This is a genomic window from Streptomyces sp. NPDC001880, from assembly GCF_053594575.1.
In genome coordinates this window covers 1-43,798 of record NZ_JBSFET010000051.1, presented here as the reverse complement: position 1 = coordinate 43,798, position 43,798 = coordinate 1, and the positions used below count along the sequence as shown (strand labels likewise).

Annotated in this window: 37 protein-coding genes and 3 pseudogenes; 31 read left to right on the top strand and 9 right to left on the bottom strand. The window is 69.0% G+C overall.

The window, feature by feature from the left end:
- Positions 1-15: 15 nt before the first annotated feature.
- On the bottom strand, positions 16-1,272 hold the full coding sequence (locus ACWCQ6_RS24350) for a Gfo/Idh/MocA family protein (RefSeq protein WP_451092460.1): 1,257 nt from the start codon (positions 1,270-1,272) through the stop codon (positions 16-18).
- A 258-nt stretch (positions 1,273-1,530) separates the two neighbouring features.
- Positions 1,531-2,694: an ROK family transcriptional regulator gene (locus ACWCQ6_RS24345; protein WP_451092458.1), complete on the bottom strand. Its 1,164-nt coding sequence runs from the start codon at positions 2,692-2,694 to the stop codon at positions 1,531-1,533.
- A 228-nt stretch (positions 2,695-2,922) separates the two neighbouring features.
- Here ACWCQ6_RS24345 and ACWCQ6_RS24340 point away from each other — a divergent pair, with 228 nt between their 5' ends.
- Genes ACWCQ6_RS24340 through ACWCQ6_RS24330 form a run of 3 tightly spaced genes read left to right on the top strand, consistent with a single transcriptional unit; the run spans position 2,923 to position 6,795 of the window.
- A complete protein-coding gene (locus tag ACWCQ6_RS24340) occupies positions 2,923-5,430 on the top strand; it encodes a hypothetical protein (RefSeq protein ID WP_451092456.1) in 2,508 nt (835 codons plus the stop codon).
- The gene (locus ACWCQ6_RS24335) at positions 5,370-5,849 is read left to right on the top strand and encodes an SDR family oxidoreductase (RefSeq protein WP_451092454.1); all 480 of its coding nucleotides are present in this window, start codon (positions 5,370-5,372) and stop codon (positions 5,847-5,849) included. Before ACWCQ6_RS24340 ends, ACWCQ6_RS24335 begins: the two co-directional genes overlap by 61 nt.
- A 4-nt stretch (positions 5,850-5,853) precedes the next feature.
- Entirely contained in the window at positions 5,854-6,795 is a 942-nt protein-coding gene (locus ACWCQ6_RS24330; RefSeq protein WP_451092452.1) for a GNAT family N-acetyltransferase, read from the top strand.
- A 224-nt stretch (positions 6,796-7,019) separates the two neighbouring features.
- On the opposite strand, the gene ACWCQ6_RS24325 is transcribed toward ACWCQ6_RS24330, so the two are convergent.
- Entirely contained in the window at positions 7,020-7,283 is a 264-nt protein-coding gene (locus ACWCQ6_RS24325) for a hypothetical protein (RefSeq protein WP_451092462.1), read from the bottom strand.
- Positions 7,284-7,354: 71 nt separating this feature from the next.
- Complete coding sequence (locus ACWCQ6_RS24320; RefSeq protein WP_451092450.1) at positions 7,355-8,356, bottom strand: phosphotransferase; 1,002 nt, start codon at positions 8,354-8,356, stop codon at positions 7,355-7,357.
- 699 nt (positions 8,357-9,055) lie between these two features.
- Here ACWCQ6_RS24320 and ACWCQ6_RS24315 point away from each other — a divergent pair.
- A complete protein-coding gene (locus ACWCQ6_RS24315) occupies positions 9,056-9,298 on the top strand; it encodes a hypothetical protein (protein ID WP_451092448.1) in 243 nt (80 codons plus the stop codon).
- A 257-nt stretch (positions 9,299-9,555) separates the two neighbouring features.
- On the opposite strand, the pseudogene ACWCQ6_RS24310 reads toward ACWCQ6_RS24315, so the two are convergent.
- Positions 9,556-9,660 (bottom strand): annotated as a pseudogene (locus ACWCQ6_RS24310) (IS21-like element helper ATPase IstB); the annotation flags it as partial.
- A 36-nt stretch (positions 9,661-9,696) separates the two neighbouring features.
- On the opposite strand from ACWCQ6_RS24310, the gene ACWCQ6_RS24305 reads away from it, so the two are divergent.
- Positions 9,697-10,137, top strand: coding sequence for an N-acetyltransferase family protein (locus tag ACWCQ6_RS24305; protein WP_451092446.1), 441 nt, complete (start codon positions 9,697-9,699; stop codon positions 10,135-10,137).
- Positions 10,138-10,199: 62 nt separating this feature from the next.
- Entirely contained in the window at positions 10,200-11,126 is a 927-nt protein-coding gene (locus ACWCQ6_RS24300) for a PepSY domain-containing protein (RefSeq protein ID WP_451092444.1), read from the top strand.
- A 1,311-nt stretch (positions 11,127-12,437) separates the two neighbouring features.
- On the opposite strand, the gene ACWCQ6_RS24295 is transcribed toward ACWCQ6_RS24300, so the two are convergent.
- Positions 12,438-13,232: an SAM-dependent methyltransferase gene (locus ACWCQ6_RS24295; RefSeq protein ID WP_451092442.1), complete on the bottom strand. Its 795-nt coding sequence runs from the start codon at positions 13,230-13,232 to the stop codon at positions 12,438-12,440.
- Between the two features lie 928 nt (positions 13,233-14,160).
- On the bottom strand, positions 14,161-14,760 hold the full coding sequence (locus ACWCQ6_RS24290; RefSeq protein ID WP_451092440.1) for a GOLPH3/VPS74 family protein: 600 nt from the start codon (positions 14,758-14,760) through the stop codon (positions 14,161-14,163).
- Between the two features lie 959 nt (positions 14,761-15,719).
- Here ACWCQ6_RS24290 and ACWCQ6_RS24285 point away from each other — a divergent pair.
- The 6 genes and pseudogenes from ACWCQ6_RS24285 (at position 15,720) to ACWCQ6_RS24260 (ending at position 19,812) form a co-directional block, all read left to right on the top strand.
- Entirely contained in the window at positions 15,720-16,658 is a 939-nt protein-coding gene (locus ACWCQ6_RS24285) for an ATP-binding cassette domain-containing protein (RefSeq protein ID WP_451092438.1), read from the top strand.
- Positions 16,655-17,479 carry an ABC transporter permease gene (locus tag ACWCQ6_RS24280; protein ID WP_451092436.1) on the top strand — a complete coding sequence of 275 codons (825 nt, stop codon included), beginning with the start codon at positions 16,655-16,657 and terminating at the stop codon, positions 17,477-17,479. The genes ACWCQ6_RS24285 and ACWCQ6_RS24280 overlap by 4 nt, the downstream gene beginning before the upstream one ends.
- A 207-nt stretch (positions 17,480-17,686) precedes the next feature.
- A pseudogene (locus ACWCQ6_RS24275) lies at positions 17,687-18,019 on the top strand (excinuclease ABC subunit UvrA); the annotation flags it as partial.
- Positions 17,941-18,405, top strand: coding sequence for a hypothetical protein (locus tag ACWCQ6_RS24270; protein ID WP_451092466.1), 465 nt, complete (start codon positions 17,941-17,943; stop codon positions 18,403-18,405). The pseudogene ACWCQ6_RS24275 and the gene ACWCQ6_RS24270, both read left to right, overlap by 79 nt.
- Complete coding sequence (locus tag ACWCQ6_RS24265) at positions 18,393-18,875, top strand: hypothetical protein (RefSeq protein ID WP_451092434.1); 483 nt, start codon at positions 18,393-18,395, stop codon at positions 18,873-18,875. The genes ACWCQ6_RS24270 and ACWCQ6_RS24265 overlap by 13 nt, the downstream gene beginning before the upstream one ends.
- Positions 18,876-19,026: 151 nt before the next feature.
- Positions 19,027-19,812, top strand: coding sequence for a GNAT family N-acetyltransferase (locus ACWCQ6_RS24260; protein WP_451092432.1), 786 nt, complete (start codon positions 19,027-19,029; stop codon positions 19,810-19,812).
- Positions 19,813-20,211: 399 nt separating this feature from the next.
- Here the strand turns inward: ACWCQ6_RS24260 and ACWCQ6_RS24255 are convergent, their stop codons facing one another.
- Positions 20,212-20,460 carry a hypothetical protein gene (locus tag ACWCQ6_RS24255; RefSeq protein ID WP_451092430.1) on the bottom strand — a complete coding sequence of 83 codons (249 nt, stop codon included), beginning with the start codon at positions 20,458-20,460 and terminating at the stop codon, positions 20,212-20,214.
- Between the two features lie 113 nt (positions 20,461-20,573).
- Here ACWCQ6_RS24255 and ACWCQ6_RS24250 point away from each other — a divergent pair, with 113 nt between their 5' ends.
- The 3 genes and pseudogenes from ACWCQ6_RS24250 to ACWCQ6_RS24240 all read left to right on the top strand — a co-directional run.
- The gene (locus ACWCQ6_RS24250) at positions 20,574-20,726 is read left to right on the top strand and encodes a hypothetical protein (RefSeq protein WP_451092428.1); all 153 of its coding nucleotides are present in this window, start codon (positions 20,574-20,576) and stop codon (positions 20,724-20,726) included.
- Positions 20,727-21,000: 274 nt separating this feature from the next.
- Positions 21,001-21,351 carry a 5-carboxymethyl-2-hydroxymuconate Delta-isomerase gene (locus ACWCQ6_RS24245; RefSeq protein ID WP_451092426.1) on the top strand — a complete coding sequence of 117 codons (351 nt, stop codon included), beginning with the start codon at positions 21,001-21,003 and terminating at the stop codon, positions 21,349-21,351.
- 138 nt (positions 21,352-21,489) lie between these two features.
- Positions 21,490-21,628 (top strand): annotated as a pseudogene (locus ACWCQ6_RS24240) (IS1380 family transposase); the annotation flags it as partial.
- A 108-nt stretch (positions 21,629-21,736) separates the two neighbouring features.
- Here the strand turns inward: ACWCQ6_RS24240 and ACWCQ6_RS24235 are convergent.
- The gene (locus tag ACWCQ6_RS24235; RefSeq protein WP_451092424.1) at positions 21,737-23,884 is read right to left on the bottom strand and encodes a protein kinase domain-containing protein; all 2,148 of its coding nucleotides are present in this window, start codon (positions 23,882-23,884) and stop codon (positions 21,737-21,739) included.
- A 253-nt stretch (positions 23,885-24,137) separates the two neighbouring features.
- On the opposite strand from ACWCQ6_RS24235, the gene ACWCQ6_RS24230 reads away from it, so the two are divergent.
- The 16 genes from ACWCQ6_RS24230 (at position 24,138) to ACWCQ6_RS24155 (ending at position 43,403) form a co-directional block, all read left to right on the top strand.
- Positions 24,138-24,284, top strand: coding sequence for a hypothetical protein (locus ACWCQ6_RS24230; RefSeq protein ID WP_451092464.1), 147 nt, complete (start codon positions 24,138-24,140; stop codon positions 24,282-24,284).
- 642 nt (positions 24,285-24,926) lie between these two features.
- A complete protein-coding gene (locus tag ACWCQ6_RS24225) occupies positions 24,927-26,330 on the top strand; it encodes an ATP-binding protein (RefSeq protein ID WP_451092422.1) in 1,404 nt (467 codons plus the stop codon).
- 2 nt (positions 26,331-26,332) lie between these two features.
- A complete protein-coding gene (locus ACWCQ6_RS24220) occupies positions 26,333-26,764 on the top strand; it encodes a roadblock/LC7 domain-containing protein (RefSeq protein WP_451092420.1) in 432 nt (143 codons plus the stop codon).
- The gene (locus ACWCQ6_RS24215; RefSeq protein ID WP_356086005.1) at positions 26,761-27,144 is read left to right on the top strand and encodes a DUF742 domain-containing protein; all 384 of its coding nucleotides are present in this window, start codon (positions 26,761-26,763) and stop codon (positions 27,142-27,144) included. Before ACWCQ6_RS24220 ends, ACWCQ6_RS24215 begins: the two co-directional genes overlap by 4 nt.
- Positions 27,116-27,736 carry a GTP-binding protein gene (locus ACWCQ6_RS24210; protein ID WP_451092418.1) on the top strand — a complete coding sequence of 207 codons (621 nt, stop codon included), beginning with the start codon at positions 27,116-27,118 and terminating at the stop codon, positions 27,734-27,736. Before ACWCQ6_RS24215 ends, ACWCQ6_RS24210 begins: the two co-directional genes overlap by 29 nt.
- On the top strand, positions 27,733-29,025 hold the full coding sequence (locus ACWCQ6_RS24205) for a cytochrome P450 (protein ID WP_451092416.1): 1,293 nt from the start codon (positions 27,733-27,735) through the stop codon (positions 29,023-29,025). Before ACWCQ6_RS24210 ends, ACWCQ6_RS24205 begins: the two co-directional genes overlap by 4 nt.
- Before the next feature lie 98 nt (positions 29,026-29,123).
- Positions 29,124-30,269 (top strand): polyprenyl synthetase family protein, encoded by a 1,146-nt coding sequence (locus tag ACWCQ6_RS24200; RefSeq protein WP_451092414.1) that lies wholly within the window; start codon positions 29,124-29,126, stop codon positions 30,267-30,269.
- Between the two features lie 48 nt (positions 30,270-30,317).
- Positions 30,318-31,913, top strand: coding sequence for a labda-7,13-dienyl diphosphate synthase (locus ACWCQ6_RS24195; protein ID WP_451092412.1), 1,596 nt, complete (start codon positions 30,318-30,320; stop codon positions 31,911-31,913).
- Entirely contained in the window at positions 31,910-33,289 is a 1,380-nt protein-coding gene (locus ACWCQ6_RS24190; protein WP_451092410.1) for a cytochrome P450, read from the top strand. The genes ACWCQ6_RS24195 and ACWCQ6_RS24190 overlap by 4 nt, the downstream gene beginning before the upstream one ends.
- Entirely contained in the window at positions 33,286-34,254 is a 969-nt protein-coding gene (locus tag ACWCQ6_RS24185; protein ID WP_451092408.1) for a terpene synthase family protein, read from the top strand. The genes ACWCQ6_RS24190 and ACWCQ6_RS24185 overlap by 4 nt, the downstream gene beginning before the upstream one ends.
- A gap of 436 nt (positions 34,255-34,690) precedes the next feature.
- On the top strand, positions 34,691-35,413 hold the full coding sequence (locus ACWCQ6_RS24180) for a MerR family transcriptional regulator (RefSeq protein WP_451092406.1): 723 nt from the start codon (positions 34,691-34,693) through the stop codon (positions 35,411-35,413).
- A gap of 232 nt (positions 35,414-35,645) precedes the next feature.
- Positions 35,646-37,100: a SagB family peptide dehydrogenase gene (locus tag ACWCQ6_RS24175; RefSeq protein ID WP_451092404.1), complete on the top strand. Its 1,455-nt coding sequence runs from the start codon at positions 35,646-35,648 to the stop codon at positions 37,098-37,100.
- Positions 37,097-37,675 (top strand): hypothetical protein, encoded by a 579-nt coding sequence (locus ACWCQ6_RS24170; RefSeq protein ID WP_451092402.1) that lies wholly within the window; start codon positions 37,097-37,099, stop codon positions 37,673-37,675. Before ACWCQ6_RS24175 ends, ACWCQ6_RS24170 begins: the two co-directional genes overlap by 4 nt.
- Positions 37,672-39,861, top strand: coding sequence for an NHLP family bacteriocin export ABC transporter peptidase/permease/ATPase subunit (locus ACWCQ6_RS24165; protein WP_451092400.1), 2,190 nt, complete (start codon positions 37,672-37,674; stop codon positions 39,859-39,861). The genes ACWCQ6_RS24170 and ACWCQ6_RS24165 overlap by 4 nt, the downstream gene beginning before the upstream one ends.
- Positions 39,858-42,962 carry an ATP-binding cassette domain-containing protein gene (locus ACWCQ6_RS24160; RefSeq protein ID WP_451092398.1) on the top strand — a complete coding sequence of 1,035 codons (3,105 nt, stop codon included), beginning with the start codon at positions 39,858-39,860 and terminating at the stop codon, positions 42,960-42,962. Before ACWCQ6_RS24165 ends, ACWCQ6_RS24160 begins: the two co-directional genes overlap by 4 nt.
- Before the next feature lie 87 nt (positions 42,963-43,049).
- On the top strand, positions 43,050-43,403 hold the full coding sequence (locus ACWCQ6_RS24155) for a hypothetical protein (RefSeq protein ID WP_451092396.1): 354 nt from the start codon (positions 43,050-43,052) through the stop codon (positions 43,401-43,403).
- Positions 43,404-43,798: the final 395 nt, after the last annotated feature.

The window sequence follows — 43,798 nt, the reverse complement described above, 5'->3', positions numbered from 1 at the left end:
GGGGAAGAGAAGAAGTCACTGCGCCGGGACCGTCTGGACGGTGCCGGTGTGCCGGGCACGTTCGGCGGCGAACGCCGCCAGATGACTGCCGAGCGAGGTGGCGGGACCGGAGCGGACCGCCCCGGCGTCACCCGTGGCGACGGCGGTGACGAACGCGTCGACGAGCGCGGCGTCCCCGCCACCGTGCCCGTCCGCCGCGTTCGAACCGGAGGCGCCGAGTTCATGGACGGTGGACTCGCCGGTCCGGAAGTCCTGCACCGTGACCCGCTCGCCGTCGCCGATCAGCCAGCCGTGCGAGCCGAAGATCCGGGTCTGCCGGTGTGTCTGCTCGGTGAACGCCACCATCTGGAAGGTGGCGGTCACCCCATCCGCGAGCTGCATGGCGAGGACCTGGTGGTCGACCACGTCGTTGTCGCCGCGGTACGCGCAGACGCCGTACGGGCCCTCGCGCAGCGCCTGCACGAGACCGGCCTCGTCGGTCGCCTCGGTGACATGGGTGACCGGCCAGACCGCGCCCTTCTCGCGCAGCGTCGGCATGTAGAGCTTCAGCGCGCTGTACGGGCAGTCGGACTCGACCGCACAGTCGAGGCAGCGCCCGGCGGAACCGACCGGGGCGTTCTCGGGCCGGAAGTGCTTCAGCCCGCCGAAACTGGAGACCTGCTCGATCCGGCCGCCCATCACGTACGTGATCCAGTCCAGGTCGTGGCAGGACTTGGCGAGCAGCATCGGCGAGGAGTCCTTCTCGCTGCGCCACGGCCCGCGCACATAGCTGTGGGCGTAGTGCCACCAGCCGACCGGCTCCAGATGGTCGAGGGAGACCAGCTGACCGAGTACGCCGGAGTCCACGACCTCCTTCACCAGGTCGGTGTACGGGGTGTACCGCATGACATGGCACACCGCGAACAGGACTCCGGCCCGCTCCACGCCCGCGACGATCCGCCGGGTCTCCTCCTCGGTCGGGGCGAGGGGCTTCTCGGCGAGGATCGCGTAGCCGGCCTCGGCCAGGGCCAGCACCGGCTCCACATGGAAGCGGTCCTGGGTGGCGACGACGACGGCGTCGGCGATGCGGTTCTCGACCAGCGGCCGCCAGTCGTCGAACTCGACGGGTGCGCCGGCGGCGGCCCGCGCCGCGGGGCGCGGATCGGCGACGGCGACGAGCTCGGCGCGCTCGGGGTGCGCCTTGATCCACTCGGCGTACGTCAGACCGCGGTTGCCGGCGCCGACGAGCGCGACCCGTACGGGCCGATCGGATATCGGAAGGTGCATGGACATTCCCAAGAGCTCCCTAGAAGTGAAGGAGAGGCACGCGACGGACAAGGCGTACGGTGGGGCCGGGAGGCGCCTCCCGCGGCGATGCCTGGACGCGGAGCCGTGAACGGTTACCGGGTGCGGAGAGCTGACAGGGCCGGCTGCCGATGCATACGGCGCGTACCGGGGTCGCCTGAAAGCCGGAAGACGGACCGCGCAGTGGTCTCTGCGATCCGGAACACGGGCTGCCCGGGTCGATGACGGGAGGTCCGGAACGGCCGTTCACGGGCGCTCCGCCGTGGGCCGCCGGTTGTGCGCGAGATACGTCGTCTCGACGTGCTCGACGGCTCGCCAGATCGCACCGAGCGCGACCCGGTCGTCGCCGAGCGAGGACGGCTGGAGATCGGGGACCCGGATGCACAGCGGCTCCAGACGGTTACGGAGGCGGGGGAGCAGGACGTCGGCGGACTGGGCCAGTCCCCCACCCAGCACGACCCGTTGCGGGTCGACGGTCAGCACCATGGCCGCGAGGCCGAGGGCCACGTCGCTGGCGTAGCGGTCGACGGCGCGCACGGCGACGGCGTCGCCCCGACGGGCGGCGGCCAGCACATGGGCGGCGGCGTTCCGCGGGGGTACGTCGGACGGGACGGCGGGACAACACGCCAGGCGGGTGGCGGCGGTCGCCCAGGGGGTGACGGGGAAGCTGCCGATCTCGCCCGCCGCGCCGCCGTGTCCCCGGTGCACCCGGCCGCCGATGATCAACGCCGCGCTGAGGCCGAGACCGGCGTGGATGTAGACGGCGTCCTCGATGTCCCGTGCCGCACCGAGGCGTTGCTCGGCGAGTGCGGCCAGCCGGGTGTCGTTGTCCACCAGGACCGCCCCGGCGCAGCGTTCGTCCAGGTGCTCGGCGAGCCGTACACCGGTCCAGTCGGCGGCCGCTCCCGCGAGTACGACGTCTCCCTCCGGGCCGACGACGCCGGTGGTGCCGGCGCTGATCGTCCAGATCCGGTGGGCGTCGATTCCCGCGTCGTCCAGGCACTCGGTCATCACGTCGCCGATGACGGCAAGCCGGTCGGCGCGCCGGATGTCCGGCGGCACCGTTCGGCGGGCCGTGGTGACGACCGTGCCGCAGAGGTCGGCGAGCACGGCGAGGACGCTGTGGGCGCCGATGTCCAGCCCGAAGACGTGACCGGATTCGGCCCGGAACCGGTAACGGCGGGCCGGCCGCCCCACCGCGCCGGGCGCGGGCGGGACTTCGGCCGCCCACCCCTGGTCGGTCAGCTCGGTGGCGAGGTCCTCCGCCGAGGCGCGGGAGAGACCGGTGAGCGTGGCCAGCTCGGTCAGCGTCACCGGCGCGCCGGCACTTCTCAGCGCCCGCAGCGCGCCGAACGCGTTGAGCCGACGCAGCTGCGCCAAGTCACCGCCGGCGGGTCGGGATGCGTCCATGTACTCCTCTTGACGTCGTTTCAGCCATAGGGATTAATCAGAGAGTCCACGAAAACATTGCGATGGTCAAGCGTCAGGAGGACGCTGAGGTCGCTCGAGTCCGCGAAAAAACGCCCACTTATTGGGAAGACTCTTATAATCTGGAGGACCACGGTGCCCCGAAAACGCCCTAGACCGCTCCTCATCCTGCTGCTCGCCCTGACCGTTCTGGTCACGGGTCCTGCACCCTTGGCCGCGGCCTGGGGAGGTGGCGGCACCAGTAAATCGGCACTGGACCGGACGTGGTTCGGCCCCGAGGCCGACCTCGGAGTCCAGCAGGAAACGGTCTCCATCAGCGACGCCGTGGTGGGCACGGAGGACGGCCGGCCCACGATGTACGCGACGGTCTCCGCCGAGAACGCGATCTTCAACGTCATCGACATCCGGGACAACCGGCTGCTGCGCTCGTTCACGCTGCCTGGCGTGCAGCAGTCCTGGCGGCACGCGATCGGCCCCGACGGCACCGTCTACATCGCCGCCATCACCGGCGGCCAGACGGGAGAGCTGTGGAGCTACAGCCCGACCGACAAGGAAGTGCGCAAGCTCGGCACCGTTCCGGGCGAGAAGTCGCTGTGGTCGATGACCACGGACCCGGAGGGCAACGTCTGGATCGGCACCTTCCCCAACGGCAAGGTGTTCAGATACGACCCGCAGAGCAAGGGCTTCCACGACTACGGGCAGATGGTGCCCGGCCAGCAGTACGTGCGCTCCATCGCCTACCACGACGGATCCGTCTACGCGGGCGTGGGCTCCGTCGGTGACGTCATCCGGCTCGACACCGCCACCGGTACGAAGACGAAGATCTCCGGCCAGGTCCCGGCGCTCCTCGGAGTGGAGCCCCAGAAGGTGCCCTTCGCCTACGACATGGCGGTCGTCGACGGCTGGCTGTTCGTCAAGTTCGCCGACCCGCAGATGAAGCTGCTCTTCTACGACCTCGACGCCGGCAAGTGGAGCGACAAGTCCGTCGGCAAGAAAACGTCTTCGGACGCGGGGGTCTTCTCCTTCAACCAGCTTCAGTCGCGGGACGGGAAGGTGTACGTCACCAACAACCGCGAGCTGTACGAGATCGACACGGCGACGTTGGAGTCCCGCTCGACCGGAATCGCCTTCGGTACCTCGCTGCGCGGTGCCGCCTGGGTACCGCTCAATGATCCGGACCTCCCCGGGACCTCGCTCGTCACCCTGCAGTCGGGCGGCAAAATCACCGCATTCGACATCGCGTCACGGCGGAGCAAGGTGCTGCCCTCGGTGGTGCAGGGCGCGCCGAACCCGCTGCACAACCTGGAGGCGGCGCCGGACGGCACGCTGTTCATGAGCGGCTACCCCGGCGGCACCGGGTCCCGCTTCGACCCGCGCACCGGCCGCACCACCAGCTTCCCGATGGGCCAGGCCGAGGGCATGGCGGGCCTGGGCGACACGATGTACTTCGGCATCTACCCCGGAGGCATCATCTCCTCGGCGAAGCTGGACGCGGCGACCCCGGCCGTCTCCGAGAAGTTCCGTCTCGGCTCCGAACAGGACCGGCCGTACGTGATGAAGGCCCACGACGGCAAGCTGCTCATCGGCTCCATCCCCGACTACGGCAAGCTCGGCGGCGCGCTGACCATCTACGACCCCGACGACGAGGAGAAGAAGACCTACCCCGACATCGTCCACAACCAGAGCGTCGCCGGGCTCGCCCAGCGCGGCGGACGGATCTACGGCTCCACCACCGTCTACGGCGGTCTGGGGACCGACACCACCGAGTCCGAGGCCAAGATGTTCGTCTGGGATGTCGCCGGCGAACGCAAGGTCAAGGAGTTCACCCTCGACCTCCCCGGCCTCGACAGCCCGAAGATGATCAGCGGTCTCAGCTTCGGCCGCGACGGCCTGCTGTGGGGCGCGGCCGACGGATTCCTGTTCGCGATGGACCCGGACACCCTCCAGGTCGTCAAGCACAAGAACGTCTACCCCGAGGTGAAGAACTACGGCATGTGGCGGCCGGTCTACCTCCGCTGGGGCGCCGACGGCCTGCTGTACACCACCCTGGCCAGCAAGCTCACCGTTGTGGACCCCAAGACCATGGACCACGTGACACTCGGCAACTACGACGAGGAGGTCGCCTTCATGACCCTGGCCCGGGACGCCGAAGGCCACGAGAACATCTACTTCCTCGGCAAGACGGCGGAGTCCCGGCTGCGGATGATCCCGGTGCGCCACGGCCGGACCGGCGCCGTGGCCGTCGACAACGCCGGCTTCGAGGTGGCGCCGCTGGACGACGGCGCCGTCCCAGGGTGGCAGGGCGGTGGCACCCTGTTCACCCTCTCCCAGGAGCGGGCGTACACCGGCAGACGCAGCATGAAGATCGTCGATGCGGCCCGGAGCGGCCCCGAGGCGTCGGCGGAGCTGACCAGTGAGCCGGTGCCGGCTGCCGCGGGGGCGTACTACCGGGCCCGCGCCAAGGTATACATCGAGGACGGAAACACCGACGATTCGGTGCTGCTGCTGAGCTTCCTCGACGGGGCCGGCCAGCCGGTCGGCCGGATGGCGAGCGCACCGCTCCGCAGCGCGGACCAGCGGCGCTGGATCGACGCGCAGGCGAGTGGTACGGCTCCGCCTGGTACGGCGTCGGTCCGCGTCTCGCTGTACTCGTCCGCGTGGAACCTCATGACCGGATACGTCGACGCCGTGAGACTTCAACAGACCAGGCGCGGGTGACACCCACGCGCGGACACCGGGCCACGGCGACCGTACGCCGTGGTCCGGTGTCGTCGATGCGGTGCTCAGCCCTCGCCGTCGAACTCGCACCGCACGGCATCACCGCCAACACCCTCGCACTCGGCACGGTCCGGACCCCGATCGACGGCGCGTTCCCCTTCGACCGCGATGCGTTCGAGACGGCCTACCGGGAGCGTATTCCGCTTGGCTGCTACTCGGTGCCCGACGAGAACGTGGGCGCGCTGCTGCTCGCCTCGGACGCCGGGGCGTACATCAACGGGGCCCGGATCGTCGTGGACGGCGGCGTGCTCGCCGAACAGGTGCACCGGATGCTCTTCATCTGCCCCGCCGCGAACGCGGCGTACGACGCTCAGCTCTGCCACCCTTTGGTGACCGGGTCAGCACAGAAGGAAACTTGACGCCATGACACACACCCTGCGCACCCTCGCCCCGGCCGACGAGGCAGCCGTGCACGCGCTATGGGCGATCTGCTTCGACGCCCCGCACCTCCCGGCGCTGCACGCCCTGGACCCCGACCGCCACCGGCGGACCTTCGTGGCCGCGCGCGGTGACACGGTCGACGCCGTCGTCTGCTACGTGCCGCGGGAGCTCCGCGACGCCCGCGGCCGGGTCGAACGGGTGGGCGGTATCGGCAATGTCGCCACCCGCCCCGAGGCACGGGGCCAGGGCCTGGTTCGCCGACTGCTCACCATTGCCGCCGAGGCCATGACCGCCGAGTCCTGCGCATGGTCCCTGCTGTTCACGGCCACTCCCGGGGTCTACGAGCGCTCGGGCTGGACCGGCTTCCGCACCTCCTGGGCTGAGGGCCCGCTCACCACTGTTGGCCCACCCGAGCCCCGCTTCCGCATCCGTGCGGCCACCCCGTCCGACGCCCCGCGGCTGGCAGAACTGCACGCCGGATTCAACGCCGCACGCCCACTCACCGCGGTGCGGACGGCCAACGACTGGATCCACCGCGTGCCCGCCTGGTACGGCCCCGGCGCCGAATGGCTGATCGCCGAGGACAACGGAGGGACGGCGGTCGGCTACACCGTGACCCAGCACATCGGCGAGGCCGTCGAGGTCCGCGAGTGCGCGGTGACGGAAGCCGCACCGGCGGCCCTCGGTGAGTTGCTCGCTGCGGTGGCCCGCCGGGCCCGTGCGGCGGGCGCCGCAGTCGGCCGGGCCCACCTCCCCGAGGATCCAGCCGTCCGCGCTGCCCTGCCCCGGCTCCTCGCCCAGGATCAGGTCCGGGAGCGGACACAGACGGTGGGTATGGCCCGCCCGCTCCTTGCCCCGCCGGAGGCGATACGCGCCACGCTGCAGGCCACGGGAGCAACCCACTGGCATGGCGACTCGTTCTGAGCCAACAGTCCCAGGGCCCGATGCGTTTGCCGGCCGTCCACTCAGCAGGGCACGTCACCGCGGTACGTCACCCCTGGGGATGTACGCGCCGGACGGAGGCGTGCATGGCCACCGCGGCCGGGCCGGACACCTCTGGCCTCTGACCCAATTGCTGACCCGCCCGGCATTGATGAGGCCCTTTGATTTTCCCCAGGTCCGCTCTCACTCCCCACTTGGTTGCTGACTCAAAAGGCGTGATCATGTCGGCATGACTGGACCTGGCCCGTCCCGGCAGCAGCGCCTGCCGGATCCCGAGCTGTACCCGGACGTTGCGGCCGCTGGGAGCCTCGCTGCCGCCCTTGCCCAGTGCGCTGCCGAGAACGTGCCGGAGCAGGAGCGCTCACGGCGCCGTGCGTCGGCGATCGAAGCATCGCGGTCAGCAGCCTGAACGCCTTGCGGCGTTCGTCGAGAGGCGCGAGACCGGCAATCCTTCCCAGTTGCTCGTCGATCCGGCCTCGCGAGATCAGTACTGCGGGCGTATGCGTCGGGCGCAGCCCGGCACGGCGGATGCGTCACATCTTCAACCAGCCGGGACCATCGCCAGCGCCTCGTTCAGGTGATGCTCGGCGACCCCCTGCATGAACTCCCGGTCGGGGAAGTCCCCGTCGAGCAGGCGCAGCGGGCCGGCTGTCAGCGAGAGATGCTGGGTGAGTTTGTAGAGCGTGAGGCGGTCCTCGTCGAGGCCGTCCACCATCAACTGCTGGTACTGGCTGGCGGTATGGCGGAGGCGTAGGAAGGCGTGCTCCCACTCGATGTCGAAGTACAGGAGGTTCTCGATGTCGATCAGGACGGGATGGCCGTCTTTGTCGACCCTGACGTGGTCCAGGCCCAGCTCGCCGTGGACGACGGAGTACTCGGAGCGCGGCCGCACCGCCGCCGTCAGCTGACGCAGCCGCTCCTCCAACTGATCGCTGGCGTCGGCGATCCTGTGGTCGCGCGCGGTCGCCTCGACGAGGCAGCGCAGCGCGAAGGTGAGCGCTGCCTGCTCGCACGAGGCCGACCGTGACGTGCCGCCCGCGTCGATCAGTGCCACCTTGCCGAAGGACGGCGCCCGGTGGCCGCGCATCATTGCCAGGCTCTCGGTGAGGCGCATCATGGTCGGCTCTGCTGTGCGCGGGTCGCGGTTGCGCAGGTTCATCAGGTCCTCGCCGGGCAGGTCCTCGACGATCGCGAGGTCGGCGGGGTAGTGGGTGTGGTCATGGTCGGCCAGGTGGATCTTGAGGACCCGAAGGCCCAGCGCCTCCAGCCGCGCGTGCGCGGCCTCGAACAGGTCGAGCCCGGTGCCGGGCGAGAACGGGTCAGCGAGGTCGCCGTCGTGTTCGGTGGCCGGCCAGTAGTTCTCGGAGTCCTCCCACAGATAGGCGATTGCCGTCGTGGCGTCGTCCATAGTCAGCCGGTATACGCCCTTTGTGGTGCCGCCCGCGAGTCGCTCGACCGCTTCCAGCCGTCGCCCGCCGCCCAGCGCGGCCCGTGCCGCATTTGCCAATTGATCCCGCGTCACTTTCTTGGGTGCCACGTACAACCCGCCTTCCACCGCGATGACTGAGGCACCCTACGCGAGTCATCGTTCAGCGCCGAACGAATTGTTCCGGAGATGTCATGCGCGATTCAAGTAGTGGGCATTCCCGGACGGCATCTCATACACAGACGTCATTGCTCGTGAACAATCCCGCGCCCAGTGACCTCCAGATGCTGCCAGAGTGCCGGACAGACGCTGCTGCTGAAAGTGAACGAAGCCAGACGGAGATCACCATGACCAACCGCCCATACCCGGGCGCGCGTCGCAGACAGTGACGTGGCAGCCAAGGAACTTCCCCAGCTGTACCAGCGCCGCCGCGCAGTCGATCGCGCCGACGACGACGGCCACGGCCCGGGCAGTCCCGCGGTGGCCGGACCACGGAGATTCATCTGCCCTGCGAGCAGGGCCAGAAGCCGTTGTCGCTGCTGGCAACCGCAGGCCAGCGGGGCGACAGCCCGCAGTTCAGGGCCGTGCTGGAAGCAATCCGGATCCCGGGGCATTCCCAAGGGCGGGTAGTGGGACAGCCGTTCGTCGAGATCCATCAGGTACCGCTGTGTGAGCGATTCCACCAGCACGGTCGGGCAGCAGCGCACGTGCTGCCCGGGGATCGGTGCGTTCTTTCGCTAGTGTCCAGGGGGCGCCGCCTTCGCGGGCCTGCAAGTGCCCCAGCTCATTGATTCCGGCAGTAAGGGATGACCGTCCATGGCCGTGTGCGAGGTCTGCCACAACGACTACGAGCTGGCATTCGAGGTGCGTGCCGCGGGAGGGACGCTCCACGTCTTCGACAGCATCGAGTGCGCCGCCCAGAAGATCGCCCCGACCTGTGTGAACTGCCAGTGCCGCATCCTCGGCCACGGCATGCAAGCCGACGGACAGTTCTTCTGCTGCGCGCACTGCGCTCGTGAGAAGGGCGTGTCCCGGTCTCAGCTCGCAGATCACGCCTGATCCCTTCGGGCCGGTCGCCGGAGCAGACTGCGGGGCCCCCTTCCTCTGCGTGCGGTGCTGCTGCCCGGTCACCTGCCGGCGGCAGCACTTCGAGGAAGTCCCCGGCGGCGGGGTCGAGGGGACGGACCGGCATGACACCAGCAGGCCGCTGCACGGACGGATCCCGGAACTCGACTGCCGGTCCCCGAAGGCTCGGCCGCGTACGTACGAAACGGCGACCCTGCCGAACGCACCCACAAGCTCGTCACCGACACCGCGCTGGCCCGTGCCCGCGTCGAGGCGAGCCGGCAGGAGCCGGTGCCGGTTTCGATGACGGTGCCGTTGAAGGTGAGGCGGTCGACGAGGGCCGCGCAGAGGCGGGGCGGCATGTGCGGCTGTGCTCGTTCTGGGCTCAGCGCATGAAGATCACTGTGAGGTCAGCGGCCGAGGCGGACCTGTCGGCGTTGCTGGCTCTCTACAGCGAGCTGAACCCGGACGATACGCCATTGCCCCAGGCATCCGCAGGTGCCATCTGGGCAGCCATATCAAGGCAGCAGGGACGGACCATCCTGGTGGCTGACGCTGGCGGCACCGTGGCCGGAACAGCGGACTGCATCGCCCTGCCGAATCTCACTCGCGGTGGCCGGGCCATCCTGTTCGTGGAGAACGTCGTGGTGGCCCGCTCCTTCCAGCGGCGTAGCGTCGGCCGTCAGCTGATGGAGGCTGCCGTTCAACTGGGTGCGTCGGCCGACTGCTACAAGGTCCAGTTGCTGGCGGCGGACGACGAGTACGTCCACACCTTCTACGAAGCCTGTGGTTTCAAAGCCCTGGCAGAGGGCTTCCGCCGCTACATCCCATAGGGGTCTTGCCGCTCGGGGTGAGGTTCCCCCGCTGCCCGGGGGAACCTCACAGTGACGTCCAGATGAACGTTCTCGGCGCAGGGCTGGGAACGCTCGCTGCTTGGGCTTCGGTTCGTGCCACCCGAGGTGAGCTCCTCCCCTCGCAGGCCTCGCTGAAGCCGATGGCCGTCATCTTCGGGGCCGGCTTCCTCGTATGTGCCGTGGTGTGGAAGCTGTGGATCACGCCGCTTGCCCTGGACTCGACGAGCCTGCAGATCGCAGGCGGGGACGAGAAAGCGCAGGCTCGGCAGGTGCTCGCGGCCGCCTTCGACGATCACTTCGACATCGCGAACGTGCAGCTGCGGTCCGGGCAGAATGGCGGCTCCGACACGCTGTTGATCGCGCTGGAGACAGGGTTCGCCGAACTGAGCTGGCCGGACAAGGAGCAGCTCATGGTCAGTCTGGAAAGTTCAAGCAGGCCAGGTCCCGGCAGCTTCCCCGTGACAGGGGCGCCGTCAGTCCCCAAGAACGCCGACGACGCGCTTCGGACAGCAAAGACGTACGCGAGGGTACGGTTCCCGTGGGGGCTGGAAGGGTCTCATGTGAAGTCCTTTCCCGTCGGTGACAAGGCGGAGTTCGGCTGGATGGTCAGCTGGCGCAGCCGGGTCGACGGAGTGCTCATGCCCATGCGTCTGGATGTGCAGATCAACAGGGCAGGACGGGTCTCTCAGCTGCTCACCCGCCGCTCAGAAGAGCCGGTGACTCTGCCCCCTCGTCGAGTGGACGAGAAGCAGGCCGTCGCTGCGGCGTCCAAGTACTCACAGGGAGCCAAGACGGGTCCAGGCAACCTTCTGGCGATCCGGCGCGAAGGCGAGTGGCGAGCGCAATGGGCCGTACCTGTCCACGCCGGAGACGACGTGTACCCGGTGTACATCGACGCCGAAACAGGCAAGGTGGACGAGAGAGCCTCTCCCACCCAGGGGCTGCCCTCGGCGGCCCCTCCCAGCTGAACGACTCACGCCCCGGCGACTGTTCAGGACGGCGGGCCGGACGATCTGCGTCAAGACTCTGTGCTCAGCAACCGACAGCAGGAGACTCACTCCGAAGAAACAGAGGCCGATCGTCTCCAGAGACGATCAGCTGAGCTGCGTCCGCTCGTCGCTCCTCGGTGACGCCGTAGCGATCGCCTCCCACGTCCTGGCAGACCGGCTCGGCATCGACCTCGGCACCGAGCCCGCCCTCGACCGGCTCGATGACGCTGGCCAGCCCCCAAAGCCACAGCCGCCCAGGCCGCTCATGTCCTCTGTACGCGCGGACTGTTCCGCGCCCCGTCACCGGGCGTGGGGCGAGCGGCGCCGTCAATCATCGTCCCGGCTTGTCGCTCTTCCAGCCGGGCGGTGAGGGTCGCCAGCCCAGGTGGACAGCAGGACGGCCGCAAGACGCCCATGCCGTGGCCGGCGATTCCGTCAATGACGTCCGCCAGTGTGTGGCTCCGAAGGCGCTGCCCGCAGAGCTCCCTGAGGGTGCCTCGCGCAGCGCCCAGCCCGTCGTTGCCCCTGTCAGCCGACGAGAGGTAGTGGATGCGCGTCTATGGGCCCCCGCTACCACCGTCGGATTCCCTCCGGGGCGGTGGCACCGGGGCCCGCGCCCTCTGGGTGGGGCGGGCCCCGGTGTGAGAGCAGCAGCCCACATCGTCAGGCGTGGGGTCTGGAGTGTTGGTTGTCCTGCCTCGGCACAGCTGCGACGGGCCGGTGCCCGGGCGGCATGACGCGCTCCAATTGTTGTCCCAGTTCCATGGCCACGCCGCGTACCTGGGCAGGAACATCGCCTTGCTCGGCGACAAGAGTGTTGTAGATGGGGGTCTCCGAGAACACGGGCGGTTTCTGCTTTCTATCGACGGGTAATGGTGCCCTGCTGTCATGGCCTGGCAGGACGGAAACACTACCGCCGAGGCTTGTCTGGGCTGGTGGCAGGCTACCCGCGTCCCATCCTTCGGATCGTCATGACGGACGCTCTCCCTGCGGGACACCGGCCCGAGCCGACGGGGCGCGGTCTGTCAGGACTGCGACACGAACCGTTCGAGCATACGGTCCCGCTGCTGCCCGCCAAGGCCCCACACCCGACAGCTGCCCCATCCCAAGGCCGACCGCCGATCGCAAGGCCAGAACGGTCATGCCGTCGCACCGGTCCGTGTGTGCATGAGAGGTCGTTGCACTGGCCGAATACGCCGCATCGCCTGGGCTCAAGCCGCGGATGCCGGTTCATCAGGACCCGCCCGGTCCGGAGGAGTCCGCCCATGGCATCCGGACCGGGCGGACCGTTCATCGCTTACGAGCGACGAACCCCCACTGATCGACTGGCTCAGCGCTCTCTTCGACCGGGTGCGGACGCCACAGGGAGATGGACCCGAACCCGGGGGCAGCCAGTTCCATCCCATCCGCGCTCGCGAGGATCTCCTCAGGCTGGCGCACCAGATAGGGCGGGGTGTCCCCTGAGGCGTACGCCTCCTGTGCGGCCAGTGTCTGTGGGGTGGCGATCGTGTCGCAGAGGACCAGATAGCTGCCTGCTGCGGTGCCGGCCATGTATCGGCGCATGAGGTCGATGCCGGCCTGGGGAGCGACGTGTCCCAGTGTGGACAGCACCATGACGGCTACAGGCTGTGTCATGTCCAGGGTTTTTCCGGCTTCCTGGAGTACTTGTTCGGCATCGAGCATGTCGGCGTGCACGTAGTCCGTCATGCCGTCCGGTGCACTCGTGAGGAGGGCGCGGGCGTGGGCCAGTACCAGGGGGTCGTTGTCGACGTAGACGATGCGCGCGTTCGGCTGGATGGTCTGTGCGACCTCGTGGGTGCTGTTCTGGACGGGGAGCCCGGTCCCGATGTCGAGGAACTGGGTGATTCCTGCTTCGCCTGCCAGGTACTGGACCGCGCGAGCCTGGAAGGCGCGTGAGGCCAGGGCGAGGTCCCGTGTCTGGGGGTAACTTGCGATGACCTGGTCTCCCAGTTGCTGGTCAACGGGGTAGTGGTCCTTGCCCCCGATCCAGTAGTTCCAGACTCTGGCCGAGTGGGGTACGCCGTTTTGGAACTCGGCATCACTGGGGCTGTTTTTCACGTGCATGCTCACTTCTTGTCGCGGGTCCGGCGGTGGGCCTGGGTCAGCTTGCTGACCGGAGGGTCTCGAGACTTGCGCTCTGGCCCATGCTGAGCACGCGCTCGACTTGCAGGCCGGCGGCTGCAATGGCCGCATTTCACTTGCGCGCGATGAACCCCCCACTGGTCGACAAGCTCAGTATTATCTTCACTCACACTCGGAAGCCACAGGGAGATGGACCCGAACCCGGGGGCGAACAGTTCCATCCCGTCTGCGCTCGCGAGGAGTTCCTCGGGCCGGCATACCCGCGGCTGGAAACGCCCGCCGGATCAGCCAGGAGCCCGACCAGGCGACTTCCCGGACCTGTTCACCCGGCTCGTCGCCTGCCTGCCCCGGACATACTGCTGACCACCGGACAGATCGCCGACGCCCTGGACCTCTCCCCCGCCACAGTCTCCTCCTACTACTACGTCCCCGCCTACGGCACCCATAGCGCCGACCCGTTCCCGCCCGCCGGCGAGCGCGGGCTGCGGGCCTGGCCGGCCGTGCGGGCCTGGTGCTGCGCCCCCGGCACTCCGCCCGCAGCCACGGACATTGGCGCCGCGGCCGCCGAGCCGGTCCCCACGAACGCCGACGCCGGCTCGTCGGCCGCCTCGGTATCAGCGAGACCACCGCGCTCGCCGTGCTGCGCCAGACCCGGCGCAGCCGCTTGCGCCGCACGGTAATGGTGGAGGTGGTGGGGTCGAGGAGCGTTGTTCGGCCAGGGAGTCGGGGCTGTCGAGAAGAAGGTTCAGCGACACCGACAGTTCGGTGGGGTGGTGCTGTGTGTGGACGTCACGGCTGGCCCAGTAGTAGATGACCTTGCCGGGCGGGAGCGTGGTGTGTTCGAGGAAGAGCCGTGCGACCGCTCACCGTCGCCGCCGGACTCCCCCGCGCCCCCGAAGGCGGGTTCGGCTCACGGTCCGCGCCAGACGTTGGCGAAGGCCGCATTCTCGATGGTCCGTCTCTGGCGTACGGCCTCCAGCTCCATCACCGCGTCGTGGACGGCGGCCACCACGGTCGTCACCGCCTCGTCATCGAGGCCGGTCTCATCGTCGGATCGTTCGTCCTCGATGCCCACGACCGAGGCGAGGGCGGCCAGGACGGGTTCCTTCTCATTCCAGCGGTCGGCTGCACGACGGCGCGCGGGCGTATCGACCGGTTCCACGCGTTCCGAGCCGAAGGACAACCGCCTGCTTCGCTGCGGCTTCAGCTCACCGTTCTGCTCCAGGGCGGCCTGGTACGTGGCCGAGAGGTCTCGGCCCCGGCGCCACAGCCAGTCCTCGATCCGCTCGTAGGGTGCTTGCCGGGTGAGCCCTGCCGCAGCCTCGCGCATGAACCGATCGTCCAGCGTCGGCGGTCCGCCCGGCACGATGCGGTCTCCGTCCACGGCGACCACGCCCGCACCGATGAGATCGATCAGCTCGGCTCCCGCGAGTGCGAGGGACAGATCGCCCTGTCCCACGGGATGCTTCAGGTCCATGGCGATGATGAACAGGTCTTTCGCCGTGGTCATGAACGGCTCCCCTCGAAGACATCGACACAGGTGCGTCCCACCGACCGGGGCCTGCGTCCGAGACCGCTCCTGCGGTGGGTGGCCGTCACGACCAGTATCGCCCGACCGAGAGGCCGAAGCCCTTTCGCAAGGCGGCGGGAGTTTCTGCCGACGAGGTCGGAAGGGCGGGTCCTCACTGTGCTGGATCCCCGAGCCGCTTTGTCCGCCTGTCCGCCGAGCGGCTACGGGTGCGGGTGCTCTGACAGGACGGTGCTCTTGGTTGTCCTCATGGTCACTTCGCACGTCCCCCGGGGACAGCCACGCCCCGGGCGCTTCCTGGACGATGACCGGTTTCGCTCCCCTGATCGGACAGTCCTGCATGGCCCTCGCCCATCGCCGATGCCTCCGCACCCGCGAGGACGGGGTCCGGGTGCGGCGGGCCGCCGACAGGGACGGCAGGAGCAGCGGGACGGAGCTGCGGTGGACGGAGGCCAACGGGCTGCCGGCCGTGCTCGTCTCCGCCGCCGGGAACGCCGTGGCCCTGCTGTCCGTGGATGTGTCCGTGGAAGGGATCGACCGGATCTTGTGGGTCATGAATCGCGGGCCCAGTCACGGAGGTTGTCGTGGGCGGCGTGCTGGTCGGCGTAGGCGACGGTGTCGGGGTCGGGGCGGTGTCGGCCAGGTGGCCGAGGCGTGCAGTCCACAATTCCCTGCAGCTCCCGAACCTGCCCGGCGGTCTGCGGGTCCTTCGGGACGCGCAGACCGCCGACGAGCCGTAGAAGTCCCGGTACTGGGCGCGCGCACGGTATCGAGTCGACCTTCAGCACGGTAAAGCTGCGGACCAAGGTCACCCGCGGCGCCGGCACCAGCGGGCGCGGCCCGAACACCGTCGCAGCGTAATCAAGTTTGACCAGCCGACATGGGGTGTCGTATCTTGCCGCCATCTAGTCAAGTTTGACTACCGAATGAGGGAGGGTGTTTTGTCTGACCACGATCTGGCGATCGTCGTCGAAGGCCTGCGAAAGAGATACGGGGACAAGCAGGCCCTCGACGGCCTCGATCTCACAGTCCGGGCCGGGACCGTCCAGGGGATTCTCGGCCCGAACGGCGCCGGCAAGACCACGGCCGTACGCATCATGTGCACGCTGCTGCGCCCCGAGGAGGGATGTGTCGAGGTGGCGGGGGTCGACGTGCGGACCCGGGCCGATGAGGTGCGCTCGCGGATCGGGCTGCTCGGCCAGAACGCCGCCGTCGACGAAGAGCTCAGCGGCCGCCAGAACCTGGAAATGTTCGGCCGCCTCTACCATCTCGGCGCGCGCCGCGCCGGTGCGCGGGCCGACGAGCTCCTGGCCCGGTTCGGGCTCGCGGACACCGGCAACAAGGCGATCAAGCAGTACAGCGGCGGCATGCGGCGGCGGCTCGACCTGGCGGCGTCTCTCATTCCCCGGCCGCAGGTGCTCTTCCTGGACGAGCCCACGACCGGGCTCGACCCCCGCGGCCGCACGGAGGTGTGGAACGCGGTGCGCTCACTGGTGGGCAGCGGCACGACCGTCCTGCTGACCACGCAGTACCTGGAGGAGGCCGACCAGCTGGCCGACCGGATCGCGGTGATCAACCACGGAAAGGCCATCGCGGAGGGCACGCCGGACGAGCTGAAGTCCAGGGCCGGTGGCGACCGCATCGACGTGGTCCTGCACGACACGGACCAGTTGGCACGCGCGGCCTCTCTCCTGCCCGGTGACGTGGTGGTGGACGAGGACCGGCGGATGGTCAGTGCCTCGGTCACCGACCGGATGGCCGCACTGACCGGGACCGTGCGGGCGCTGGAGGCGGCCGGCATCGAGGCGGAGGACATCGCGGTACGTCGGCCGACACTCGACGAAGTCTTCATGCACCTGACGAAGGAGGACGCCGCATGAGTGCGACCCACGGTGTGAGCACGGCGCACGGCACGGGTTCGAAGCTGAGCTGGGCGGCCGCCGACTCCTGGACGATGACCAGGCGCGAGCTGGCCCACTGGGCGCGCCGGCCCGTGCAGGTGGTCGTCGGGCTGGTCTTCCCGGTGATGATGCTGCTGATGTTCAGCTACCTGATCGGCGGCGGACAGGGCGTCGACGGGGACTTCAAGGCCTACCTGGTGCCCGGCATGCTCACCATGACCATGGCCTTCGGCCTCGAGGCGACGATGCTCTCGGTCACCCAGGACCTCGGCAAGGGGGTCATCGACCGGTTCCGCTCGATGCCCATGAATTCCGGCGCGGTCCTGGTCGGACGGAGCATCGCCGACATGCTGCAGTCGGTCGTCGGCCTGACCGTGATGCTCGCGGTCGGATACGCGATCGGCTGGCGCGGGCACGAGGGATTCGCATCCTCCCTGGGCGCGGTGGGACTGCTGTTGCTGCTGCGATTCGCGATGCTGTGGATCGGCATCCACCTGGCGATGGTCGCGGGCACACCGGAACTGGTGCAGGCGGTGCAGATCCTGGTCTGGCCGGTCAGCTTCCTCTCCAACGCCATCGCCTCGCCCGAATCGATGCCGTCGTGGCTGGGCGCGATCGTGGAGTGGAACCCGATGTCGGCGACGGCCACCGCGGTACGCGGTCTGTTCGGCAACCCGGGCGCGGGTGGCGACTCCTGGGCCGCGACCCACGCGGAACTCCTCGCGGTGGCCTGGCCGGTGGCCCTGATCGCGGTGTTCTTCCCGCTGGCAGTGAAGCGGTTCCGGGACCTGAGCCGCTGACGAACCCGGCCCATAACAGTCTTGGAGAACGACGAGCATGGCTCAGAACACGCCCACCCCGCAGCCGCGGCCACAGCCGTCCGCGCCGCACGCTGCCGACAGCCACGAAGTGATCCGCGTGCACGGCGCGCGGGAGAACAACCTCAAGGACGTCAGCATCGAGATCCCCAAGCGCCGGCACCAGGAGTGGATCGGCGCCGCGTGGACGGCTGGTACGGCCGCGTCTTCAGCGGCTGCGCCTTCTTCGACCCGGACAAGCCGATCCGCGCGTACACCGAGCGGGAGCTGGACGACCTCCTGCACAAGGAGCCGACCAAGATCAAGGCCGACGGCATCAACCTGACGTACGAGGGCCTGATCCCGAAGATCCGGAAGTCGATGCTGTCCAAGGACGTCGACGCACTGCAGCCGCACGTCCGCGCGTTCGTGGAGCGGGCGATGACGTTCACCGTCTGTCCCGGGTGCGACGGTACCCGGCTCAGCGTCGAAGCCCGTTCCTCGAAGATCAAGCAGGTCAGCATCGCCGACGCCTGCAGCTCGAACGCCCGTCGTACCGGTACCAGCGGCTCGTCACCGACCAGAACTACGAGCAGCAGTGGATCCTGCCGGACGGCCGGGAGGTCCACGTCGACGGGGGCCCGCGAGACGGCTGGATCACGGAGGCGAAGTGGACCGACGGTGACAACCTTCCCGAATGGAAGAAGTCCCCGTACAACCCCGATTTCAAGTATTACGACGAGAGCCGGCTCGACAAGCTGATCGCCCTCGACGAGGATCTCGGAGGCAAGGGGGTCCGCTATATGGGTGCCGCGCATGTGAACGAAGTGCTGTCCAAGGCCTTCCCCGAGGCCTATGCCAGCGGGCAGCCGAGGGCGTATCGCGTGCCCGGCAACGGCATGAGTGGAATGAGTTCATGGCTGCAGTGATCGCAATGCTGGAAGAGCTCAGGTGCCTCGTTCCGCTGACCGCCGAGGGTGCGGCGGCGCGGTTCTTGGCTCAGGAGTGGACACCCGGGGGCAAGCTCCGTGACGGTGTGGAGACGTCGTGGGACAAGGACGGCGGCGGGGGCTGGATCCAGACGTTCCGCAGTGGGGCGGTCCGCGTCTCGTTCGCCGTCTGGATCCGCGACGTCGACGAGTCGGGCTACTTCGACGACGTGGATGCCGTCTACGAGCAGGGGGAGCAGGCGCTGGCCGACTTCCTCCCCGAGATCGAGGAGTCCCCGCTCGCCGGCCACCTCGTCGAGGCCGAGCAGACGGCGGCGGACAGGGACGAGTTCATCAGGGTGAAGAAGTGGACCCTCGACGGCCGGATCCTGACCGCCGGTGTGATCCAGCAGGACGCCGATCTTCCGGTGATGGTCGTGGTGGCGTTGGAGGAGCCCGGCACCGCCTGATCCACCCCGCGCACGCCAGGAAGCCCGCGCCCCACCGGGGTCGCGGGCGCGCGGCCGCGACCCCGGTGGCTGGACGAGAGAGTGCAGCGCTTGATGTTCGCGCGGTTTCGACCGGCGTTTATTCGCTTGACCTGGTCCGTACGGTGTTCGAGTGAAGGACATTCTGATCAACAAACTCCGCACCGCGTATGACGCCCAGCTCCGTGGTGTCACTCCGCCTGGCGGCAGCGCCCGCATCGAGAAGGACGGCCCACTGACCCGTGTCGTCGGTTGGCACCGTGGCTTCGTCACGGGCCCGCGTGACCTCGGTGTGTGCGGGGCAGAACTCGACACGCTCATAGCGCGGCAGCGTGACTTCTACGCTGCCCGTGGTGAGGCGGTCGAGTGGAAGACTCGCGCCCATGACCTCCCCGCCGACCTCACCGACCGACTCACGGCGGCCGGCTTCGTCGCCGAGGACAGCGAGACCGTGCTCATCGGGCAGTCCGCAGACCTTGCCGCCGACCCCGTCCTGCCCGACGGCGTGGCCCTCCGCCGTGTCACCGCCAGATCAGACCTCCACCGCATCGCCGCTATGGAGAGCATCGTCTGGGGTGAGGACTGGAGTTGGCTCGCCGACGACCTGACCGCCCGGATTGAGAACGCCCCAGAGGACACCATCGTCCTCATTGCCGAGGCACGCACCGAAGTCGTCTGCGCCGCCTGGCTGGTGTTCAAGGACGGCGTCGACTTCGGCGGCTTCTGGGGCGGCTCAACGCTCAAGGAATGGCGCGGGCAGGGCATCTACCGAGCCATGGTCGCCCACCGAGCCCAACTCGCTGCTGCCCGCAATGTCCCCTACGTCTACGCCGACGCCTCAGCCGACAGCGCCCCGATCCTCACCCGCCTCGGCCTGCACGCGGTCACCACTACGACACCGTATGTCTGGTCGCCCTGAGCATGACTCTGTCGGGGATCTCGGAGTTTCCCGGTGCGCCGGCGTGATCAGCGAGCATGCTCGGGGCTGTTTCGCAGACCGATGCAGTTGCCGAGGTGTCAGTTGTCGCTCCGTCCCCGTTCCGGTGAGCAAGTCCCGTCTCTGACCGCGCAGATCGCGCGGGCGAGAACCCAGGGGGTACGACGGCGAGGTGGGTGAGAGACCGGCTGGACGGGCTGTGGTGCGACGAGGACTTCGCGGGCTGGTACCCGCGCGACGGGCGCCCGGGCATCTCGCCCGCCCAGCTGGCCACCGTCTGTTGCTGCAGCTTCTGCTCGGTCCGTCGGACCGAGCAGACTCGGTCCGCCCTCGGTGCACCAGCTCCCGCGAGAGTGCCCGGAACGCCGAACGTGGCGTGCGTCACCAGCCAGCCTCGCGGCGGGTGGTGGCATCGACGAGGGCGAGACGCAGCTGGGTGGGCGGTGGGTCCGGGGTGACGACCTCGGCACCGTGGAAGAATGCCACCGAGATGGACCCCTCGGTCTCCGGAGCCGTAGGCATGGTGATCTCCACCCCGCGTGACCTCAACCGCTTCTTCGCGGGCTTGGTCGGCGGCGAGGTGGTGCCCGCAGCGCAGCTGAAGGAGATGCAGAAGACCGTCGAAATCACCGGACGAGGAGCCCAACACCGTCTTCGGTCTCGGCCTCGACAAGATCACTCTGTCCTGCGGCACCTTGTGGGGCCACGGCGGCGACATCCACGGCTACGAGACTCGCGGTGGCGTGACCAGCGACGGCCGTGAGGTCACGGTGGCCGTCAATGCCCTGCCCGGCGCGATCATCTCCAAGCAGGACTCGACGGAGGCAATGACCAAGGACGCCATACAGAAGATCGAGAAGGTCACCAACCTGGTCGACACGGCCATCTGCGGGTGACGAGACCGATACAGCACGGCCAGAGACTCCCGGATCAGGGCGGATCAGGGCGGGGCCTCGTGGCGGAGAGCGCCCCGGCCACCAGACCGGCACTCGGCCACGCGGCCACCCCGCACCCTTTGTCTCCCCACCGTGTACGCCATGGTCGGCGTCGCGTACCAGGCCGGGCCCTCGGGGCGCTCACCCTTCGGCGCGAAAGGGCTGGGGAGTCGGCTGAGCCGCCCTCCGTAGGGTGGGAGCCGACCATGTCATCCCATCCGAGGAGCTGCCCGCCATGCCGCAGATCACCGTCGACTACTCCGACCCGCTCGACGCGGCCTTCGACCGCCCGGCCTTCGCGCTCGCCCTGCACCAGATCGTCGTCGACACCGTCGACGCACGCCTGGAGGCTTGCAAGACCCGCTTTCGCCCGGTCGAGGACTTCACCATCGGGACCGAGACCGAGGGCCACGCCGTCCTGCACGTCGAGATCGGCCTGCTCCACGGCCGCACCGACGCGACCAAGGCCCGCCTCGCGGCCGCCGTGCTCGCCCTGGTCGCCACCCAGGTCAGGCCAGTCGATGGCGTCACCCTGCACGCCTCCGTCGAGATCCCCGACCTGGACGCGTCCTACCGAAAGAGCTGACACACCCGCTTCCCGACCACAACGAACGCGCTATCCGCCGACTTCCCTGCCAGGACCCGGCCGCCGCCACGGTGAGGATCACGCAGTGCCATTCTGCACGGCTCGCGCGCTGACTGGCCTGCAGTACCTCAGTCAGGCGCCCTGGACCTGCCGGCCTGGATGCCGATGCTTGCCCTGACCGGCGCTGCCCGGCTCCGGGAGCCCTGCCGTCTGCGACTCCGGTTGCTCTCCGCCATCCGCTCAGCTGGTCACCACCGCCTGCCGTCGGCACCTCAGGTGAGCTGTACCGAGATTTGTGGAGTCCCTGATGCCAGGGTCCTGGCGACGGAGAGCCACCAGCACCATGGCAGCACCCCGTAAATACCCGTACCGAATGGTGACGGACCTATGTCGGGTACGTGCCGGTGGCCGCGTTGAAGGCGAGCAGTTGGGCCGACGTGGCCACGTACACCAAGCGGTCGTGGACGATGGGATGGTTGCCGTCCGCGGTGAGCCCCACCCGTTTACTGGGGCTGACGCTCCACACTTCGGAGCCGTCCTTGGCGTCCAGTGCCAGGACGGTGGGGGAGAATTCTTCGCGGTCGGCGACGTAGACCCGTCCGTCGGCGACGGCCGGGATGGTCCCCTTCCGGTCGCCGGCGGCCCACTTCCGCTTGCCGTCGGCCGCGTTCAGCGCGTACACCAGCCGGTCGCCCCCGCCGACGTAGACCGTGTCGTCGGCCACCACGGCCGGTGATGGGCTCTCCATCCCATCGTCCTGGACCGGGGAGGTCCACCTCGCCCTGCCGTCGTCCATGCCGAGGGCCATGGCGTTGTCCTGGTCGACGAGGTACAGGAGCCCCTTGGACGCGTCCACCGCGGGTGGTCCGGGCAGGAAGCCATCCGCGGGACGTGTCCACCGCTGGTCGCCGTCGTCCAGGCGGAGCGCATACAGCTTGTCGTCCCAGCTGCTCAGGTAGGCGGTGTCGCCGGTCACCGTCAGCGTGTGGTCCCGCCACTCCCTCTCGGACTTCCACCTCTTGGCACCGGTGGCGGCGTCCAGGCAGTACAGGACCCCGTCGGTGACAAGACACACTGCCTCGCCGTGCGCCCGGACCGTCGTGCTGCGGTCCTTGCCCGACCTGAAGTTCCACTTGGGCCGCGCGCCGCCGTCGAAGGCGTGCACCGTCCCATCGGCGCACCCCACGAACACCTGGGAGCCGGACGCCGCCAGGGAACCGGCCTGCTCAAGGGACCCGGACCACAACCTCTTGCCGCTGGACGGCTCCACGGCGTGGAGTCCGTCGAAGTCGATGGCATAGAGCACTTCTTCGGCCACTACGGGGGTGGTGGAGATGGTGGAGTTGAGCGCGATCGCCCATCCCCGGTCGGCGACTGGGGTACGGGACCTGGTGGGGGAAGCCCTGGGCCCGGTCCCCCCGCTTCCCCGCTCGTGGCCGGAACGCAGCAGCGCTGCGACGCTCGTGGCTACGGCGGCCACCGCTCCGGCTCCGAGCCCTAGCTGCAGGGCCCGGCGGCGGGTGGGTGATTGAAGCGTCCCCTGGCCGGGGGTATCCGGCCGCCTACTGGATAGGGGCGGGGGCGCCGTCTGGGTGGGCAGGGCGTGTGGGCTGCGGGCCACAGGCCGCTCGTCGGGGCCTGCTCCGCGGGGCGGCTGGGGTGGGTCCACAACGGTGGGTGTGGCGTTGGATGCGGGTATCTCGGTGGGGGCGGGGACTGTGGTGTGGAGGAGGGTGCGGAGGGTGTCGTGGACTTCGGCGGCGGTGGCGGGGCGGTCGGCGGGATCTTTGGCGAGGAGTTGCAGGACGAGGGTGTCGACAGTGGTGGGGATGTCGGAGCGGTGGTGGCTGGGTGGCGTGGGCGGGGTGGTGAGGTGAGCGGTCATCATGGCGACGGGCCCCGTGGGCTGGAAGGGCGTGTGACCGGTGAGGAGTTCATGCAGGACGCAGCCCAACGCGTAGAGGTCGGACCGGGCATCACCAGGGTGTTCGTTGAATCGTTCTGGCGGCATGTAGGCGAGGGTGCCCATGACCTGGCTGGATTGGGTGGTGGCGGCCATGAAGCGGGCGATGCCGAAGTCGAGGACTTTGATCTCATTGTCGGTGGTGAGCATGAGGTTGCCCGGTTTGAGGTCCCGGTGGACAACATCGGCGGCGTGGGCGGCGGCCAGGGCTGCGGCGGTTTGGGCGGCCCAGTCCACCGCTCGGTGGATGGGTGGTGGACCGTCTCGTCGCAGGAGTGCGGCGAGGTCGTTTCCGGTGATGTACTCCATCACGAGATAGAGGGTTCCGTCGGCAGGGTCTTCGCCCATGTCGAAGACAGTGACCACGCCGTGGTGGTTGAGCCGGCCGGCGGTGCGTGCTTCGCGGAAGAAGAGTTCTGCGCCGCCACCTTCGCCTTGCTGGTGGGAGAGGAGCTTGACTGCGACGCGGCGTCCGATGACACGGTCGCGGCCTTCCCAGACCTCACCCATGCCGCCCCGGCCCACGAGTAACACCAGTTCGTATCGGCCCGCAAGTACCCGATCAGCCACACTTCCCCCGTCACCTGTTCGTCGCACGCCAGAACCCCTTGATCCCACCATTGAACCGCAACCGGCTCACCGTGCTCGTACGGGCGGGACTGCGTAACGATCGGTGTAACTCCTGATCAAGGAAGACGCATCGATGACCAGCGACAACGTGGCCAGGGACGGGTCTGCCCAGACCGCTGAGCCTCAGCCGACGACGGGGTGAACGCATTGGCCGCACAGGCTCGGGGCGGGCGGGGCGTTGCTGGCGCAGTGTGTGAAGTTGCGGGTGATCGAGCCGGGCACCATGGCCGGGTTGCTGTCCGGGCGGTACCGGCAGACGGTTGCCCGGATCAACCGCGAGGACCGGGCCGCAGCCGACGAGGGCGCCCGCATGTCCCTGATCGGCGCGCTGTGCGGCTGACACCCGCTGCGAAGCCGGGTCCGGCCGCTTCGGGCACCTGACCGCCGCCGCATTGCGCACCGAGGCCACCGGAGGGTGTGCTCGGTGAGCTGCCGAGGAGTGCCATTGGCCACGCCGTGCGCGATCGGCGAGACCCCGGCTGAGCGAAGATCGTCCGGTTCGAAACTGTGCGGGCCACCAGTGCCGCGTGCACAGATCAACTCCAGTAAGCTGACCGCGTTTTAGGAAGTGGCAAGGCCGCGAGTCGACTGCGTGCGATGGCGGGAAGCACCTGATGTAGCCGACGTTCGCAGTCCTCAACGGAGCTCTGATCGACCTGATCATTTGCGTTCAGCAGGCTCCGCCCAGCGATCGTTTCGGGGGCTGGAGTCGCGCGAGGGGCTGGCCGGGCGACCGTCGCCGCCTGTGGGGATCGCGGCGCTGGGGCCTTGGCCGGCTCGGGCGATTCACCAGGCCTCGCCGCGGCCTGGCAGTCGTTCGTCTGCGGTGGCACTTCTTCGCCGCACGAACGGTCCACGCACGTCACTTGCCACGTTGTTTCACCTGTCCGCCAGTTCTCCGGAGACCGCATTCGCCCCGTTGTGGGGAGTGAACCGCTGCGCTGTTCTTCGAAGGCTCGATCGACCCCTAGGACCACCCTCCGTGACCTTGTCCTCAAAAATCGCCGTTGCCCTTGGCGTCTTGTCTCTCCTCCTAGCAGTCTGGGCGCTGCTCCTGGCACGCTCGCGCCGCAAGCACGTACGACTGGGCAGAGAGTTGTCCGCTGAGGCGCAGGCCGCCAATTCCCGTGCTCAGGCTGCCGAGGGCCGTGCCCGAACCGAGGTGCAGAACCGGCAGGCCGCAGAGTCCCGGACGCAGGAACTCCATACCCGCGGGGCGGAGATTCTCGACGAAGTGCGTCACCTCGTCTCCGATCGGCTTCCCGCTCTGGCACTGCACCTGATCAGCTCTCATCACCCTGTCCCCGGAATCCTGCACAAGAACCTCGCAGGGTCCGAGGCTGCCCAGCTCCTCGACGCCGTGCCCGAAGCGGTCTCTGGCATCGTCCTCAAGGAAAGGCGCCGCATCGACGCCGCTGCTCGGGCTGCTCTGCGTGGCGCGACTCAGGAGTCCCAGGCCCTCTCCTACCGGTTGCAGACGAATATCGTGGGTCTGCAGCACGAGTTCAGCGCGCCGCCCCGTCTGACGCAAAGTCTGCTTGAGTCCGACCACATCAATGAGCAGAACCTGCGCCTCACGCAGAGATCCGCCATCGTGTGCGGCGGCTGGCCGGGTCACGTCCGTAAGGACACCTACGTGAGCGAGGTCGTCAGTGGCGCCTCCTCACGACTGCGCGGCTTCGAGCGCATCAACATCGTTTCTCGGCTGGGCCTTTCCAACATCGGCGTGGTCGGGCGTGCGGCCGAGCCCGTTGCTGTGGTCTGCGCCGAGCTGATGGCCAACGCGCTGGAGCACTCCCGTGACGACCTCATGGTGGACGTCGGCTTGATCCAGACCGGCAACGGCAGTGTGTGCATCACGATCGACGACGCCGGCAAGGGCATGACCTCAGAAGCGCTCGCCCGCGGCCGAAGTCTGATATCGGGTAACCAGCAGGAGGTACTGCTCCTCGAACTCGGCGATCCGCCGTCCATGGGCTTCGCCGCCATCGGCCGACTCGTCGCCGACTACGGCCTCCATGTCTCCATCGACACTTCCTCTCCCTATGGCGGGGTGCGCGCTGTGGTGTCCGTTCCCGAGAACTTGTTGACCTCGATCGACGAAAACGCCACACCTCCGTCGGTCATGGCTCCCCAACCTGCCGTGGCGCCACAGGCCCACAAGCGGCCCGCCGCTGCCGACTCGCCCGCACACTCGCCCGAGCCGACCGGCGCGGCGGCGCTGCCGCAGCGCCGTCGCCGTTTCTCGGCGACAGCCACCAATGACGCGGCCTCCGCCGCAGCGCCCCGCCCCTTGAACCCGGAAGACACCGGTGCCATGTGGAGCGATTTCCAAAGTGGCCTCACCGGCGACCGGTCCGTCACCGATTCGGAGTCAACACTGTGACCATGCCTGAAACCCACGCAGAGACCGGTCCGTCCGCCTGGGTCCTGAAGCCCATCACCGAAATCCGTGGTGTCCGGCACGCCCTGACCATGACTCTCGACGGGATGGTCCAGGCCATCTCCGAGGGTCTCACCAAGGACGAGGCAGACGGCATCGGTGCGATGACTGCCGCGCTGCACTCCGCCTCCCGCGCCGCCACCAACGCCGTTCTGGGAGCCCCTCGGAGCACTCCGCTCAAGACCGTCACCTCACACAACGACCGGGGCATCTACATGGTCATGCCGGTCGGCGAAGGAACCAACACCCTGATCGCGGCAGCGGGCGATGAGGACATGCCCATGGGGGTGGTCGCAGCCACCATGGCCCGCCAGGCAATGAAACTCGGGGAACAGATAATGTCCGTTCCCGCCCGCGCCAGCGACGGGGCGTCATGAGTCGCGGCCAGGAACAGCGACGGCTGCTGCCGGCCTACCTCGCGACCGGGACCAACCCCGGCGCCGGCCTCTCGGGCACCCTCGATTCGCTGGCCGCTCTGCGTGCCAGTGGTCTGCCCCTCGCGAGGTACCACACAGCGGTGCACCAGCGCGTGATCGAGCTCCTTACCGACGGGTCTCTCAGCGTCGTCGAACTGGCCGGCTATCTCGGCCTCCCGGTCAGCGTGACCCTGGTTCTCGCCGAACAACTTGTCAATGACGGTCAGTTAAAGGCCACCGTCCCGATTCCGGACGCCCTCCGCGCGTCGAACGATGGCCGGCCGTCGAAAGAAGTCCTGGAAGAGGTTCTGAGTGGACTCCACGCTCTCCTTGCCGCCTAGCACGCCTCCCGTCTACCTGCCCGAGGGAGAACACCGAAGGATCAAGATCCTCGTTGCCGGCCCGCTCGGTATCGGCAAGACGACCGTGGTCAAGTCGCTGTCGCAGATTCCGACACTGCACACCGACGAAGTCATGACGAACGCGGCCGTCGCCACCGATGACCTCAGCCACGATGTCCTGCGTGACAAAACCACCACCACGGTCGCCATCGACTTCGGCCGTCTGACGCTGCCGGGCGACAAGATCGTTCTGTACCTGTACGGAACTCCGGGGCAGCGCCGCTTCCTTCCGCTGTGGGAAGGCATCGCGTTCGGAGCACTCGGTGCCCTCGTCCTGGTCGACACCCGGCGGCTCAAGGACTCCTGGGAAGTGATGGAACTCATCGAGGAGCGCGGTTTGCCGTACGCCGTCGCTGTGAATGTCTTCCCTGACTCACCCAAGTACGACTTGGCGCTCATCCGTTCGAAGCTCGACCTGGCCCCGGAGACACCACTGGTCACCTGTGACGCACGAGAGAAGAACAGCGGCCTGCACGCCCTCGCCCAACTGACCGCCCATTCCATATCCGTTGCCGGAGTCAAAGCCTCGTGACGCTCACACCAGCCGAATCCCCCGTGTCCCTGCACGGGGCCGAACACGCCGCGAACCCGCAGCGCAGCTATGAACTTCTGCGCAGGCAGGGAGCGGTCGGCGTAGCCGAAGTGGCCCCCGGTGTCGTGGTCAACCTGGTCACCGACTACCGAGCCGCCCTCGACCTCCTCCAGGACACCGATACGTGGACGAAGGACACCCGGAGCTGGCTGCCGCAGGTGCCGGAGGACAGCCCGATCCGGCCCCTGGTGGAGTGGCGGCCAAGCCTGTTCTTCGCCGACGGCGAGGCACACGCGCACCTGCGTCGTGTGATCACGGACAGCTTCGGTCTCCTGGATCCCCATGATGTGCGCGCCCTGACATTCCGCTTCGCCGACACGCTGCTCCAGGAGTTCGCCGATACCGGGGCTGTCGACCTCGTGCGCCAGTACGCGCAGCAGCTGCCCCTGATGGTCTTCAATGCTCTGTTCGGCATGCCGGACGAGGACGGCCCGCGGCTCGCGTGGGCACTCGAGGCGATGATGGACAGCGATCCGGAGAAACAGGCAGCGGGCGGGCAGGCGTTCAGCGCCTACCTCGAAACCCTCTACGGGACCAAGGCGGCACGGCGCGGCCACGATTTGACCTCCTGGTTCATCGATCATCCCAATGGGTTGAACCAGGAAGAGGCCGTCAACCAGATCCTCATCACCCTCGGGGCCGGGAACGAGCCACTGTGCAACCTCATCGCCAACGCGCTCGTCCGCCTGCTCAGCGACGACCGCTATTTCGGCACCCTGACCACCGGGAGCCTGCCCATCCAGCACGCCATCGACGACGCGCTGTGGCACGACGCACCGCTGGCCAACTACAGCGTCCACTTCCCCAAGAAGGACGTGACCTTCCACGGCGCTCGCATCCCCGCAGGCTCGCCCGTCATGGTGTCGTACGCCGCCGCCAACACCTGTCCCCACTCGGGCGTGCCTGCGGACGGCTACCGCTCCGGGAACAAGGCCCACCTGGCCTTCGCCGCAGGGCCCCATACATGTCCTGCCCGTGACGTCGCCACGCTGATCGCCACCGCGGCCATCGAAAGGCTCCTGACCTACCTGCCGGACATCGAACTGGACGTTCCCGCCCACAAGCTGACCTACCGCCCCGGGGCTGTCCACCGAACGCTCACCGCGCTCCCGGCCCGATTCACCCCGCTGGCCCCAGACGCCAACGGGGCCACCCCCTGGAGCCGAAGCCCCTCCTGCCCCGAGCGGGACACGCGATTCTCCCCGACGTCAGGCGGCACTGAGGCGTAGAAGCCGTATCACCTGCCGTCGATCGTCACATCGCGGTGGTGCCGCCCGGGAGCCGGTCGGCACCACCGCTACAGCCCTGAGGAGGAGACGCGGGTCCGTTGACCCGTCCTCTGCAAGAACGGAACCGCGACGACGGTTCCCGAGCGAAAGAGGATCAATCGCCAGTGACACAAACCATTCACACGGGACTGCCCGACCTCTCTTCCCTACGACAGAAGGTGGGTGCGGCTCTGACCGGATTCCTGGACACCAAGGAACGTGCTGCGCCAGGAATCGAGCTGCTCCACCTGACCACCACCCTGCGCGGATTCCTGACCGGCGGAAAACGACTTCGGTCCCTGCTGTGCCTGTACGGATGGCAAGCCGCCGGAGCAACAGGTGACATGACTGCTGCCGTTCGCACTGCCGCCAGCCTCGAACTCTTCCAGGTGTTCGCCCTGGTACACGACGACGTGATGGACGACAGCGATGTCCGCCGCGGCCGGCCGTCCGCCCACCGTGCACTGGCCACCGCGTATACCGACAGCGGCGGCCCGGGCAGCAGGGCCGAGGCGCACGGTCTGGGCGCGGCCGTCCTTCTCGGCGACCTGGCCCTGGTGTGGTCCGATGAACTTCTTCGAACAGCGGACCTCAGCCCGGGGCGGCTGGCGCAGGTGTTGCCCCTGGTGGCCGAAATGCGGAGCGAGGTCATGTACGGCCAGCTCTTGGACTTGCAGACCACCGGCCGCCTTACCGGTGATGTGGATACGGCACTGCACGTTATTCGATACAAGACGGCTAAATACACCATAGAGCGACCCCTGCACATAGGGGCGGCAGCGGCCGGAGCAACCCCGGCCGTACTCGATGCTTGCACCGGTTTCGGCATACCACTAGGAGAAGCGTTTCAGCTGCGGGACGACCTGCTCGGGGTCTTCGGTGATCCCGCCAAGACAGGCAAACCAGTACTGGACGATCTGCGCGAGGGCAAGGCCACCGTCCTGATGGCGCTCGCGGTCCAACGAGCCTCCACGGCCGAACTGAAAACACTGCGCGAGCTGGTCGGCCGAAGCGACCTCAACGAGGAACACGCAGCCGCGGTCCGCACGATCCTGAACTCCACCGGCGCCCGGCAGACCGTGGAGGAAATGATCACCACGCGACGGGCGGCCTCCCTTGCCGCCCTGGACGACGCCCCCTTCCCGGGAAGTGCCAAAGCCTCCCTGCGCCGGCTCGCCCTGGACGCGACGGCCAGGCAGACATAAGGCATCGCCGTACTCCGCCAGTCAGAACCCCGAGGAGGAAGTCGCCCTATGAGCATCAGCACGCCCATCGGCACATCTTACGCCGAACGAGCCACCAGCCTGGTGGCCAGGACCGACCAGGACAGTTGGGGAAGCGTCCGTCCCTCCCTGTACGAGACGGCCCGCGTCCTCTCGGCGGCGCCGTGGCTGCCCGAGGAGCCACGGCGGATCACGTACCTGCTGGAACAGCAGGCGCCCGACGGCAGTTGGGGGGAGGGACCGCTGCCCTACCGGCTGCTGCCGACACTCAGCGCGGTGGAGGCCGCACTGGCTGTCCTGCGAAGGGGCACCGCGTCCGCAGCAGTCACCGGCCGGCTCACGGCCGCGGTGAACCGAGGCCTCGACGTACTGCGATCAATGCCATCGGTGGGCCCGTGGCCGGACACGGCTGCAGCGGAAATACTCGTACCCAGCCTGGTGGCCAGGATCAACGAGAGGCTGGGCTCCCTGATCGGCGGGGACATGCCCGGTATCGGTGGCCCCCGGCTGCCGGTTCCGGGCGGCTTCCACGCGTCGGCACCTGTTTCCGTGGCCAGGCGGTACGAGTCGACGGGCAGCCTGCCCGTCAAGTTTCACCACACGTACGAAGGCGTGGACAGCTACATACCGCCGTCTCTCGTCCCTGACGTCGAAGGCCTGCTGGGCAGCTCGCCGGCCGCCACCGCGGCACGGGCAGCGCGGTCACCTGCCACTACCGCTCAGGCCGTCGACGACCTCACCGCAGTGGCGCAGCGCTACGGCGGTCTCTTCCCCGAGGCCGCGCCCCTCCGCGTGGTCGAACGGCTATGGGTCGCCGCCGCGCTGGCGCGCGCCCACCTGCCCGCTGCCGCTCTTCCCACTGTCCGTGGGTGGGCCGAGGAGATCTACGATCCGCAAGGCGTGCGCGGTGCGCCCGGCCTCATGACCGATGCCGACGACACTGCCATGGCGGTGCTGGTTGCCTCGCTCGTCGGCCTGCCGTACGACCCGGCCCCGCTGGACCTGTTCCACAACGGCAGCCACTACGACTGCTACATCGGCGAGGACACCGGATCGGTCACCGCGAACGCCCACGCCCTCCAAGCCCTCGTGAGCTACCTGCGGCGCTGCCCGACGGCAGAGCACACATACGGTCCCCGAGCGGCGAAGCTGTGCGACTGGCTGACCAGCCAGCAGCAACCCGAAGGACACTGGACCGACAAGTGGCATGCCTCCCCCTACTACGCCACAGCGCGCAGCGTCACCGCGCTCGCACAGTACGGCGGCCACCACGCGTCCAGGGCCGTCCGGAGCGCCGCCGCGTGGACCACTGACACTCAGCGCGCCGACGGCTCCTGGGGCGTGTGGGGCAGCACCGTCGAAGAAACCGCATACGCCGTCAAGATCCTGCTGAGCGCGGCCACACCCACACCGCAGCCGCAGCACACCCGGGCCCTGGACCTCGCAGAAACGTATCTGCGCGCCGCCTCGCACCCCAGCCACCAGCACCCCGCCCTGTGGCACGACAAAACCCTGTATGCGCCCACCGCAGTGATCGAAGCGGAGGTGCTCGCTGCGCGGGAGTTGCTGCGGGCACATCGCGCAGCCGCATGTACAGAAGCAGATGTGGAAAGGACGGACGCGTGACTCCTGACATGGATGTGACTGCCGATATGGACGTTCCGCCGATCGCTCCGGGGCGGCTGCCGCTCATCGGACACGTCGTGCCCCTGCTCAAGGACCGCCTGGAGTTCGTCGAACGCCTGCGCACATACGGGCCGATCGTCCGTATGTCGGTCGGCCTCAAGAAGGTGACCGTGGTCAACTCTCATGAGCTGATCCACGAGATGCTCACCAGCAAGTCCGGCTCCTTCTCCAAAGGGTTGCTGGGCGAGAAGCTCAAGCTTTTCGGTCAGTCGGCCCTGCCGGTCGCGGAAGGCGCGCCCCACCTGCGTCGGCGCCGCCTGCTCCAGCCCGCCTTCCACCGCGAGCGGATCAGCGGGTACGTCAACACGATGCGGGAAACGGTGGAACCGTCCATCACGGGCTGGCGTGAGGGGGAAATGCTCGACCTGAAGACCGTAATGGGGCTCATGGCCCAGGACGTGGCCATGTCAGTGCTGTGCTCCTTCCGCGCGGAACAAGAGCGGGCGCGCGCGATCCTCGACGCCGTCGACACGGTCTTCACGGCCGCCATCTGGCGCACCATGGTGCCCGTGTCCTCGTTGGAACGGCTGCCCACCCGCAGCAACCGGCGGCTCAAGGCCGCCCGCAGCCTGCTGCGCAGCGAGGTGGCGGACATCATCGCGGAGCGCCGGGCGGCCCCCGACGCCCACGACGACCTCGTGACACTGCTCCTGGAGGCCCGGGACGAAACCGGTGCGCCACTGCCCGACAACGAGATCCTGTCGGAGATCATCGGGCTGCTGGCCGCGGGATCCGAGACAACGGGAGTCATGCTGGCCTGGCTGTTCCACGAGCTGGGCCGCGACCCCGAGCTGGAGCGCAGGCTGCACGAGGAGGTCGACTCCGTGGTCGGGGAGGGCCCGATCACCGCCGAGCACGTCCCCCAACTCGCCTTCACCCGCAGACTGGTCAGTGAGACCTTGCGCCTGCACCACGCCGGCTGGCTGGTGACCCGGCAGGCCACCGAGCCCGTGCGCCTCGGGCAGGTCGGAGTGCCGGCGGGTGAGCAGGTGCTGTGGAGTCCCTACGCACTGCACCGGGACCCGGACCTGTACCCCGACCCGCTGCGCTTCGACCCCGACCGCTGGCTGCCGGAACGCCCCCAGCCACCGAGAGGAGCCTTCATCCCCTTCGGGTCAGGAAAACGCATGTGCATCGGCGACGCATTCGCCTGGACGGAGGCGATCGTCATCACGGCGTTCATCGCGTCCCGCTGGCGACTGCGGCCCGTTCCCGGCGCCACCGTGGAGCCGATCGGGCTGCTCACCGTGCACCCGTCGGACCCCCGTATGGTCGCCGAAACCAGGCAGCGGGCCGTCGCGAGGACAGCCGCATGAGCCACACCCGCAGCTCGGACGCGCGTACCCTGCCGATGCCCGACCTCCGGGGCTCTTTCCCCGGCCCCTTCGCCACCAGCCCGTATGCCGACGCCATCGAGGAGCAGACCGCCCGGTGGCTCCGGACCTTCCCCTTGATCGGTTCACCCGTCGAGGCGAAGGCCCTCTGCAACATCACGGCACAGGGGGTTGCTCATGTCCTGCCCACGGCGGACCGGGACGGCGTATTCCTCTGCGCCGATCTCTTTCTGTGGCTCACCGCGTTCGACGACGTACACGGCGAGGCCGAAGGAGGCCGTGACACCGCCCGTCTGGTCCGCCGCATCAGTCACTGTGTCCACCTGCTGGCCGGCCACGACGAGCCGGCGGCCGATGACGACGCCTGCATCGCCGCCCTGCGGGAGCTCCTGCGCCGGTTCCGGGAACGGGCCACGCCCACGCAGTACCTCCGGCTCACCGCGCACCTGCGGGACAACCTCTTCGGCATCCTCTGGGAGGCCCATCACCTCGACAGGCCCGACCAGGTGACCCTGAGCGACTATTGCGCGATGCGCCCACACACGGTCTTTGTCCGGACCGTCATGGCGACCGCGGAAGTCGCGCTCAGGTACGAACTCACCGAGGATCAGCGAGCCTCGGCAGCAGTGCGGGAGTTGGAGAAGGCCGTTGCCGACCTTGCCGGGTGGATCAACGACCTTGCCTCGTACGCGAAGGAGGAAGATCGTGGTGGCCGGACTCCTCTGAGCCTGCCGACACTGCTGATCCGACACCGTGAGTGCGACCTCGAAGGGGCGTTCCGCCTGGCCTCCCGCATGTGTGAAGACCAAGCCTCCACCGCACGCCTTCGAATCACCGAACTCGCCGCCAACAACAAGAACGCACTCGCGGATCACGCTCACGCCATGGAAGCCGTCGCAGCCTCCTACGTGTGGCACATAGGGCACGCCCGCTACCAGCGTTGCTGACTCCGGCTCGTTGGATTGACCTTTCTCGAAGTCCCTGATGGGCTTGGAGTGTTGTCTGGATCCGTCGTGTGCGAGGTTCCTTGTAGAGACAGCTCAATCGCTAGGGCCTGTCCGGCGGATCAGGGTCGGACAGCCCTTAGGCCGCCGACGGCCTCATGCACAAGATCGGGCCCGGCCTCCATACCGCCACAACCTGGTCACCAACTGGCTTGCAACCAGCCGGAGTACGCTGACTACGCGGTCTTGGGTCAAGGCCGCGTAGCAGTCAGCGGCGATAGTCCCGGACCGTTCCGAACCGGCCGTCAGCGGGACGTCAGCAGGACATGCGCGAAACGTCAGCCGCTTGCTACAGGGTGGGGCTGCCGTTCGGCCCGGCCCGGACCCCTGTCCGGGCCGGTCGGGCACAGGACCCGCGCAAGCAACAGAGAGACCCGCAATGAAGAGAATCTCGAATGCCCACTACACGGTTGACGAGATCTCCAGACTGGTCGGGATGTCACCGCGGAACATCCGTGCACACCAGTCGCGCAAGCTGCTCCAGCCACCGACCCGCCGGGGACGGATCGTCTACTACGACGAGACCCACGTCCGCCGCCTCCAGCACATCGTGTCCCTGCAGCGTCAGGGCTTCAATCTGGTCTCCATCGCTGCCTTCCTCGGCGTCGGGGACCACGACGAGGAGGTGGACCGGCTCACTGCCGCAGTCAACCGCGCAGTGCGCGACCAAGCCGCGGTGTTCCACTCCCTGAACCGGCACGGCATGCTCGGGTGGGAGGCCGACGGTACGGTGACAATCTCGCAGCCGGGGGTGCAGCGGGCGGCGATGGAACTCGTGCGAACCGGAATCCCACCGACGGCAGTGCTGCGCTGCCTGGCGCGGCTGCTGGACCGGATCGCCAACGTCGCCGAGGAGCTGGTCACCTCCTCCAGCGCGAATCTCATGTCCGCCGCCGCACCCGGGTTCACACAGTCCTCGGCCACTCGGCCGGTCGATGGCCCCCTGACCGACCGATTCACCGAGGGGCTGGTGGACCTCCTGGTGAACACCTTCCGCGCCGCCGCGGAGGAGCGCTGCCGGGAACTGGTCACGGACAGCCTCATGGCGGACGGCGGCTCCGAGGCCTGGATCGAGGAACACCTGGTGGTCGAGAACGGCTGAGCGGGACCCGCCCCCGCCCCGCAACACCCATCGACGGCACGCTTTCGTGCAACGGTCGGGCCGCTGCCGGGCACGGGGTCGTTCCTTCCGCGCACCGGCCGCCTCACCGGCACTACGGTCAAGGCGCATCGGCAGTAGTCCAGTTGCCGTGTGGTGGCTGCGTGAGACGCGCTGTCACCAGTTCACGCCCATGCGCCGCACGGCCGCCCCAGTACCGGAAGCATGAAAGCCAGTGAACCGCACTCCTCTTCTGCACGGCGCCGTCAAGACCGAGAGCTACCGCCTGCGCTCCGACGCGCGGCTGATCGAGGAGCCGGGCGGCGGTCTGGTCCTCGAGCAATCCCGCTACCGACTGCGTCTGCCCGGGCTGGAGGCAGGACGCCGCGCTCTGCTGCTGCGGATGGCGGAGAACTGGCTGGGCGACCTGCAGATAGCCCAGCTCGTCACCGGCCTGGACGGCAACTCCCGGCTCCTGCAGGCGCAGTTGCTGGTCCGACGGCTGGTGCTGCACTCCTGGCTGGAGCGCCGGATCTCTGTCGGCGCCCGCGCCCTGCTCGACGTGGTGCCGCGCCGGATCGGCGCCCACAGCGTGCCGCCCCAGCACCGGCACGGCGCCGGGGCGGTGTACCGCCTGTCCAGGTTCGCGGTGCTGCGGGCCGAACAGAGCCGGATGGTGGCGTACTCGCCGCTCAGCACCGTCGGGATCAGCTGCCCGCAGACCCGGCTGGCCGCCGTGCTCGCCCGAGCGTGCGGGGAACCCGTCGGCCTCGGCGAGGTGGCCGAGGAACTGGGACTTGACGAGAGCACGGCGGGACTGCTGCTGGACGAGCTGCTCTCCGCCCGTCTCCTGCTCACCCCGCAGGACGCTGAGGCCGAGGCCCGGTCGGCGCCGCTGGCCCTCTGGTCGGCGGAGGAACTCTGGCTCCACGACCGCACCCGGCCTGAGCGCCACGCGGCCCCGATCGGCGCCACCGACCGGTTCCGCGATCTGCCGGAGCCGGAGCCCGCGGAGCCGGTGTCCGGCTCCGCCCGGCCCTCGATCGCGCTGCCCGAGCCCGGCGCCGCCGACCGACAGTCCGATTCCCTGTCGGCGGTGATGTCCCGGCGCCGCAGCGTGCGTCGGCACGACGACACTCGGCCGCTGACCGTCGCCCAGCTCGGCGAGTTCCTCCACCGGGTCCAGCGGCTCGAACCGCGGGACCGCGACGGCGAGGTGACCGGCGTCCGGCCCTACCCGGGCGCGGGCGGCCTCGGCGAGCTGGAGGTCTACCCCCTGATCTGGCGTTGCGCGGGCCTGCGTAGCGGCCTCTACCACTACGACTCGACGCACCACCGCCTGACCACCGTCGCGACACCCGGGACGGAGACCGAGCGGATGCTGTCGTTCGCCCGGGCGACGGCCACCATGCCGGGCCCGCCGCAGGTGCTGTTCGTGATCACCGCCCGGGTCGGACCCCTGATGCGCAAGTACGAAGGGATCCCCTACGCGCTGATGCTCAAGAACGCGGGAATCCTGACCGCCTGGATGTACCTGGTGGCCACCGACATGGGCCTGGCGCCCTGTGCCCTCGGGGCCGGCGACTCCGCCTCCTTCGCCGCCCTGGTCGGGCTGGACCCGCTGGCCGAGCCCGCCATCGCCGAGTTCGCCCTAGGCTCCCGCCCGACCGAATCCGAGGAGCAGTCATGAGATTCCGCAAACAGGCCGTGCGGAAGCTGGAATCGCCCGAACAGCTGGACGAGATCGCCCGGCTGACCTCGGTACCCGGCTGGCTGACCACCCTGGCGCTGTCCGTCGTGCTCTTCTCCGTCGGCAGCTGGTCCGCCTTCGCGACTGTCACTGAGACCGTCTCGGCCCCCGGGGTACTGCTCCGTGCAAGCGGCGAGCAGCCCGAGGCGGTGGTCTACGCACCGGTGCCGACCGCACCCCTGCTGCAACCCGGCCAGTCCGTCCGGCTGTCGGCCGCGGCCGCCCCCACCGCCACAGCCGGCACCCTGTCGGGGACGGTCACCGCCATCGCCTCCGCGCCCGAGACCGAGCAGTCCCTGCGCGCCCGGTTCGGCGCCGACCACAACCTCACCCCGTACCTCGGGGCCGGCCCGGTCGTCGAGGTCACCATCCGCCTGGCCACCGACCCGCAGTCGCCCACCGGGCTGAAGTGGTCGCGCTCCGGCCCCGCCTTCGCGCTCAGACCCATGAGCCCGGTGACCGCCGTTCTCGCCGTATCCGCCGAACACCCCATCAGCTGGCTGGTGAAACGATGAGCCTCTTCTCCAGGCGCACCGTCGCCCGCCCCAGCACCAGACGGGTCCGCACCCCGACCGTCATCCAGATGGAGGCCACCGAGTGCGGAGCGGCGTCCCTGGGCATCGTGCTCGCCCACTACGGCCGCCACGTCCCCCTGGAGGAACTGCGCCAGTCCTGCGGGGTCAGCCGAGACGGCTCCACCGCGGCCAGCGTCGCGAAGTCGGCGAGACGCTACGGGCTGACAGCGCGCGGGCGGCAGAGTCCGATCGCCGACCTCGGCTCGGTGCCCCTGCCGGCCATCCTGTACTGGAAGTTCGAACACTTCCTGGTACTGGAGGGCATGGGCCGCAAGGTCTGGCTCAACGACCCGGCCACCGGCCCGCGTTCGGTGAGCTGGGAGGAATTCGAAGACGCGTACACGGGCATCCTGATCGCCCTGGAACCCGGTCCGCATTTCGAACGCGGGGGCAGCCGCTTCAGCCTGCCGCGCGCGCTGCGGGAACGCTGGCGCAATCTCGGCTCCGTGGTGTCGCAGACGGTGCTGCTCGGCATCATCATCGCTCTCGTCGGCATCGCTGTGCCCGCGCTCACCCGGGTCTTCGTCGACCGAACGCTGCTCGGCTCCGGTTCCGGAACGCTGACCGGGCTGGTGGCGGCCCTGGCTGTGGCCACGGTGGTCACCTTCATCGCCGGCTGGCTCCAGCAGCGCCTGCTGGTCCGGGCCGAGACCGCCGTCGCCCTGGGCAGTGCGGCACGCCTGCTGCGGCACATGCTGCGGCTGCCGATGGACTTCTTCAACCAGCGGATGGCTGCCGACCTCGCCCGCCGGGTGCGCACCAACGACGTTGTGGCCGACATCTTCACCCGGCGCCTGGCCTCCGTCGCGGTCGACATGATGCTGGTCCTGTCCTACGCCGCCCTGCTGTGCCAGTACGACCTGACGCTGGGCCTGAGCGCCCTGCTGTTCTCCGGGCTGAACGTCGCCGTGCTGCGCTGGCTTTCCACCATGCGTGCGACCGCGATCGCCGGGCTCCAGGCCGAGCGGGGCCGACTCTACGGAGCCGTCTACACCACCATATCGATGATCGAGACGGTCAAGGCCAGTGGACAGGAGGAGCTGAGCTACCAGCAGTTCGCAGCCCGGCAGGCCGCGGTCACCAGCGGGCAGCAGCAGGCCGGGGTGCCGGCCGCCATCGTCGCAGCGGTACCAGCCCTGCTCGCCGCGCTCAACACGGTCGTGCTGATCGCCCTGGGCAGCCACCTGGTGGTGACCGGGACGCTCAGCGTCGGCATCCTCATCGCCATGCAGGGCCTGGCCATCGCGATGAACCGGCCCGTCACCAGCCTCGCCACGGTCAGCGCCCAGGTGGAGGAGATCGGCGCCGACCTCCAGCGCCTCCAGGACGTCGAGCGCTACCCGCTTCCACCGGCGCGGACGGCCGCCCACCCGGTCTTCCCGCTGGAGGGGCACGTGGTGCTGGACAAGGTCACCTTCGGACACAACCCGTTGGTCCCTCCACTGCTCAACGAGTTCTCGCTCGACCTGCCCCCGAGCACCCGGGTCGCCCTGGTCGGCGGCTCGGGCAGCGGAAAGTCCACCGTCGGCCGGCTCGTCGCCGGACTCCACCGGCCGTGGAGCGGCCGGATCACCGTCGACGGCCAGGAGAGCGCCGACCTCGACCCCGCCCTGTGGGCCGCCACCGCGGCCATGGTCGACCAGGACCGGGCCATGTTCGAGGGCACCGTACGGGACAACATCACCCTGTGGGACCCGACCGTCCCCGACGAGGACGTCGTCCAGGCGCTCCGGGACGCCGGCATTCATCAGGAGGTGGCCGCCCGTCCGGGCGGCCTGGCCAGCCCGGTGCACGAGGGCGGACGGAACTTCTCCGGCGGCCAGCGCCAACGGCTGGAGATCGCCCGCGCCCTGGTCCGCAACCCGCGCCTGCTGATCCTCGACGAAGCCACCAGCGCCCTGGACACCGAGACCGAGCGGCTGATTGACGCCAACCTGCGCCGCCGAGGCGCCACCTGCCTCATCATCGCCCACCGCCTCTCCACGATCCGCGACTGCGACCTGATCGTGGTGCTGGACCACGGCCAGGAGGTCGAACGCGGCACGCACGACGAGTTGCTCGCCAGCGACGGCTCGTACGCGGCACTGATCCGCCACCACCAGAGCTCCGGGAGGGAAACCCCGTGAACATCCCCGCTCCACCCCGGGACTGGGAACTGCTCGTCCACTTGGCGGAGCCGGGCTCCGCCACCAAGACCGCCCGTCGGCTCGACGGACGGCACACCATCTACCTGCTCGACGGCGGACCGGCAGACATCTTCGCCACCCGCCCCACCCTCGGTGGCAGCACTTCCCGCCAGCACTTCGTCGCCCGCTGCCCGGCCTACAGCGCCATCCCGTCCTCGACCGCCACCGGCGAGTGGCAGCTCACCGTCGTCCCGCTGCCCGGAGGCCGGCTGCACGACATCGACCACCACCAGCTCTCCCGCCTGCAACTCATGGTCCAGCGCGGCAAATCCGAATCCGCCCCGCCACCGGTACCGCACCATGCCGCCCCGCCGCCGCAGCACGGCAACCGGATCGCCGAAGCGATCAGCGACGCCCTCGACCGCGCTCTGCAGGCGGTCTCGGACGCGTCGCGCACCACCACCGCGCCACGCGACGCCGAAGTGCTGCGCCCGCGTCAGATCCACTCGCTCGCCCAGGGCCGGACGGTCGTCGGCAGCGGGCGGCCCTGCTGGCTGCGGGTGACGCACGGCCGGATGAGCAAGAACGGCCGGACGGAACCATCCGTGTCTGCGAGCCGCGAGGCGCTGTTCCTCGGGGTGCGCGACTGGACCCGGGTGGAGACCGATTGCCTGGCGGAACTGCTCAGCACCCCGGACCTGCTGCGGTCGGGTGTCCTGTTCGAGGCCGTCGACCAGCAGATGGCCCACCTGGTGCGCTCGCTCACCGACCGGATCCAGGCCGCCGACGCCGCGTTCCTGCGCTCGCTCGACGCCCGTCGGCACGCCGCCGATCAGCTGGTGGCGGCCAGTGCACGCGGGGCGCTTCGGGTGCTGGGCACCAAGGGCGCCCGGGGAGGACACCTGACGGCGAACGGCACCCAGGACGCCCGGGCCTGGGCGGTCGAAACCCTGCGAGTGGTCACCGAGGGCGCGGACGTCACCGTTACCGAGCCGCCGGTCCACATCCCCGGCACCACCGACCCGGCCGACGAACTGCGCGCGGTGGCCCAGAGTTCACGGCTCCACCTTCGGCAGGTCCGGCTCCCGAAGGACTGGTGGCGCAACAATGCCGGACCGCTCGTCGGCTGGTGCGACTCCGCCGACGTCATGGCCTCCGCCACCCCGGCGCGGGTGCCCGGGGCCGGAGCGAAGACGGTCCGCGACGGGAAGAAGGCCCGGCCGGTTCCGGTCCCGCTGCTGTTCGCCCGCGGCCGCTACTGGATGGTCAATCCGTACACCCGGGTCCGTACCCCGGTGGACCAGCACCTGGCGGCGGCCTTCACCCGCAACGCCACCCTGGTACAGCTCCCGCTGCCCTCAGCCGGCAGTCTGTGGCAGCTGGTGCGCCTCGGGGCGTCCGGAACCGGTTCGGAACTGCGCTCGGTGCTGCTCAACGCGGTGGTCGTGGCAGCGCTCGGGCTGGCGACCCCGCTGCTCGTCGGGTGGGCACTGAGCTCGCTGGCCGGTGACGGCCCGCATGACCTGCCGTGGGCCACCGGGCTCTACCTGGCGAGCGCGGTGGTGGCGGCCCTGTTCACCGTCATCTTGAACCTGCGGGCGCTGCGGCTGGAGGACCGGCTGGAGTCCGGGATCCAGCTGGCGCTGTGGGACCGGCTGGTCCGCCTGCCGTCCGACTTCTTCACCCGGACCACCAGCGGGGTCCTGGCGAACAAGGTGCTGGGCACCGCCTACGCCCGGCAGGCGCTCAACGGGCTCGCCACCCGGACCATCCTGGCCTTGCTGACCGCCGTCGCCGGGCTGGCGCTGACCGTGCGGATCAGCCCGATCATGGGCCTGTACGCGCTGGCCCTGCTCACGGCGACCTCCGGGCTGGGGCTCCTGTTCGGCGTCGTGGTGGTACGGCGTCAGCGCCAGGCCCTGCCCGCCGAGCACCACGCGGCCGCGGTGACCAACGAGTTGTTCGGCGGCATCGTGAAGATCAAGCTCGCGGCCGCCGAGAACGCGATGTTCAGCCGCTGGGCCCAGGCCACCGTCGCCGCACGCGCCGGTCTGCAGCGGGTGCACCGGGTCCAGGCGGCGATGGCGGCGGTGGCCGTTACGGTGCCGGTGGCCGGGCAGCTGGTCCTCTTCGCGGTGCTGGCCGGCCCGCTGCACGGGCAGGTGCCCGCCGGCGACTTCTTCACGCTCAACGCCGCCTTCGCCCTGCAGCTCCAAGCGATGATCCAACTGGTCACCACGGGAACCGAGTTCGTTGCCGTGCTGCCGCGGCTGAACGGTCTGTCCGAGGTGCTCACGGCGCGCACCGAGCGGGAGCCCGGCCACGTTCAGCCGACGGAGCTGCACGGCGAGATCGAGATCGTCAACGCCTCCTTCGGCTACCCCGGCCAGGACGCCCCCGCCCTCGACCGGGTGTCGCTCCACGCACGCCCGGGGCAGTTCGTCGCCATCGTCGGGCCGAGCGGCTCCGGCAAGTCCACCCTGCTGCGGCTCCTGCTCGGGTTCGAACGCCCGCGCAGCGGTTCGATCCTCTACGACGGCCAAGACCTCGCCGAGCTGGACGCGCAGGCCGTGCGCCGTCAGTGCGGGGTCGTGCTCCAGGACAGCAAGCCGTTCAGCGGCACCATCCGCGAGAACATCTGCGGCGCCAACCCGTACTCCCTCGACCAGGTCTGGGAGGCTGCGGCCATGGCCGGACTCGACGAGGACATCCGGCGGATGCCCATGGGCCTCAACAGCCTGCTGTCCTTCGGCGGCGGCACGCTCTCCGTCGGGCAGCGGCAGCGGGTACTGATCGCCCGGGCGCTGATCACCAAGCCCCGCGTCCTCTTCTTCGACGAGGCGACCAGCGCGCTGGACAACCACACCCAGGAAGTGGTCACCGCCAGCACGCACCAGCTCGCCGCCACCCGGATCGTCATTGCCCACCGGCTCTCCACCGTGGTCAACGCAGACCTCATCCTGGTCATGGACGAGGGCCGGATCGTCCAGCGCGGCACCCACGAGGAACTGCTCGCGGACACCGGCGGGCTGTTCCACCGGCTCGCCCGACGGCAGTTGTGGGAGCAGCCGGCGACTGCCGGGGAGCTGGTCCGTTCCTGAGGCGGGCGTGGCGCAGCATGCCCTCGCCCCGTCCCGAACCGTTCGCAGCCGTCCAAAAAGTCCGTCCACAGAGCAGAGGAGCGAGCCATGTACTCCGCCGAACGCACCGCCTTCGCCGTCGGCTACAGCGCGATGGTGGCAGCCGTCTGGTCCGATCCGAGCCGGGAACGGCTCCTGACCGAGGAACCGCGCGTCCTGCTCGCCGAGCACGGCATCGGGGTGCCGGCAGATACGGCCATCGATGTCGTCCGGGACCTGCCGGCGACGCCGGATGTGGTGGAGGTCCAGATCCGGTCCTGGGAGGAGGCGCCCGCCCGGGGCCGCCTCACGCTGTTCGTGCCCCACCCCGACCGCTGCGACGCGCGGGATCTCACCGAAGAGGAAATGGACGCCCTGGTGGCCGGTGCCGGCGTTCCGGAATTCCTGAGAACTCTCCACTGACAGGCCGGACAACCCGACCGTGGCATTCATCGGTGTCACGGTCGGGAAAGTCTTGTTGCCGGAAAGGGTGCCGCCTAGATTCCTCTTACGGGCGAGCTTGCGGCGCAGCGTCCGGAACCCGCCGTGAAGCCCGCAGGGAAAGGGAAAGGGAAAGACCGTGAACGAGGACGACGAGACCTATGCGGCTGATCTGTCGGACGACGACCTGGAGGCCCTCGTGGCCGGCATCAAGGGCCTGAACATCGCGGGCGACGAGTAGCGCCGTGCCCCCGTTCCCGTCCGTGTCCCGCCCCCATCCGCGTCGATAGCGCCTGAGCGGGGGCACACCCGAGGGGCCGAGCCATGCCTCCAGCAGGCCCGATGTCGCGACCAGACAGCCGAGTTGGGCCCGGCTG

What these genes read in the sequence shown, in the direction of transcription:
- ACWCQ6_RS24215 (WP_356086005.1), top strand. Translation starts at nt 26,761, where the DNA reads ATGAGTCGCGGCCAGGAACAGCGACGGCTGCTGCCGGCCTACCTCGCG.
- ACWCQ6_RS24265 (WP_451092434.1), top strand. Translation starts at nt 18,393, where the DNA reads ATGGCTGCAGTGATCGCAATGCTGGAAGAGCTCAGGTGCCTCGTTCCG.
- ACWCQ6_RS24245 (WP_451092426.1), top strand. Translation starts at nt 21,001, where the DNA reads ATGCCGCAGATCACCGTCGACTACTCCGACCCGCTCGACGCGGCCTTC.
- ACWCQ6_RS24220 (WP_451092420.1), top strand. Translation starts at nt 26,333, where the DNA reads ATGCCTGAAACCCACGCAGAGACCGGTCCGTCCGCCTGGGTCCTGAAG.
- ACWCQ6_RS24350 (WP_451092460.1), bottom strand. Translation starts at nt 1,272, where the DNA reads ATGTCCATGCACCTTCCGATATCCGATCGGCCCGTACGGGTCGCGCTC.
- ACWCQ6_RS24315 (WP_451092448.1), top strand. Translation starts at nt 9,056, where the DNA reads ATGGCCGTGTGCGAGGTCTGCCACAACGACTACGAGCTGGCATTCGAG.
- ACWCQ6_RS24305 (WP_451092446.1), top strand. Translation starts at nt 9,697, where the DNA reads ATGAAGATCACTGTGAGGTCAGCGGCCGAGGCGGACCTGTCGGCGTTG.
- ACWCQ6_RS24180 (WP_451092406.1), top strand. Translation starts at nt 34,691, where the DNA reads ATGAAGAGAATCTCGAATGCCCACTACACGGTTGACGAGATCTCCAGA.
- ACWCQ6_RS24330 (WP_451092452.1), top strand. Translation starts at nt 5,854, where the DNA reads ATGACACACACCCTGCGCACCCTCGCCCCGGCCGACGAGGCAGCCGTG.
- ACWCQ6_RS24170 (WP_451092402.1), top strand. Translation starts at nt 37,097, where the DNA reads ATGAGATTCCGCAAACAGGCCGTGCGGAAGCTGGAATCGCCCGAACAG.
- ACWCQ6_RS24345 (WP_451092458.1), bottom strand. Translation starts at nt 2,694, where the DNA reads ATGGACGCATCCCGACCCGCCGGCGGTGACTTGGCGCAGCTGCGTCGG.
- ACWCQ6_RS24300 (WP_451092444.1), top strand. Translation starts at nt 10,200, where the DNA reads ATGAACGTTCTCGGCGCAGGGCTGGGAACGCTCGCTGCTTGGGCTTCG.
- ACWCQ6_RS24165 (WP_451092400.1), top strand. Translation starts at nt 37,672, where the DNA reads ATGAGCCTCTTCTCCAGGCGCACCGTCGCCCGCCCCAGCACCAGACGG.
- ACWCQ6_RS24280 (WP_451092436.1), top strand. Translation starts at nt 16,655, where the DNA reads ATGAGTGCGACCCACGGTGTGAGCACGGCGCACGGCACGGGTTCGAAG.
- ACWCQ6_RS24155 (WP_451092396.1), top strand. Translation starts at nt 43,050, where the DNA reads ATGTACTCCGCCGAACGCACCGCCTTCGCCGTCGGCTACAGCGCGATG.
- ACWCQ6_RS24195 (WP_451092412.1), top strand. Translation starts at nt 30,318, where the DNA reads ATGAGCATCAGCACGCCCATCGGCACATCTTACGCCGAACGAGCCACC.
- ACWCQ6_RS24295 (WP_451092442.1), bottom strand. Translation starts at nt 13,232, where the DNA reads ATGCACGTGAAAAACAGCCCCAGTGATGCCGAGTTCCAAAACGGCGTA.
- ACWCQ6_RS24290 (WP_451092440.1), bottom strand. Translation starts at nt 14,760, where the DNA reads ATGACCACGGCGAAAGACCTGTTCATCATCGCCATGGACCTGAAGCAT.
- ACWCQ6_RS24185 (WP_451092408.1), top strand. Translation starts at nt 33,286, where the DNA reads ATGAGCCACACCCGCAGCTCGGACGCGCGTACCCTGCCGATGCCCGAC.